The sequence below is a fragment of the Pseudomonas sp. FG36 genome, assembly GCF_057809275.1.
The window spans coordinates 55950-98894 of the sequence record NZ_JBMDJQ010000020.1; the positions used below are offsets into that span (position 1 = coordinate 55950).

Sequence of the window (42945 nt, forward strand, 5' to 3'; positions counted from 1 at the left end):
GCAGGGCATGCCCTCGTCCAGCTCGTCGACGACGTACTGCAGGACTATCCCGACCCTTATCAGCTGGCCTTGAGCAATGCGCGGGCAATCTTGCTCAGGCGCACGGGCAAGCGGCTGGACCCCGAGAGGGTGTGGTGGCATCAGTTCAATCACGCCAGTTCCAGTAGCCGCAGTTTCACCGGTTGGGCCCACAGCGGGCCGCCGGCCCGCTCCATGGATTTTCTCCAGTTGATGATCCAGCGCTTCGACCTGCCGTTTCAGGAGGCGAGCGATGAGCTGGACGTATACGGCGGTTTCTATCGGCAACCCTCAGGGGCAACGTGCTTTGACGAGCGCAACGAAGTCAGGCTGCTGGCGGGGGATGTCCGGGATGACTTCTGGGCACTCGATTTCGCTGCGAAGCATCGTGAGCACGTTGCCCTGTTCTGGTCTCGCCATGCTGAAGATTTCCGTGTCCTGTCCAAGGTCAACCTGCTGGCGCACATCGCTGCCGCGCGCAAGGCGGATTGCCTGACCGAGGCTGATGCCCAGTATCTGCGGCAGAGGGTGGACGAACAGCTGACGACACTCGAGGCGACGCCGACGCTCGAGGGATTGCGCCGGCATGCCGCGTCACCGCTCACGGTGAACTGGTATGCCGTGGGTGGCAGCCAACGGGCAGCTATGAGTTGCTTCCACTTGCCCGGAGGTCGGGCAGTGTTGTATCTGCCTTGGGCGCAGGAGGCCTTGCACGCCTTCGAGTCGCCTATGGCAATGGCAGCATGGCTTCGCCGACAACTCCAGAACGACACGGTGATGGCCGGTTACCTGGCCGCCCTGGTAGCTGACCCACATGCCTTGGCAGCCACTGCGATCCGCAATGCGCTCCAGGCCTTGGCCGACGCACCCGACGCCACGCAGACGCTGACGTTGCTCATGGCCACTGCACAGCCGGTGGCGGGCAATTACTTTGCCTTGCTGGCCGATCAAGCGCAGGCGGAAATGCGCCGCAGCGCCGAGAGCATCATCAGCAATAGTGAGTTGCGCAAGGGCATGTGGCGTGGCTACCTGGGCGCTTTCCTGCAGATCTTCGGTGGCTTCGCCCCTTTGGGCTGGCCGGCAACCTTGGTCCTGGTCGGGGCGACAGTGGCCAAGGTCGGCCTGGATGTCGATGCCGCGCTCCATGCCAGGGATGTGCAAGGGCGCAAGGCGGCGCTGCGCATGGCGATTGTCGAGAGCGTTTTCGCAGCCCTGGGCATGGTCGAGGTCGGATTTGGCAGCAGCTTGGCATCGCTCTCTCATGTGGCACCTTTTCACGAGCGCGGCCTATCGTTGAGTGGTTGGGCGGTGTCGGAAACCCCAGGTACGCAGTTGGCAGGGCGCGTGGCCAACAAGGTGCTCAACGCGCCGATCCGGGCCCAGGGATGGCTCGTGGGAATCGAGCTGGGGGCTTCGGGGGAGACGTGGATCACTTTGCAGGGGCTGCCTTACCGGGTGCGCTACAGTCCCGAATTCGAGCACTGGCTCATCGTGCCGCCGGACAATCCGTTTGCCTATGTGCCCATCCAGCCAGTCCGGCTGTCCGAGACAGGGGAGTGGGAGTTGCTGGAGCGGCCACGGCTGGCAGGCGGGAATCCGCCCTCGGGCGAAGCGGGCCTGGTCAGGGCAGGGTCGGCGTTCTGGGACGAATACATGCGCACCGACCCGTTGCGTACCAGCGCCCTGTCGAACATCGCCAAGGCTCGGCATCGTGCGTTGCTGGCTGAAAGGGTGTTTCCATCGGTGGCCGGGGCGGGCAGCCTTCTGGATACGGATGGCTTCTTTTACATCACGGTCGATGACGCGCCGGTATACACCTTCCGTGAAGGGGGTCACTATCGTAACGATCTAATCTACACCTACACCGAGGAAGACTCGGAGATAAACAAGTTTCTGCGCGAAGGGCGGCGGGAGTTCGCCTATGGCGATGAGGTGAGCTATGTGAACAAGCTTGCCGACACATTGAGCGATCTGCCGGTGGATAACGGGGTTCCATTGTATCGGGGCGGTTTTGGCGGACGCGGCACCAGTGGTCATCATTTCCGCAGTGGTCAGCTCAAGGTCGGCGATCTGCTGGTCAACACCGACTTGGCTTCTTTTACGGAAAACCCATACATCGTGCGTCGCTTCGCCGCCGACCTCGATCAGCGCACTGCCCTGGGACTCGAAGGCGTGTTCGATGACACCTCGGTGGTGTTCGAGCTGCCAACCGGACACTACCAGCATGGGGTGCCGATTACCTTGTTTTCAAGCCTCCCGCCGGAAGCCGAGACCCTGTTCCTGCCGGGTACCTGCTTTCGCATAGCCGCCTTGAGTGAGATCGAAGGGGAGGATTACCGCTTCGTCAACGTAGTGCTCAATGAGGTGCAGCGCCCCGCAAACGGGACCTTTTACGACCTGCGCACCGGACAGCCATTCGACCTGGAGGCGTACGCCGCCAGGCTGGACAATCAGGCGCTGGCAAGCCGTTTCTTCGGGGGCTGATCAACCTCAAGCCTGCTTGAGCAGCAGGGCCACGCCAGGATAATACTGACCCGATTCGTTGTGCAGTTTGCGGTAGGCATAGGGGAAGTACCAGGCGATCGCGCAGGCGGTGTGTTTCTGCAGGTCGTCGACCAGGTCCTGCAGCTCCTCGGGGCTGGCGTGCTGGCCGGCCTTCCACGGGGTGACGAACAAAGCCCCGGCCTTGAGCTGGCTGGCGTAGGCGATCGCCTTGGCCTGGTTGGCGGTTTCCTGCAGCGCCGGCGCCAGGTCGAGGCGGGCAATGCGTGGCCAGCGCTGGCTGGTGTGCAGGTGGATCGACTCCTCGGCGCTGCTGATGGCCAGGTCGCCACGGGCTTCGCGCTCGCCTTCGTCGCGCTGCTTCTTGCTGGTGTACTGCTGCAGCGCCACCAGCTCGGCCTGCCAGGCCGCTGCCGCGAGCAGCCCGGCATTGGCGGCGGCGCCGTGCCAGTAAGGGGCTTCGTTGTCGCCCTGGAACTGGTTGAAGCGGTCGATGCAGTCGACCCAGCGTTCCAGGGCCGGGCGCAGGAATTCCAGGCGCGGGTTGTTGATGATCAGGCCTTGCATGCTGCGCTCCTTGTCATTGTGATCGAGGTCAGCCGAAATGGTGGCTATGTGATATCACTGCTTTGAGTGTGGCACAAGCTGGCGAATCGGCCATTGATCCAGGCCAGATCGGTCCTCGTTCGATTGACGCTCCCGGTGCAACCCTCTAACCTTCGCGGCGTGTTTCAGGTGCCCGGCGAACCGAGGTTCGGCAGGGTGAAACTGGGAAGCCGGTGGGCGCCAGCAGGCGCGAATCCGGCGCTGCCCCCGCAACGGTAGGTGAGTAGAAGGCTGCGCAGGGACACTAGTACCCGAGAAGGCGCGTGGCCCGGGCATGTCCCGCTCGCGAGCCCGGAGACCGGCCTGTCACTGCCAACGGCATCACGGAGGGTGATGTGCGGTGCGATGTGGCCTGGGGCCACGGCTCCTGCGCGTTCTCCGTCTGCCCGCCTTTTCCCTGTCGCCAACCGGCGACAGCCTGCGGAGACCCCTGATGAGCGAATCCACCGAACGCGACGAACGTCACCTGGCGCGCATGCTGCGCAAGAAGGCGATCATCGACGAGCGCATCGCCAATTCCCCCAACGAGTGCGGCCTGCTGCTGGTACTGACTGGCAATGGCAAGGGCAAGAGCAGTTCGGCCTTCGGCATGCTCGCCCGCGCCCTGGGCCATGGCATGCAATGCGGCGTGGTGCAGTTCATCAAGGGCCGCAACAGCACCGGCGAAGAGTTGTTCTTCCGGCGCTTCCCCGAGCAGGTGCGCTATCACGTGATGGGCGAGGGCTTCACCTGGGAGACCCAGGACCGCCAGCGTGACATCGCCGCCGCCGAGGCCGCGTGGGCGGTATCGCGCCAGTTACTGCAGGATCCGTCGATCCAGTTCGTGGTGCTCGATGAGCTCAACATCGCCCTCAAGCATGGCTACCTCGACCTCGACCAGGTGCTCTCGGACATCCAGGCCCGCCCACCGATGCAGCATGTGATCGTCACCGGTCGTGCAGCCAAGCCGGAAATGATCGAGCTGGCCGACACCGTCACCGAGATGGGCATGCTCAAGCACGCCTTCCAGGCCGGTATCCGCGCACAGAAGGGCGTCGAGCTGTGAGTGACTCGCGACAATGCCCCGCCGTGCTGATCGCGGCCCCGGCCTCGGGCCAGGGCAAGACCACGGTCACCGCCGCCCTGGCCCGCCTGCACCGCAACCTCGGGCGCAAGGTGCGGGTGTTCAAGTGCGGGCCTGACTTTCTCGACCCGATGATCCTCGAGCGTGCCAGTGGCGCGCCGGTCTACCAGCTGGACCTTTGGATGATCGGTGCCGAGGAGAGTCGTCGCCTGCTGTGGGAAGCGGCGGGCGAGGCCGACCTGATCCTGATCGAAGGCGTGATGGGGCTGTTCGACGGCACGCCGTCGAGCGCCGACCTGGCCCGCCATTTCGGCGTGCCGGTGCTGGCGGTGATCGATGGCACGGCCATGGCCCAGACCTTCGGTGCCTTGGCCCTGGGCCTGGCGCGTTACCAGCCCGACCTGCCGTTCGCCGGGGTGCTGGCCAACCGGGTTGGCAGCCTGCGCCACGCGCAGTTGCTCGAAGGCAGCCTCACCGAAGGCCTGCGCTGGTATGGCGGGTTGTCCCGCGAGCGTGGCATCGAGCTGCCCAGCCGCCACCTCGGCCTGGTCCAGGCCAGTGAACTCAACGACCTGGATGCGCGCCTGGATGCTGCCGCCGAAGCGCTCGGTGCCAGCTGCGATGCCGCATTGCCGCCACCGGTCGGTTTTGCCCGACCTGAGCCGCTGGGCGTGACCACGCCGCTTGCCGGGGTGCGCATCGGGGTGGCCCATGACGAAGCCTTCGCCTTCACCTATGGCGCCAACCTGGATCTGCTGCGCAGCCTCGGCGCGCAGCTCGAATTCTTCTCGCCGTTGCATGATCGGGAACTGCCTGATGTAGACAGCCTGTACCTGCCAGGCGGCTACCCGGAGCTGCACCATCAGGCCCTGGCCGCCAACGCACCGATGCTGGAGGCGATCCGTGGCCACCACGCCGAGGGCAAGCCGCTGCTGGCCGAGTGTGGCGGCATGCTCTACCTGCTCGACGCACTGACCGATGTGGCCGGTGTGCGTGCGCCGCTGGCAGGCCTGCTGCCGGGCGAGGCGACCATGCAGAAGCGCCTGGCGGCCCTGGCCCTGCAGGCCGTCGAGTTGCCCGAAGGCACCCTGCGTGGCCACACCTATCACCATTCGCTGACCAGCACCGAGCTGGAACCGATTGCCCGGGGCCTGAGCCCCAACGGCGGACGCGGCAACGAGGCGGTCTACCGCCTGGGACGGCTGACCGCTTCCTACGTGCATTTCTATTTTCCGTCCAACCCCGACGCGGCGGCGGCGCTGTTGCGACCATGAGCGAACACGCGTACAGCGCCGTTGAGCGCGCTGCGATCTACCGGGCCATCGGTGAGCGCCGCGACATGCGCCATTTCGCCGGCGGCGAGGTGGCGCCCGAGTTGCTCGGGCGTCTGCTGGCCGCTGCTCACCAGGCCCCCAGCGTGGGCCTGATGCAGCCCTGGCGCTTCATTCGTATCAGCCAGCGCGGTTTGCGCGAACGTATCCAGGCATTGGTGGAGGAGGAGCGGTTGCGCACCGCCGAAGCCCTGGGCGAGCGCTCCGATGAGTTCATGAAGCTCAAGGTCGAAGGCATCAACGACTGCGCCGAGGTGCTGGTGGCTGCGCTGATGGACAAGCGCGAGGCGCATGTCTTCGGCCGCCGCACCCTGCCGGAGATGGACCTGGCTTCGCTGGCCTGCGCCATCCAGAACCTGTGGCTGGCGGCGCGGGCCGAAGGGCTGGGCATGGGCTGGGTGTCGCTGTTCGAGCCACAGGCTCTGGCCGAGCTGCTGGGCATGCCCGCAGGCGCCAAGCCCATGGCGGTGCTGTGCCTGGGGCCGGTGACCGAATTCTACCCAGCGCCGATGCTGGTGCTGGAAGACTGGGCCGAGCAACGGCCGTTGAGTGACATGCTGTACGAGAACCAGTGGGGGGAATGTCCATGAGCGTGGCCTTGCTGACCGTGGCTGGCGTGGCCCTGGATGCACTGCTGGGTGAGCCGCGGCGGCGCCATCCCCTGGTCGGTTTCGGCAACCTTGCCGCGCGCCTGGAGCAGCGTTTCAACGCCGGTGGCCGGGGCTGGCGCAGCCACGGTGTCACGGCCTGGTTCCTGGCGGTGGTGCCGCTGACCTTGCTGGCGCTGATCCTTTCCTGGTTGCCTGTTATCGGCTGGCTGGTGGACGTGCTGGCGCTGTATTGCGCCCTGGGCCTGCGCAGCCTGGGCGAGCATGTGCTGCCAGTGGCCCAGGCGCTGCGCCAGGGCGACCTGGAGGAGGCGCGGCGGCGCGTCGGTTACCTGGTCAGCCGCGAGACCCGCGAACTGGATGAGCCTGCCGTGGCCCGGGCGGCCACCGAGTCGGTGCTGGAGAACGGCAGCGATGCGGTATTCGCCGCGCTGTTCTGGTTCGTCGTGGCCGGGGCGCCGGGGGTGGTGCTGTACCGCCTGAGCAATACCCTGGATGCCATGTGGGGCTATCGCAACGAACGTTTCGAGCGCTTCGGCTGGTGCGCGGCACGCATCGACGATGGGCTGAACTATATTCCCGCCAGGCTGGTGGCGCTGACCTATGCGCTGCTGGGCAAGACCCGCCTGGCCCTGGCCTGCTGGCGCAAGCAGGCGCCGCTGTGGGACAGCCCCAACGCTGGCCCGGTGATGGCGGCGGGGGCCGGTGCCCTGGGGGTGGAGCTGGGTGGCCCGGCGGTGTATCACGGCGAGCTGCACGAACGCCCGCGCCTGGGCGAGGGGCCGATGGCCGACGCTGATGCCATCGAGCGTGGCTGGAGCCTGGTGCAGCGCGGCGTGTGGCTGTGGGTGCTATTGATCTGCGTGGGAGCCTACCTGAATGCTTGAGCACGGTGGCCGCCTGCTACGGGCGGTGAAACAGTACGCGATCCCTCGGCACCAGTGGCTCGACCTGTCCAGTGGTATCGCACCCTGGCCCTACCCGATACCGCCGATTCCCGTGGACGCCTGGGCTCGACTGCCCGAGACCGAGGACGGCCTGGAGGCGGCTGCACGGCGCTACTATGGCGCGCAGCCGCTGCTGGCGGTGGCCGGCTCGCAGGCGGCGATCCAGGCCTTGCCGTACCTGCGCCCGACCACTCGGGTCGGGGTGCTGACGCCATGCTATGCCGAACATCCGCATGCCTGGGCGCGGGCGGGGCATGCGCTGGTCGAGCTGGATGAGGCCCAGGTCGAGGACGTACTCGACAGCCTGGATGTCCTGGTGCTGGTCAATCCCAACAACCCCACCGGTCGCTGTGTGCCCCGTGAACGGCTGCTGGCCTGGCATGCGCGTCTGGCTGCGCGGGGTGGCTGGTTGCTGGTGGACGAAGCCTTCATGGACAACACGCCGGCACACAGCGTGGTCGATCAGGCCGGACAACCCGGGCTGATCGTGCTGCGCTCGTTCGGCAAGTTCTTCGGTCTGGCCGGCGTGCGGCTGGGCTTCGTCGTCGCCGAGGCGGATGTGTTGCGGCCACTGGCCGAGGCGCTTGGGCCCTGGACCGTCAGTGGCCCGACCCGAGTGCTGGGGCAGGCGTGCTTCGCCGACGAGGCGACGCACCTGGCGCAGATTGCCCGTTGCGCCCAGGCCAGCCAGCGCCTGGCCATGACGCTCGAAGGCGCTGGCCTGCCACCTAGCGGTGGCTGCGACCTGTTCCAGTACGTGCGTGACGAACGTGCCGCGCACCTGCATGACTATCTCGCTCGCCGGGGCATCCTGGTGCGGCTGTTCGAGCGGCCGTCGGCGCTGCGTTTCGGCCTGCCCGCCACGGCGGCGGACGAACAACGCCTGGCCCAGGCTTTGGCGGACTACCACAAGGAATCGGCATGACCACCCTCATGGTGCAAGGCACCACCTCCGATGCCGGCAAGAGCACGCTGGTCACCGCCCTGTGCCGCTGGCTGCTGCGCCAGGGCATCGCCGTGGTGCCGTTCAAACCACAGAACATGGCGCTCAACAGCGCCGTGACCGCCGACGGCGGCGAGATCGGTCGAGCCCAGGCGGTGCAGGCCCAGGCCTGCCGGCTGGCGCCGCACACCGACATGAACCCGGTGCTGCTCAAGCCCAACAGCGACACCGGCGCGCAGGTGATCGTCCATGGCCGGGCGGTGACCAGCATGAACGCCGTGGCCTATCACGACTACAAGACCATCGCCATGCAGGCGGTGTTGGCCTCCCACAAGCGCTTGAGCGAAGCCTATCCGGTGGTGATGGTCGAAGGTGCTGGCTCCCCGGCGGAGATCAACCTGCGGGCCGGCGATATTGCCAACATGGGCTTCGCCGAGGCCGTCGACTGCCCGGTGATCCTGGTGGCCGATATCAACCGGGGCGGCGTGTTCGCCCATCTGGTCGGCACCCTGGAGCTGCTGTCGGCGAGCGAGCAGGCGCGGGTCAAGGGCTTCGTCATCAACCGTTTCCGTGGCGACATCGCCCTGCTGCAACCTGGCCTTGACTGGCTGGAGCAGCGCACCGGCAAGCCGGTGCTGGGCGTGCTGCCCTACGTCACCGACCTGCACCTGGAGGCCGAGGATGGTATCGATACGCGCCAGGGCGAAAAGAGTGAGCGCCTGCTGAAGGTGATCGTCCCGGTGTTGCCGCGCATCAGCAACCACACCGACTTCGACCCGCTGCGCCTGCACCCTCAGGTGGACCTGCAGTTCATCGGCCCGGGCCAGCCGATTCCGCCAGCCGACCTGATCATCCTGCCTGGCTCCAAGAGCGTGCGCGGCGACCTGGCGCAACTGCGCGAGCGCGGCTGGGACACGGCCATCGCCCGGCACCTGCGTTATGGCGGCAAGCTCATCGGCATCTGCGGTGGCCTGCAGATGCTCGGCGAGCAGGTGCATGATCCCCTGGGCCTGGAGGGGCCGGCCGGCTCCAGTGATGGCCTGGGCCTGCTGGCGTACAGCACCGTGCTGGAATCCGAGAAGCAGTTGCGTAACGTGGCGGGCACGCTCGATCTCGAGCAGGCCCCGGTGGCGGGGTATGAAATCCATGCCGGCGTCACCAGCGGCCCAGCGCTGGAGCGCCCCGCAGTGCAGCTGGCCGACGGCCGTGCCGATGGCGCCATCAGCGCCGACGGGCAGATCCTCGCCACCTACCTGCATGGCCTGTTCGAGGGTAGCCAGTCGTGCGCCGCGCTGCTGCGCTGGGCCGGGCTGGCCGATGCGCAGACCATCGACTACGAGGCCCTGCGCGAGCGCGATATCGAGCGCCTGGCCGATCTGGTCGAGCAGCACCTGGACACCGCGCGCCTGCGCGAACTGTGTGGAGTCGCCTGAAATGCACAGCCTGATCCTCGGCGGCGCCCGTTCGGGCAAGAGCCGCCTGGCCGAGCAACTGGCCGAAGCCAGCGGCCTGCCGGTGACCTATATCGCCACCAGCCAGCCGCTGGACGGCGAGATGAATGAACGCGTGCGCTTGCACCGTGAACGGCGTCCGGCCCATTGGGGGCTGGTGGAAGAGCCCGTGGCGCTGGCCGCCGTGCTGCACGCCGAAGCAGCCGAAGGGCGCTGCCTGCTGGTGGACTGCCTGACCCTGTGGCTGACCAACCTGCTGATGCTCGAGGATGACCAGCGCCTGGCGCAGGAGCGCGACGCGCTGCTCGCCAGCCTGGCGCAACTGCCGGGCACGATCATCCTGGTCAGCAACGAAACCGGCCTGGGCGTGGTGCCCATGGGCGAGCTGACCCGCCGTTATGTCGACCTGGCAGGCACGTTGCACCAGGCCGTGGCCGAACGCTGCCAGCGCGTGGTGCTGACCGTCGCCGGCCTCCCTCTCATGCTCAAAGGACCAGCCTTATGACCCCGATGTGGTGGCGTGACGCCTGCCAACCCCTCGACAGCGCCGCCATGGACCAGGCCCGCGCCCGTCAGCAACAGCTGACCAAACCGGCCGGCTCCCTCGGCCAGCTCGAAGGCCTGGCAGTACGCCTGGCTGGCTTGCAGGGGCGCGAGCGTCCCAGCCTGGAGCGGGTCGCCATCACCATCTTCGCCGGCGACCATGGCGTGGTGGAGGAGGGCATCTCCGCCTATCCGCAAGCGGTGACCGGGCAGATGCTGCGCAACTTCGTCGGCGGTGGCGCGGCGATCAGCGTGCTGGCGCGCCAACTGGATGCTCAACTGGAGGTGGTCGACCTCGGTACCATCGACCCGACGCTGCAACTGCCCGGTGTCCATCACCTGAATCTTGGGTCCGGCACCGCCAACTTCGCCCGCCAGCCGGCGATGACCGACGCGCAGCTGGCGGCGGCGTTGCAGGCCGGCCGCGACAGTGCCTTGCGCGCGCTCGACAACGGCGCCCAGCTGTTCATCGGCGGTGAAATGGGCATTGGCAACACCACTGCCGCAGCCGCGCTGGCCAGTACCTTGCTGGGCTGCCCGGCGCGTGAGCTGAGCGGCCCGGGCACCGGCCTGGACAGCGCCGGCGTGCGCCACAAGGCCGAGGTGATCGAGCGTGCCCTGGTGCTGCACGGCTTGCGCGCCGACCAGCCGCTGCAGGCATTGGCCTGTGTCGGCGGCTTTGAAATCGCCGCGCTGGCAGGTGCCTACCTGGCCTGCGCCCAGCACGGCGTGGCGGTGCTGGTCGACGGCTTCATCTGCAGTGTCGCCGCGCTGGTGGCGGTGCGCCTCAACCCGCAATGCCGCCCGTGGCTGCTGTTCGCCCACCAGGGCGCCGAGCCAGGCCACAAGGCCCTGCTGGCGGCGCTGGAGGCCGAGCCGCTGCTGGCCCTGGGGCTGCGCCTGGGCGAGGGCAGCGGCGCGGCGCTGGCGGTGCCGCTGATTCGCCTGGCCTGCGCCCTGCACGGGCAGATGGCGACCTTTGCCGAGGCCGCGGTGGCGGATCGTCCGGCATGATCCTCGAGCTGTTGCGCCATGGTGAGACCGAGCTCGGCGGCGGCTTGCGCGGCAGCCTCGACGATGCCCTTACCGAAAACGGCTGGGCGCAGATGCGTCAGGCCACCGTCGCTGCCGGCCCCTGGGATGTGCTGGTGAGCTCGCCGTTGCAGCGTTGCGCGGCGTTTGCCGAAGACCTGGGGGCACGGATCAACTTGCCGGTGCAGCGTGAGGCGGGTGTGCGCGAGCTGCATTTTGGTGACTGGGAAGGGCAGAGCGCCGCCCAGATCATGCAGGCCGACGCCGATGCCCTGGGGCTGTTCTGGCGTGATCCTTATGCGTTCACCCCACCTGCGGGCGAGCCGGTGCTGGCCTTTGCCGAACGAGTGCTGGCCGCGGTCGAGCGTCTGCACCGCGAGCATGCCGGCAAGCGGGTGCTGGTGGTGACCCATGGCGGGGTGATGCGCTTGCTGCTGGCGCGTGCGCGCGGGCTGCCACGTGAGCAATTGTTGCAGGTCGAGGTCGGCCATGGCGCGCTGGTACGCCTGGCTGTGGCTGAAGACGGTCAGTTGCGCGAGGTGCGCTGAGATGCTGCCGTTCTGGATTGCCCTGCAGTTTCTCAGCAGCCTGCCGGTGCGCCTGCCGGGTATGCCGGCGCCACAGGAAATGGGGCGTTCGCTGCTGTTCTATCCCGTGGTGGGGCTGCTGTTCGGTCTGTTGCTTTGGCTGGCCAGCCAGCTGCTGCATGGCGTGGCGGCCCCTCTGCACGCGGCCTTGCTGCTGGCGCTGTGGGTGTCGCTCAGTGGCGCGCTGCATCTGGATGGCCTGGCCGACAGCGCCGATGCCTGGCTGGGTGGGTTCGGCGACCGCGAGCGCACTTTGCAGATAATGAAGGACCCGCGCAGCGGGCCGATTGCCGTGGTCACCCTGGTACTGGTGTTGCTGCTCAAGTTCTGTGCCCTGTGGGTACTGGTCGAGCGGGGGGCTGGCGGCCTGCTGGTGCTGGCACCGGTGGTGGGGCGCGCGGCGATGCTGGGGTTGTTCCTCGGTACCCCCTATGTGCGCCCCGGTGGGCTCGGGTCGGCACTGGCCGAGCATCTGCCGCGGCGCGGCGCCGCGTGGGTGTTGCTGGGCAGCGCGGCACTCTGCGTGACGCTGGGCGGCTGGCCGGTACTGTGGGTGTTGTTGCTGGCGGCAGTGGCGTTCACCTGGTTGCGCCGGTTGATGTGCCAGCGCCTGGGAGGGACTACCGGGGATACCGCCGGGGCACTGCTCGAGTTGCTGGAACTGGTGGTGGTGCTTGGCCTGGCATTGCAGTAGGCAACGCCTGAAAAATCCTGCGGGAAAAAGCGGAAATCCTTACCAGGCACTTGTTCTATCCTCGTGCGCTCGCCCACTACCAGGAATGCCTCGCATGCACCACTGGATCCTCACCGGCATGCTTATGCTTGCCGGCATGCCCGCCAGCGCCGCCGAGCTGATCGACTTCTGGGATACACCGCGCCATGGCGGCAACAGCTTCAATCGCCTGCCCCCGGACCAGGCCTACTTCGACGCCTTGAAAGGCTACGGTGCCAGCTGGGTACGCCTGTCGTACGACAAATGGCAGCCGGCCAAGCGCGATTTCCTGTTGGGCAATGCCGACGATTACCAGGGCCTGGCCGCCAGCGACCTGCGGCAACTGGTCGAAGTGCTCGACCGCGCCCACGCCGCGGGGCTCAAGGTAGTCATCACGCCACTGTCGCTTCCCGGCATGCGCTGGGCGCAGAACAATGACAATCGTTTCGATGACCGCCTGTGGCAGGACAAGCGTTTCTGGGCCCAGGCCGCGCGTTTCTGGCGTGACGTTGCCCTGGCGCTCAAGGATCACCCGGCCATCGCCGCCTACAACCTCGTCAACGAGCCTACGCCTGAAAAACAGGGTGGCCTGGCCGAGCATGCCGACCTCGCGCTGATGAAGCAGTGGTACGCCCGCGAGCAGGGCGGGCCGCGTGACCTGCCTGCGCTCTACCGGCAACTGTTGGCGGCAATCCGCGAGGTCGATGGCAAGACGCCGGTGATGGTCGATGCCGGCTGGTACGCCGCTGCCGATGCCTTCGGCTACTGGCCCGCGGCACTGGAGGACGAGCGCGTGCTGTACAGCGTGCATATGTACGAGCCCTATGCCGCCACCAGTGCGCCGAACCTGGCCCGTCGCCAACCATACGCCTACCCGGGGCCGGTACCGTTCGCCGGCAAGACGCAGCAGTGGGACGCCGGGCAGGTCGCGCGCTACCTGGAAAAGCCGGTGGATTGGGCTGCTGCCATCAAGCTGCCGCGTTCGCGCCTGGTGGTTGGCGAGTTCGGTTGCATGCGCCGCCTGCCCGGTTGCCGGCAATACCTGGAGGACGTGCTCACGGTGCTTGATCGCCAGCAGTTGCATTGGGCGTTCTACAGCTTCCGCGAAGACAGCTGGGACGGCATGGACTACGAACTGGGTTCGGCCAAGGTGCCCTGGCGGTACTGGCAGGCGATCGACAAGGGAGCGCCTGACCCACTGGTGCGCAAGGCCACAGCGGAGTTCGAGCCGATCCGTCGGCGTCTGCAGCCCGGAATCATCCCTTGAAATGTCTTGCAACGTCGTTGATGCGGGTATATACACGTATCCATGCTGACCAGTGAATGCATCTGTACCCATCTACGTCGCGCCGCCCGTGGGGTGAGCCGGCATTACGACGAGGCCCTTGTTGGCTTCGGCATCAATGTCGCCCAGTTTTCCCTGCTGCGTCATGTCCAGCGCCTCGACCGCCCCAGCATCACTTGCCTGGCCGAGGCCATGGGCCTGGAGCGCAGCACCTTGGGCCGCAACCTCAAGGTGCTCGAGGCCGAGGGCTTGGTGCGGCTGGCCGACGGAGAAGACCAGCGCAACCGTGTGGTGCTGTTGAGTGAGGCGGGCAGGGCATGCCTGGATGCCGCCTACCCGGCCTGGCAGCAGGCCCAGGCGCAACTGGTGAAGCGGCTGGGTGAGGAGCAGCGTGACGAGTTGGTGCGCTTGCTGGAGCAACTTGCCTGATACACGACGATTAAAAGCGGGTATATACCCGTATCAACCTTGCGATGGGCTGGAGACAACGACAATGACTTCCCTTTGGCGGAGCAGCGGTTGGGTACTTCTGGGGGCGGCGTTGATCCTCGCGTTGTCGCTGGGGGTGCGGCATGGTTTCGGCCTGTTCCTGGCGCCGATGAGCGCCGATTTCGGCTGGGGCCGCGAGGTATTCGCCTTCGCCATTGCCCTGCAGAACCTGATCTGGGGCCTGGCCCAGCCGTTTACCGGGGCGCTGGCCGATCGCCTGGGCGCGGCCAAGGTGGTGATCATCGGCGGCATTCTCTACGCAGTCGGGCTGGCGATGATGGCCTTTGCCGATTCTGCCTGGTCGCTGTCGCTCAGCGCCGGCCTGCTGATCGGCATCGGCCTGTCCGGCACTTCGTTCTCGGTGATCCTCGGCGTGGTCGGCCGCGCCGTGCCGGCGGAGAAGCGCAGCATGGCCATGGGCATCGCCAGCGCAGCCGGCTCTTTCGGTCAGTTCGCCATGCTTCCCGGCACCCTGGGCCTGATCCAGTGGCTGGGCTGGTCGACGGCCTTGCTGGTGCTGGGCCTGCTGGTGGCCTTGATCGTGCCGTTCGTGGGCATGCTGCGCGACCGCCCGCTGCCCAGCCATGGCGCCGAGCAGACCCTCGGCCAGGCATTGCGTGAAGCGTGCGCGCATTCCGGTTTCTGGTTGCTGGCGCTGGGCTTTTTCGTCTGCGGTTTCCAGGTGGTGTTCATCGGCGTGCACCTGCCGGCCTACCTGGTCGACCAACACCTGCCGGCGACTACCGGCACCACGGTGTTGGCGCTGGTTGGCCTGTTCAACATCGTCGGCACCTACACCGCGGGTTGGTTGGGTGGGCGCATGTCCAAGCCGCGCCTGCTAACCGGCCTGTACCTGCTGCGCGCCGTGGTCATCGTGCTCTTCCTCTGGGCGCCGGTGACCCAGTTCAGCGCCTACCTGTTCGGCATCGCCATGGGCCTGCTGTGGCTGTCCACGGTACCGCTGACCAATGGCACCGTGGCCACGCTGTTCGGCGTGCGCAACCTGTCGATGCTCGGCGGCATCGTGTTCCTGTTCCACCAACTGGGCGCCTTCCTCGGCGGCTGGCTGGGCGGCGTGGTGTATGACCAGACCGGCAGCTATGACCTGGTGTGGCAGATCTCGATCCTGCTCAGCCTGCTGGCCGCGGCGCTCAACTGGCCGGTACGCGAACGCCCGGTCGCCCGCCTGCAGGCCCAGGCGGCATGAACCGCCTGCTGGGGCGCGGCCTGCTGCTGGTCGCCGCAGTGCTGCTGTTGGCGCTGGTGTGGTGGGGCTGGCACAAGGGCGGCCTGGCACTGATGCAGTTGGGCATGAGCCTGTGTTAAGCGCTACCCTGCACATTCACGGAATCATGTGCAGGAGACCGATATCATGCATGCGCGCTGGCTGACCCTACCCCTGCTGGCCCTGGCCGCCGCCACTTCGAGCTGGGCGGCGGACTGCCCGGCGCTGCTCCAGGGCAGCCTGCCCGAGCTGCGCGGCAAGGAGCAGATCGACCTGTGCCAGCGCTTTGCCGGCAAGCCGCTGGTGGTGATCAACACCGCCAGCTACTGCGGCTTCGCCCCGCAGTTTGAAGGCCTGGAGGCGACCTACAAGGACTACCACGAACAGGGCCTGGAAATGCTCGGCGTGCCGTCCAACGACTTCAAGCAGGAGGACGCCGACAGCGAGAAGACCGCCAAGGTCTGTTACGCCAACTATGGCGTGACCTTCACCATGACCAAGACCCAGCCGGTGCGCGGCAAGGACGCGATCCCGCTGTTCGTCGAACTGGCCCGGCAGAGCAGCGCGCCGAAGTGGAATTTCTATAAGTACGTGGTGGACCGCAAGGGCAAGGTGATCGGCAATTTCTCCAGCCTTACCAAACCGGATGATCCGGCGTTCACGGCGGCGATAGAGAAGGCGATTGCTTCGCAGCCTTGAATGTCCGCTCGTAATGAAGTGCCGCCAAGGTTGACTTCATGCGTGGACGCGCTCTACCGTCATATTGGTGAAGGGACGCTTTGTGCCAGTTTTTATCAATAGTAGTCTTGAGTTTCACGTTGGTTTTTGGGGCGCGGGAAGGAAGGAACTAGCATTTTTACTAGTTTTCTCACTGTTGGGGAAGTGCTAGTTTCTCGATAGAACCTGAACCATGAAGAACGTGAAATGAAAACCTCACAACTTTTTCAGTTCGATGGACAACAGTCGATTGTTGGAGATGGTCAATTAGTCAGAAGTTATTCCCCTTATGGTGTGTTGCCGGTAGTGATCGGGCCTCGTCTGGCATACTGTGGTATGGCCTGTGAGGCGCTGATGGGAACCTATCATCTGGGTAATGGGTGTCGCACCTACAGCCCTGCTTTAATGCGTTTTCACTCCCCTGATCGACTGAGCCCGTTCGGTGAGGGGGGCACCAATACCTATGCCTATTGCCGTGGTGATCCCATCAACTACCGAGACCCCAGTGGTCAGACGTTAATCAGTGCTGCAAGAGGATTCCTGTTTGCAAAAAATGTTCGTCGTCACCAAAAGATGGCGGAGGGCGGGCAGGCCACTTGGGTCGAGAGAGGCGTGGTTGTTTTGGCAGGTCTATCTGATTTGGCTGGAATAGGCTGGGATAAATTAAAGGACTTTTATGGAGTTGATCCGTATCTGAGTGCCGAAGAGATGATTCCAGGTCTGGAAGACTATTATAAGACTGCTAAAGTTGTTGATCTGACCGTCATGGGGGTTGAGGCTTTTTTGAATGTGGCAGGGTTCATTGCATTTCGAAGAAGTGAGGGCAGGGTAAATAATCAGCGGCAGAATGAGGGTGGCGATACCGCATCAAACTCTAGTGTTGGAGAGTCGTTGAGTGCTACGACAAAACTGATTGCAGACGCTCGAGCAAATACCGTCTAGTCACGACCCCTGTGATTCGAACACTGCTGGTACACAGCCCTTCGCGGGTTTACCCGCGAAGGGCTGCAAAGCAGCCCCGGTAATGCTGAAGAAATCTTAACTGACCAGCATTACCACGAGGGCGGCATTTTTCATGCAGCGGGTGACACTCAGAAGCGGTAGGTCAGCGAAGCACCAATGCCGTGGGCACTGTTTTCGTACTTGGCCTGGTAGCTGCCTTTGAGGCCGGCTTCGGTCAGGCTGTGCGGCTGGTTGTTGACCTTGGTGTCCTCTTCCCACAGGTAGGAGTAGGCCACGTCGATGGTCATGTCGTCGGACGGGCTCCAACCGGCACCGATGCTGAAGATCTTGCGATCGCCAGTGGGGATGCGCGGCGAACGGTTGGTGTTGTTGGTCGGCGACTGGTCAACCGAGAAACCGGTACGCAGGACCCATTCCTTGTTGACCTTGTACGAGGCACCAATGGCGTGAGCCCAGGTGTCGTGCCAGTTCTGCTCTTCGTTGATGGTCGCGAACTGCCCGGCAGGGCCTGCCGGCACTTCGTTGTTGACCGTGATGTTCTCCAGGCGGCTCCAACGGGTCCAGGTGCTGCCTGCGTACAGGGTCCACTGGTCGTCAAGCTCGTGGGTGACCGAGAAGTCCACCGACTCGGGGGTCTTGATCTTCAGGGTGGCATCGAACTTGTTGCCGTCCAGTCCCAGCAGCGGGTAGCTGACCTTGGTCTTGCCTTCGAGCTTGTAGTCGACCATCGAGTGGTAGGTCAGGCCGACGCGGGTGCGGTCGGTGGCCTGGACCAGGATACCGATGTTGTAGCCAACCGCGGTGTCGTCACCCTTGATCTTCACTTCGCCGTCGGCCGGACGCAGCGGCGAGATACTGGCCAGGTTCGAGCCCAGTTCACCCTCGATGCGGTTGATGGTCGGGCCGAAACCGATCGAGACCTTGTCGTTGAACGCATAGCTCACGGTCGGCTGGAAGGTCACGACCTGAACATGGCTTTTCTTGCCCCAGTAGCGCGCGGCATCGTCGCTGCCGTAGTCGGTGACCAGGCCGAATGGCACGTAGACGCCGAAACCGACGCTCCAGTGGTCATCGATGGACTTGACGTAGTAACCCATCGGCACGCCGACCAGAGGCACCATGTCGCCGTCCATTTCCCCCCCTTTGTTGCTGCCGCGTCCGGAAATATCGGACTTGGCGATGACCGCGGCACCACCGACGGTCATCTGATCGCGCTTCAGGCGGGACATGCCCGCCGGGTTGCCATACACGGTGCTGGCATCTTCGGCAGAAGAAGAACGACCCGCAAAACCTGTCCCCATGCCGCTGATGCTCTGTTCGTTCAGGGCAAAGCCGCTGGCGAGCAATTGGCTAGAAGCGAGGGCAACGGCAACGCCGAGAGAGGTTTTGAGCATAACTTTTTTCATTATTAGAAACTCCTTGGGATCTCCGGGGCGAAACGCTACCAACAAATGCCGCGCTGCGCTATAGGCTAGAACGCAGGAGATAGAGCGGTTTTGTAGGACAATCCGACCAAAATTCCGTTTATTCCGGTTGTAGGACGTGGCTGTTCAGGAGGCGTGGGTAAGCATCGGCTCGATGCACTGGTGCCAGGCGTGGGTGAAATCCCGCAGGCGCCCCTGGGGGTGGAAGGTCTGCCGCCAGATCCGCGCCAGGCCCAGTAGATCGTCGGCGGCTGGTAGCGGCGTGGCCTGCTCTTCTATGAGCATCCAGGCGATGGCGGTGGCATAGCGCAGGTTGACGGTGAGTTCGAGGTGGGGGCCGCCGAGAAAGGCGTGCTGGCTGGCCAGGCCGCGAACCAGGCTGGCCAGTTCGGGGTCGCGTGCGAGGTATTCGTCCCACAAGCAACTGTGACGATTCTCACCGATCCGGTAAAGCCCGTGGCCGCGTCGGTCATGCAGGGCAGCGCCCAGCCCCGACTGGCTTGCGGCAACGCCCAGTAACAAAGCTTCTGCGCTGTCGCAGTGGCGGCCCAGGTAGATCAGGGTCGGTCGGATCACGTATCGACTCAACTCGTTCGCAGCGATGCCCATGATGGCCTCTTACGAAAAGGGCCGACGGGCGCTGGAGCTTGGCAGCTGGTGAGTGGTCAGGCCCGCCGGAAGCGGCAGGTGCCGCTCGAGTTGAAGTGTAGTGTGATAACTGTGGTGTAAAGGGCTGTTTTTAAATCGATTGCAGCCAGAAGGCGCGGAGCATATGCCCGCTGGCGATTAAGCCAATTACCTTCAGGCTGGCGCGTGCAGGGTGTATTCATGGGGTGAATCACCTGCCATTCATTCATGCGGTCAACGACTGGCGCGCACGCTCGATCACGGCCTGCAGCGGCTCGGCCCGGTTGTATTGTTCCGGATAGAGGCGCTCGCTGTGGCAAGCCACACCGTATTCGTCGACCAGGGTAAAGCTGAAGCTGCCCTTGCGTGGGGCAACGATAAGGCACTTGAGTGGAGCGAAGGCCTGGGAAAGGGTGCCAAAGGCAGCCTGGATTTGTTGATGGTTACTCATATTGTTGGATGTTCCTGCGTAAGACACGGTGTTTGATCCGTGCACAATAGAAACGTTCCAGTGACGTCTTTATTAAGGAGACGCAGAACCTGACTGGAACAGGGCAGCCAGAAGGGCGCATGCAATAAGTGGCGCTGGGCTGACTGGTAGGTACGACAGAAGGCAGGCAGCACACCGACACCAGGGTTCTGGGCATCGGGGAAGATCCTGATCAATCTGAAAACGTGATTCGTGCTGGGCAAGGGTTTGCCGAGTGAATCATCGAATGGGCCGGTCCCGATGGGGCAGCGCCTGCTCGTCTTGAGCGCCGGGCTGTAGGGACTAAGTGGCCAGAATGACTTCAGCTGGGTACTAACAGGGCGCAACCCTACGCGAACATACAAGGGTTGGCAAGCTTTTATTTTCTTGCGGGAAGCCGACCATTATGTCGCCTATTGCACCTGCTGTGAAGAGGGGCAAATGCCCCGGCAATCGCCTGGATGTGCTGTTTTCGGGCGCGGTCGTGCCGTTTGTTGGTGCACTTGTACACACTCGCCCGGAGACTTGTAACGCACTTGCAACATCCTGTGGAAGGCTCGCCAATGACTTGACTGGGGGCTTAAGTCAATGAAAAAAAACACTAATTTTTGCTGGTGAAAAAATCGACAGTTTGACTGAAAGCCCCATTTCACAGGGGTTTGCGGGCTGCCTTCAGGGGTTGTCCACCGAGTTATCCACAGGTTCTGTGGATTGTCCCGGGCGCTTGCTCTAGTACGGGCGTGCCAGCTGTTTCATCGATTGTCCGACAATTGGTGGCGCGGTCTGGCATGGGCATTTTCACCGCGAAAACGTCAAGAAAAAATCATCGAAAAAAATGTCGATCAGCCGAAAGTCGCCCGGGCCAGTTTGCAAAAAATCGAGTAGAGTGGCGCGCCTCTCGAGTCACCCTTGCTGTTGGTCATGAAGCTTCGCGGTAAACACTTCGCCAGTCCTGATGCCTCTCCATCGCTGCCGTCCCCCAAGCGCTTTTCCCTGAAAGTGGCCCTGTGGCTGCTCGACAGCCCGCGCCTGGGCGACAAACCCAGCGTCAAGCACCTGGCCGGGCGCATGCTCAAGCAACCGGCGCGCCAGGGCGTGGTGGTGGCGCAAAGCCGCCTGGGGCAGATGCTCTGCCGGGACTGCGGCAATGCCCGCGACCGGCGTATCGGTCATGAGCTGTTGCGTCAGGCGGCCCGTGCCGGCGACCGTCGGGCACAGCTGGAGTTTGGCCGGTTGTGCCAGGCCCAGGAGCCTGAACAGGCACGTTACTGGTTGGAGCTGGCGGCGGGGCAGGGTTCGCAGGAGGCGCGGCGGCTGTTGCGTCAGTGGTTCCCAGCCTGAACAGGCGCGGGCTTGCCCGCGACAGGGCTGCACAGGCAACCGCGCCAGCAGCCTGATAAGCTGCGCAGCATCAATCAGTGTTCGATCGGGGTAGGCATGACAGTGGATCTGACCAGCATTCTGCTGGGCTTGGTGGCAGGTGCCGTGCCTTGCCTGGGCTGGGTCATGCAGGTACAGCGCGGCCAGGGTGCGCGCAAGGCCGAGCAAGCGCTGCTTGCAGAGCGCCTTGCCGCCGCGCAACTGGCCCAGGCTGGCCTGCAGGCGCAACTGGAGGCCAGCCGTGACGAGATCAGCGACCTCAGCGAGGCCAACACCGTCAAGCAGACCCAGCTCGCCGCCCAGGGGCGTGAGCTGGAGTTGTTGCAGATCGACCGCGACAACAGCCGCGACGCCGCCCACGCCTGGCACCTCGAGCGCGCCAACCGTGAGGCCGAGCTGCGCCGCCTGGAGGCGCAGGCCGCACGGCTGGAGGCCGAGTTGCGCGAGCAGCAGGAAAGCCACCAGCAACGCCTGGAAGACTTGCAGGAAGCCCGCGACACCCTGCGCGCCCAGTTCGCCGACCTGGCCACCAGGATCTTCGATGAGCGCGAGCAACGCTTCGCCCAGACCAGCCAGCAGCACCTGGGCCAATTGCTCGACCCGCTCAAGGAGCGCATCCAGGCGTTCGAGAAGCGTGTCGAGGAAAGCTACCAGCAGGAAGCCCGTGAGCGGTTCTCCCTAGGCAAGGAGCTCGAGCGCCTGCAACAGCTCAACCTGCGCCTGTCCGACGAAGCCACCAACCTTACCCAGGCACTCAAGGGCCAGAAGACTCAGGGCAACTGGGGCGAGCTGATCCTGGAGCGGGTGCTGGAGCACGCGGGGCTGGAGAAGGGCCGCGAGTATCAGACCCAGGTCAGCCTCAAGAGCGCCGACGGCGAGCGGTTCCAGCCCGACGTGCTGATCATGCTGCCGGGCGACAAGCAGGTGGTGGTCGATGCCAAGGTCAGCCTCACGGCCTACCAGCAGTTTGTCGGCAACAACGACGAGGCTGCGCTCAAGCAGCACGTGCAGTCGCTGCGCAATCACGTCAAGGGTTTGTCGAGCAAGGACTACAACCGCCTGGAGGGCCTGCACAGCCTCGATTTCGTGCTGTTGTTCGTGCCCATCGAGGCGGCCTTCTCGGCGGCGCTGCAGGCCGAGCCCAACCTGTTCCAGGAGGCCTTCGACCGGCAGATCGTGATTGTCAGCCCGACCACCTTGCTGGCCACCCTGCGGGTGATCGACAGCCTGTGGAAACAGGAACGCCAGGGCCAGAACGCCCGCGAGATCGCCGAGCGCGCCGGCTGGCTGTACGACAAGTTCGTGCTGTTCATCCAGGACCTGGACGAGCTCGGCACCCGCCTGGCCCAGGTCGACAAGGCCTACGCCGCGGCACGCAACAAGCTGTGCGAGGGGCGCGGCAACCTGGTCAGCCGCAGCGAGCAGCTCAAGCTGCTCGGCGCACGGGCCAGCAAGAGCCTGCCGGCCGAGCTGGTCGAGCGCGCCCTGAGCGACGAGGTCCTTACTGAACCAGGCTCAGATGCCGATTGAGCAGGGCGCGCAGGGCTGCCGGCTTGACCGGCTTGGCCAGGTAGTCCAGGCCCGCGGCATGGACCAGGGCGATGGTCTCGTTGCGCCCGTCGGCGCTGATCACCACGCCGGGCACCGGCTCGCCCAGACGCGCCCGTAGCCAACCCATCAGCCCGGTGCCGGTCTCGCCGTCATCCAGGTGGTAGTCCACCAACGCCAGGTGCGGGCGCAGGCCCTTGCCCAGCAACGCCTCGCATTCGGCCTGGTTGCGCGCGGTCCACACCTGGCAGCCCCAGCGGCTGAGCAGGCTGTTCATGCCGATGAGGATGCTGTCTTCGTTGTCCACGCACAGCACGTGCAGCCCGGCCAGCGGCTGGCCGGCCTGTTCCACGGGGGCGGGCGTCGCGGGCGCGGGGCTGCGGGCGATGGGCACGCTGACGCGGAACACGCTGCCCTTGCCCGGCCAGGACCGTACCTCCAGTGCGTGCCCGAGCACCCGGCACAAACCATCGGCGATCGCCAGGCCCAGCCCCAGGCCTTTCTCGGCGCGGGTCTGGTGGCTGTCCAGGCGCTTGAACTCCTGGAAGATCACCGCCAGCTTGTCGTCGGCGATGCCGGGGCCGCGGTCCCATACTTCCAGCCACAGGCTTTCACCTTTACGTCGGGCACCGAGCAGGATCGGGCCTTTGCCGTAGCGCAGGGCGTTGGTGAGGAAGTTCTGCAGCACCCGGCGCAGCAGCTTCATGTCGCTGTCGACGCGCAGGCGGCTGCCGCGCAGGCGGAACTCCAGGCCTTTTTCGGCGGCCAGTACCTTGAACTCGGTGCCGAGGGTATCGAACAGCTCGTTGAGGGCGAAGGGCTTGATGTCGGGGGTGACCTTGCCGTTCTCCAGGCGCGAGATGTCGAGCAGGTCGCTGATCAGCTCTTCGGCCGAGCGCAGCGAACTGTCCATGTGCCGCACCAGTTGCCGGGCTTCGTCGTTCATGCCCTCGGCTTGTTGCGACAGGGCGGCGGAGAACAGCCGGGCGGCGTTGAGCGGCTGCATCAGGTCGTGGCTTACGGCGGCAAGGAAGCGGGTCTTGGACTGGCTGACCGCCTCGGCGCGGCTCTTGGCCTCGGTCAACGCCTGGTTCAGCTGCGACAGCTCGTGGGTACGCTCGGCGACCCGCTGCTCCAGCCCCTCGTTGGAGTCGCGCAGGGCCTGCTCGGCTTCGCGGAACGGGGTGATGTCGGTGAAGCTCATGACGAAGCCGCCGCCGGGCATCGGGTTGCCGATCAGTTCGATCACCCGGCCATTGGGGAACAGCCGTTCGGAGGAATGGGCGCGGCCCTGGCGCATCCAGTGCAGGCGCCGCGCCACATGCACCTGGGCCTCGCCCGGGCCGCACAGGCCGCGTTCGGCGTTGTAGCGGATGATGTCGGCGATCGGCCGGCCGACGCTGATCAGCCCGTCGGGGTAGTTGAACAGTTCGAGGTAGCGGCGGTTCCAGGCCACCAGGTGCAGGTTCTGGTCGACCACGCTGATGCCTTGGTTGATGTTCTCGATGGCCCCCTGCAGCAGCGCACGGTTGAACTGCAGCACTTCGCTGGCTTCGTCGGCGATGCGCACCACGTCCTCGAGCTGCATGTCGCGGCCTTCGATGGCGGCCTTGACCACGGCGCGGGTCGAAGAGGTGCCGAGCACACCGGCAAGGAGCCGTTCGGTGTGCTCGATCCAGTCGCCGTCGGCGTTCTGGTTGGGGTTGAAGCCCTTGCCCTGACGGTAGGCGAAGCGGATGAAGCTTTGCCGGGCGCGCTCTTCGCCGACGAAACGCGCGGCGAGCTTGAGCAGGTCGTCGATCTGCACCGCCAGCAAGGGTTTGCTGGAGGGGCGGGCGCTGGTCTGCTGGCCGATGAAGCGCCCGGCCTGCCAGTGCTCGGAAACCCGCGTGCGCGACAGGATCGAGACCCAGGCAAACAGGGTGAAGTTGCCCGCCAGCGACAGCACCACGCCCTGGGTCAGCGGGGTGATCGGCAGGTTGAGCGGGTTGCCGTGCAGCCAGGCCAGGCCCGGGAACAGTTGCAGCGACCAGCCCAGGCTGTGGGCGGCGATAGGCAGGACCAGGGTGTAGAACCACAGGAAGATGCCGGCGGCAAGGCCCGCGAACACGCCGCGGCGGTTGGCCTGTTTCCAGTACAGCGCGCCGAGCATGGCCGGGGTCAGCTGGGTGACCGCGGCGAAGGCGATCTGGCCGATGGTCGCAAGGCTCGCGGTGGAGCCGAGCAGGCGGTAGCTGACATAGGCCAGCAGCAGGATCACCACGATGGTCACCCGGCGCACCGAGAGCATCCAGTGGCGGAACACCTCGAACGGTCGCTCGGCGTTGTTGCGGCGCAGCAGCCAGGGCAGCAGCATGTCGTTGGAGACCATGGTCGACAGCGCCACGGCCTCGACGATGACCATGCCGGTGGCCGCCGAGGCGCCGCCGATGAACGCCAGCAGGGCCAGGCTCGGGTGCGCCTCGGCCAGCGGCAGGCTGATCACGAAGGAGTCGGAGATCACCGTGCCCGGCAGCAGCATCTGCCCGGCCAGGGCGATGGGCACCACGAACAGCGCGGCCAGGGCCAGGTACAGCGGGAACACCCAGCGCGCCAGGCGCATGTCCTGGGGCTCGATGTTCTCTACCACGGTGACGTGGAACTGCCGGGGCAGGCAGATGATTGCCATCATCGCCACGGCGGTCTGCACCACCATCGACGGCCAGTTGATGGTCTCTTCCCAGTAGTCGTTCAGGTGCACGGATTGCCGGGCCTGGGTGAACAGGTCGTCGAAGCCGTCGTACAGGTTGAACACCACGAAGGCGCCCACGGCAAGGAAGGCCAGCAGCTTGACCAGCGATTCGAAGGCGATTGCCAGGACCATGCCGCGGTGGTGCTCGGTGACGTCCAGGCTGCGGGTGCCGAAGACGATGGCGAACAGCGCCAGCACCAGCGATACCACCAGCGCGGTGTCCTGCACGCGGCTGCCGGTGGCGTCGGCGTTGGCGCCGATCAGCAGGTTCACCCCCAGCACGATGCCCTTGAGCTGCAGGGCGATGTACGGCAGCACGCCGACCAGGCAGATCAGCGCCACGACCACCGCGAGGCTCTGCGACTTGCCGTAGCGGGCAGCGATGAAGTCGGCGATGGAGGTGATGTTCTGCTGCTTGCTGATCAGCACCATCTTCTGCAGCACCCAGGGCGCGAAGATGAGCAGCAGCACCGGGCCCAGGTAGATGGGCAGGAACGCCCAGAGCTGCTCGGCGGCCTGGCCGACCGCGCCGAAGAAGGTCCAGCTGGTGCAGTACACCGCCAGCGACAGGCTGTACACCCAGGCGCGCAGGCGCGGCGGCAACGGCGTGCTGCGGCGGTCGCCGTAGAAGGCGATGGCGAACATGATGGCCATATAGGCCAGGGCGACCACGGCGATCAGCCCGCTGGACAACGACATGCAAACTCCGGAGCAAAAAAGAAAACGCGGTCCCGATCAATCAGTCTGGCACGCAGGGCGCGGTTCGTCAGCGCCGACCATGGTCGCAGTGGCAGGACGTCGCAGGCCCCGCGATGGGCCAGTATTGCCAACTAAGCCTGGCGGGCCCTGCGTGTGCCCAACCAGTAGAACACCGCCGCCAGTAGCACCGACCCGATCAATAGGTAGAACACTGTCACCGGCACCACATGCCCCAGCGCCAGGCCTACCAGGATCGGCCCGAGCCCAGCGCCGAGGTTGGAGAGGTTCTGCGCGCCATAATAAACCCCGCGCAGATGCTCCGGCGCGATCAGGTCGATGAACATGAACTCGGCCGGAATCACGATGATCTCGCCCAGGGTGAACACCAGCATGGCCAGGCACCACGCCGGTGCCGAAGCTGCCACGGAGAACCCCAGCAGCCCGGCAGCGAACATGGCCATGCCAGCCATCAGCCAGGGCATCAGGTGCTGACGGGTGATGCGTCGGCCGATCAGGTATTGCAGGCCGATCACTGACAGGGCATTGGTGGTGACCAGGTAGCCGGCCAGACGCGCCACCTCGGCGGGATCGTTCAGGGTCACCACCAGGTACTGCGAAAGGTAGGCGGTGAACTGGCCGAACACCACGGCACTGAGCACTCCGCCCAGGGTGAAGCACACCAGGCGCCGGTCGCGCAGCATGCCCAGGGCGACCTGGGCGAACCCCGCCGCCGGCCTGTCCTCGCGCAGGCTCAGCAGGCTGCGCTCGCCAAGGCGGTAATAGACCAGGCTCAGGCCGAGGCCGATCAGGGCCGAAACCACGAACGGCAGGTGGTCGTCCGCCTCGATCAGCAGCACACCCAGCATCGGCCCCGCGGCCCAGGCGATATTGTTGAAGGTGTACTTGATGGCGAACACTTCGCCGCGTCTGTTCTCTGGCAGCAGGGCGCAGAACCCGGCCTTGGCGGCAATGTCGACCACGGTCTGGGCCAGGTAGGCCATCACCAGGAAGCAGAAGAACAGCGTCGCCGAAGTGCTGGCCACGATGCCGAGGAAGGCCAGGGCGAACACCAGGGTGCAGGTGACGATCAGCGTATGGCTGCGCAGGGTGTCGACCAGGTGTCCGCCATAGAGGCTGAGCATGGATGCCAGGAGCATCGCGCCGCCGACCAACAGGCCGGTCTGGCCAACCGACAGGCCCAGGTGCGTTGACAGGTACACCACCAGATAGGGCAGGGTGATGGCCCGGGCCGTGGTCAAGGTGAAGGTGGTGAACAACAGCAGGCGAACCGCAGCGGGGTAGCCTTTCAGGGCGCGGAGCATCGACTGATCCTTGTCATTGTCAGCGGTCAAGCATATGCCAGGTGCCGGTCCGGCCGCTATATCTTTAAAATCGATAACAGATAGAGAAATTACCCGTTATATAGATATTCCTTGCAGGCATAAGATATCTCTACCTTACACAAGGGCAGGAGACACCTTATGCCATGCACCCAGACCCGCGCGCCTTCCTGGCGCCCGTTCAGCCAGTTGGCCCACCCCCGCGAAGTGATCCGCCAGTTCACCCCCAACTGGTTCGCCGCGACCATGGGTACCGGTGTGCTGGCCCTGGCCTTCCATCAGGTCCAGGTGCCGGGGTTGGACTGCGTGGCCGAGGGCCTGTGGTGGCTGACCATCGGCCTGTTTACCCTGTTCTGTGTCCTGTACGGCGCCCGCTGGGTAATGTTCTTCGATGAGGCGCGGCGGATTTTCGCGCACTCCACCGTGTCGATGTTCTTCGGCACCATCCCCATGGGCCTGGCCACCATCCTCAACGGTGCCCTGGTGTTCGGCTTGGCGCGCTGGGGCGAGGGCGTGGTGCCGTGGGTTGAAATGCTTTGGTGGCTCGACGTGGGCCTGGCGCTGCTATGCGGCGTGGCGATTCCCTACCTGATGTTCACCCGCCAGGAGCACAGCATCGACCAGATGACCGCGGTGTGGCTGCTGCCAGTGGTGGCAGCGGAGGTCGCCGCCGCCAGTGGCGGGTTGCTGGCGCCGCACCTGGTGGATGCGCACCGGCAGTTCCTGGTGGTGATCACCAGCTATGTGATGTGGGCGGTGTCGCTGCCGGTGGCGTTCAGCATCCTCACCATCCTCATGTTGCGCATGGCCCTGCACAAACTGCCGCCGGCCAACATGGCCGCCTCCAGCTGGCTGGCGCTGGGCCCGATCGGCACCGGCGCGCTGGGCATGCTGGTGCTCGGTGGCGATGCGCCAGCGGTGTTCGCCGCCAATGGCCTGGGCGGTCTGGGCGAGGTGGCGCGTGGGCTGGGGCTGGTGGCCGGGATCGTACTGTGGGGCGCCGGGTTGTGGTGGTTGCTGACGGCGGTGCTGATCACCCTGCGCTACATGCGCCAGGGCATGCCGTTCAATCTGGGCTGGTGGGGGTTCACCTTCCCGCTGGGCGTGTACTGCCTGGCCACGCTGAAGTTGGCGGCTTGGCTGGGGCTGGGCTTCTTCACGGTGTTCGGTCAGGTGCTGGTGGTGGCGCTGGCGCTGCTCTGGCTGCTGGTGGCCAGCCGGACCCTGCGCGGCGCCTGGCGCGGGGAGCTGTTCGTGTCGCCGTGTATTGCGCAGTCTTGATGGTGGCCCTGTAGGGGCGGCTTGCCGCTCCCACAAGTTCCTTGTGCCTGTGGACATTCCCGTGCAGATTTGTGGCTTATCACGCTGTACGTGCCTCCAATGACAAAGCCCAACCAGGTACAAGGACGATGAGTCACCCCTCGCAATTCACCCTGCTCGGCAAGCGGCGCTTCCTGCCGTTCTTCATCACCCAGTCGCTGGGTGCCTTCAACGACAACCTGTTCAAGCAGTCGCTGATCCTGGCGATCCTCTACAAGCTGAGCCTGGAGGGTGACCGCTCGATCTGGGTCAACCTGTGCGCGTTGCTGTTCATCCTGCCGTTCTTCCTGTTCTCGGCGCTGGCCGGGCAGTTCGGCGAGAAGTTCGCCAAGGACCGCCTGATCCGTGCCATCAAGCTGGCCGAGATCGTCATCATGGCCATCGGCGCGACCGGTTTCGTCACCCACCATCTGGAACTGATGCTGGTGGCGCTGTTCGCCATGGGCACCCACTCGGCGCTGTTCGGCCCGGTGAAATACTCGATCCTGCCCCAGGCCCTGCGTGAGGAGGAACTGGTGGGCGGCAACGGCCTGGTGGAAATGGGTACCTTCCTGGCGATCCTGGCGGGCACCATCGGTGCCGGGGTACTGATGTCCTCCAGTCAGTACGCGGTACTGGCTGCCGCCGGGGTGGTGGGCACCGCGGTGCTGGGTTACCTGGCCAGCCGCTGGATCCCCCGCGCCGCCGCCGCCGCGCCACAGATGAAACTGGACTGGAACATCTTCAAGCAGTCCTGGCTGACCTTGCGCCTGGGCCTGGGCCAGACCCCGGCGGTGTCGCGCTCGATCGTCGGCAACTCGTGGTTCTGGTTCGTCGGCGCGATCTACCTCACGCAGATCCCGGCCTACGCCAAGGACTGGCTGCACGGCGACGAGACCGTGGTCACCCTGGTGCTGACCCTGTTCTCGGTAGGCATTGCCGTCGGTTCGCTGCTGTGCGAGCGCCTGAGCGGGCGCAAGGTGGAGATCGGCCTGGTGCCGTTCGGCTCGTTCGGCCTGACCCTGTTCGGCCTGCTCTGGTGGTGGCATTCGGGGGATGTCCCGGTCGGTGCCGTGCCCCATGACTGGCTGGCCTTGCTGGGCATGAGCCAGGCCTGGTGGATCATGCTGTCGATCGTCGGCCTGGGTATTTTCGGTGGCTTCTACATCGTGCCGCTGTACGCGCTGATCCAGGCGCGCACCGCGGAAGGCGAGCGGGCCCGGGTGATCGCCGCCAACAACATCCTCAACGCGCTGTTCATGGTGGTGTCGGCGATCATCACCATCGTCCTGCTGAGCCTTGCCAAGCTGAGCATCCCGCAGCTGTTCCTGGTGGTGTCGCTGCTCAACATCGCGGTCAATGCCTACATTTTCCGCATCGTGCCGGAATTCACCATGCGCTTCCTGATCTGGCTGCTCAGCCACTCGATGTACCGGGTCGAGCACCGTGAGTTGCAGCGCATTCCCGATGAAGGCGCGGCGTTGCTGGTGTGCAACCATGTGTCGTTCGTCGATGCGCTGCTGATCGGCGGCGCGATCCGCCGGCCGATCCGGTTTGTCATGTACTACAAGATCTACAACCTGCCGGTGCTCAATTTCGTGTTTCGCACCGCGGGCGCCATCCCCATTGCCGGGCGCGGGGAGGACGAGGCCACCTACGAGCGCGCCTTCGCCCGCATCGCCCGGTACCTGGCCGATGGCGAGCTGGTGTGCATCTTCCCTGAGGGCAAGCTGAGCGCGGATGGTGAGATCGATGTGTTCAAAGGCGGGGTGAACCGCATCCTGCAGGAGACGCCGGTGCCGGTGATCCCGTTGGCGTTGCAGGGGTTGTGGGGCAGCTTCTTCAGCCGTGACCCGAACAAAGGCTTCTTCAAGCGCCTGTGGTCGCGGGTGACCTTGGTGGCCGGCGCCGCCATCCCGGTGGAGGCGGCGCAGCCCGAGGCGCTGCGCGAGCAGGTGAGCCTGCTGCGCGGCGACGTTCGCTAGGGGTAACGGAGGAAGGTCAGCTGGCGCTGACCTTCAGGCCGACCAGGCCGGTGATGATCAGGGCGACACTGGCCAGGCGGATCAGCGCCATGGATTCGCCGAACAGGATGATCCCGGCGATCACCGTGCCGACCGCGCCGACGCCGGTCCAGATGGCATAGGCGGTGCCCAGCGGCAGCTCCTTCATGGCCAGGCCCAGCAGGCCGAGGCTGATGACCATGGCGCCGACCGTCAGCACGGTGGGCAGGGGGCGGGTGAAGCCGTCGGTGTACTTGAGGCCGACAGCCCAGCCGACTTCGAACAGGCCGGCGAAGAACAGGATGATCCAGGACATGGTGAGTCTCCATCGTTATCAAAGATGGGGCCGTCCCCGGTATGTTCACGCACAGCGTCGTGAGGCCGTCCTCACAGTGCGCACTATAGTGCCCATTTGCCGAGGCTGGGGCAAGTTTCAAGGATCGGTGGTTGCCTCATCGCCGGCTTGCCTGCGATGAGGCCGGGGCAGGCAACATCAATTTCTGGCAGAGACGATGTTCTCTACCTCGGGCTCAGGCTCCTCCATCCGCCGGAACCACGTCGACAGCAAAGCCCCGGAGATGTTGTGCCATACGCTGAACAGCGCACTGGGCACCGCCGCCAGGGGTGAGAAGTGCGCCGACGCCAGGGCCGCGCCCAACCCGGAGTTCTGCATGCCCACCTCCAGCGCCAGCGCCTTGCGCTGGGCCAGCGGCAGCTTGCACAGCTTGCCGGTCAGGTAGCCCAGCAGGAAGCCGAAGCTGTTGTGCAGCACCACCACCGCCATGATCAGCAGCCCCGATTCGGCGATCTTCGCCTGGCTGACCGCCACCACCGCGCAGACGATCATCACGATGCTTACCACCGACACCAGCGGCAGCACCTGCACCGCCAGCTGCACCCGGGCGCCGAGCAGGCGCTGGGCGAGCACGCCGAGCACGATCGGCAGCATCACCAACTGCAGGATCGACCAGAACATGTCCATGAACGAAACCGGCAGCCACGCCGAGGCGAGGAACCAGATCAGCGCCGGGGTGAGCAGCGGGGCGAGCAGGGTGGTCACCGCGGCGATCGCCACTGCCAGTGCCAGGTCGCCCCTGGACAGCCACACCATGACGTTCGACGCCGTGCCGCTCGGACAGCAGCCGACCAGGATCACGCCCACGGCGATTTCCGGCGGCAGCTGGAACAGCTGGCACAACAGCCAGGCCACCCCGGGCATGATCACGAAATGCGCCACGACCCCCAGCGCCACCCGCCAGGGCTGGCGGGCGACGGCGGCGAAGTCGTCGAGCTTGAGGGTCAGGCCCATGCCGAACATCACCAGGCCCAGCAGCGGCACGATGGCGACCTTGAGGGCGATGAACCACTGTGGCTGAAGGAAGGCCAGGCAGGCGAACACCAGCACCCACAGGGCGAAGGTGTTGCCGACGAAGCGGCTGAGGGCGGCGAGGGCACGCATGGGGCAATCCTTGTTGTTCTGTTCAGGTGCCCCCGATCATACTCAAGACCAGCTCAGAATGGGCCAGCCGTTGGTTTGCGCGTGCTCGCGCAGCACCGGGTCCGGGTTGACCACGTAGGGGTGATCCACCTTCATCAGCAGCGGCAGGTCGTTGCGCGAGTCGGAATAGAAGCTCGCGCCCTCGAGGTTTTCCTGTTCCTGGTCGAGCCACTCCAGCAGGCGGGTGATCTTGCCTTCGCGGTAGGTGAGCACGCCGTGGGTCTTGCCGGTGAACACGCCATTGACCGCTTCCAGTTCGATGGCCAGGTATTCGTCCACGCCCAGGCGCGCCGCGATCGGGCCGACCAGGTGAGCACCGCTGGCCGAGATGATCAGGACCCGGTCGCCACGCTGGCGGTGCTCGGCGATGCAGCGGCAGGCATCACCGTAGATGAGCGGCTCGATCACATCCTCGACCCAGGGCTCGACCAGGTGCTCCACCTCTTCCAGGGTGCGCCCGGCAATCGGCTCCAGGCTGAAGGCCATGTAGTCCTCCATCTGCAGGTGGCCTTTGCCGTAGGCTTCCATCAGTTCATGGTCGCGCTTGAGGAAACTCTTGCCATCGACCCAGCCCAGTCGGGCCATCTGCTCGCTCCACAACGACGCGCAGTCGCCGTGGATGAGGGTTTCGTCCAGATCGAAAATTGCCAGTGCCATGCGTTGAATCTCCTTAGGCCACTTCCCGTAGCGCCGTGGGGTCGATCGACAAGGATACCCGCTGTCCGTCCGCATGCAGATCGCTGGCGCAACGATTGAGTACGTCCACCACCAGTTCCACGCCGCGTACCTGGACGCGGTAGCGGATCACGTTGCCCAGCAGGCTGTGGCTGCGGATCTCGCCATCCAGCTCGCCGTTCAGGCTCAGGGTGATCGACTCTGGCCGGATCGCCAGGCGCGCGGCCACCGGGCGTTGCAGCAGGCGGCTGGCGCTGTCGGCATCGAGCAGGTTGTAGTTGCCGATGAAGCCGGCGGCGAACAGGTCCACGGGCGCGGTGTAGAGGGTTTCGGCATCGCCGCTCTGGACGATGCGTCCCTGGTTCATCAGGACGATGCGGTCTGACATGGTCAGCGCTTCTTCCTGGTCATGGGTGACGAAGATGGTGGTCAGCCCCAGCTCGCGCTGGATGGCGCGGATCTGTTCGCGCAGGTGCTTGCGGATACGCGCATCCAGCGCCGACAGAGGCTCGTCGAGCAACAGCAGGCGCGGGCGGGTGACCAGCGAGCGGGCCAGGGCCACGCGCTGGCACTGGCCGCCGGACAGCTGGTGCGGGTAGCGCCCGGCGAAGCTGCCAAGCTCGACCAGGTCGAGTACCTCGCGCACCCGTGCCTGGCTTTCGTCGGCATTGACCTTCTGCATGCGCAGGCCGAAGGCGACGTTCTGTTCCACGGTCATGTTGGGGAACAGTGCGTAGCTCTGGAACACCATGCCGATGCCGCGTTTCTGCGGGCTCAGCGGCACGATATCCTGGCCGTCGAGCAGGATGCGCCCGCTGTCCACCGGGGTCAGCCCGGCGATGCAGCGCAGCAGCGTGGACTTGCCACAGCCGGAGGGGCCGAGCAGGGTGACGAACTCGCCGCGTTCGATCTGGCAGTCGATGTTCTCGAACACCGGGCTGCCGGCGTAGCTCTTTTGCAGTTTCTGTACGCTGACGAAGCTCATGTCAGGTCTTGTCCTTGTTCAGGCGGTTGGCAACCCAGGTCAGCACCAGCACGAAGGCGAAGTAGGAGATCACCAGGGCACTGTTGAAGTGGCCGCTGCTGTTGCGCATGTTGTTCAGGTACACCTGCAAGGTCTCGTAGCGGGTGCCCACCAGCAGGTTGGCGAAGACGAACTCGCCGAACAGGAACGAGAACGACAGCAGCAACGCCACCATCAGGCCCTTGCGCAGGTTCGGCAGCACCACCAGGAACGCCGCCTGCCAGGTGCTGGCGCCGAGCAGTTGCGCGGCGTCCATCAGGTCGCGCAGGTTGATCGCCTGCAGGTTGTTGGTAATCGCCCGGTACATGAACGGCAGGGCGATGGTGAAGTAGCAGCCGATCAGGATCCACGGCGTGCCGACCATGGCCATCGGCCCGCTGCCATAGAGTTGCAGCAAGCCCACCGCGGACACCACCGGCGGCACCGCGAACGGCAGCAGGATGAGTACGTTCATCAAGGCGTCGAGCTTGGGGAAGTGGTAGTGCACCACGAACAACAGCGGCAGGATCAGCACCACCGACAGCACCAGCGCGCCCACGCACACCAGCAGCGACTGGCCGAAGGCGGCGAGAAAGCGCGGTTCGCTCCACAGCGCCACATACCACTTGAAGGTCAGCCCGCTGGGCAGCAAGGTCGCCGACCAGCTGGTGGCCAGCGAATAGAGCAGGGTGCCGGCCAGCGGCAGCAGCAGGATGAGGAACAGCAGGTAGACCACCGCGCGGTGGTAGAGCCCGCCGGGTTTGTTTTCAGCGCGCATGGTAGCTCCTCTTGAGCAGCCATTGATGGGCCACCGTGACCACGGTCATCAGGCCCACCAGCACCATCGCCAGCGCGCTGGCCAGGTTCGGGTCGAGGCTGATGTCGCCGGCCACAAGGCCGGCGATGCGAATCGGCAGCACGTTGAAGTTGCCGGTGGTCAGGGCGTAGACGGTGGCATAGGCGCCCAGGGCGTTGGCCAGCAGGATGACGAAGGTGCCAAGCAGCGCCGGGGTAAGCACGGGCAGGCCGATGTGCCGCCAGAACTGCCAATGGCTGGCGCCCAGCAGCGCGGCGGATTCACGCCAGTCTTCGCGCAGGGCGTCGAAGGCGGGGTAGAGCAGCAATACGCCCAGGGGGATCTGGAAGTAGGTGTAGACCAGGATCAGGCCGGTCTTGGAGTAGATACTGAAGTCGCCGAGCAGCCCCATCTGCTTGAGCAGCAGGGTGAGCGCGCCATTGAAACCGAGCAGGATGATGAAGGCGAACGCCAGGGGCACGCCGGAAAAGTTGCTGGTCATGTTGGCGAAGGCGCTGACGAAGTCGCGCAGTTTCGAGTCGACCTGGCGCAGCGAATAGGCGCCCAACGTGGCGATGACGATGCCGAACAGGCTCGACCAGAAGCTGATCTCCAGGCTGCGTTGCAACGCCTGCAGGTAGAACTTCGAGGCGAAGATCTTGCTGAAGTTGGCCAGGCCCCAGCCACTCTCGCTTTGCAGGCTGTTTATCGCAACCCAGGCCAGCGGCGCGATCTGGAAAATGATGAAGAACACGGCGAACGGCAGCAGGCAGAGCAGGGCCAGGTAGCGGCCGCGATGGCTTGCATTCACTTGAGCAGCTCCCGGCAGACCGGTTTGTCGTGGGCGGCGCCGAGCAGTTCGCAGATCGTGCCGCACAGCTCGGTCTGCAGCGGCTTGGCCGCAGGGTCGAGGCTGAAGGCGTCACCGAACACGAACAGCGGCACTTCACGTTCCTCGGCGAGCAGGCCGTTGTGCGAGCGGTCGTTGTTCATGCCGTGGTCGGCGGTGACCAGCACCTGGTAGCCCTCCTCGAGCCAGCGCGGCAGGTAGTCGGCCAGCAGGATGTCGGCGCTGCGCGCGGCGTTGCGGTACTGGCTGCTGTCCAGGCCATGGCGGTGGCCGGCGTCGTCGATGTTCATCGGGTGCACCAGGAGGAAATTCGGCGCATGGCGACGGCGCAGGTACTCGGCGTCGGCCAGCAGGTGCGAATCGGGGTAGTGGTCGGCGTAGTAGAACAGGCCGTGCTGGATCGGCAGCTTCGGCGCGTGGGTGTGGCGGTCGCGCAGCGGGTCGAACGGCGAGCGGTTGTACAGTTCGCTCATCCAGTGGTAGGCCGCCGCCGCGGTGCCCAGGCCGGCCTCGCGGGCGTAGTGGAACACGCTGCGCTGGTTGGACAGGCGGTTGATGTTGTTGTGCACGATGCCGCTGTCGATTGGCGGTACACCGGTGAGGATGCATTCGTAAAGTGGGCGTGACAGCGACGGCAGCTCGCACTCCACGCGGTACAGCGCGGCGCGGTCGGCCTCGACATAGGCGTGCAGGTGGCCCATGGCGTGATGGGCGACCTGGTGGTTGAGACCGTCGAGCAGGACCAGGATGACGTTGTGTGACATGTTGGCTCCAGGGGAAACGGGGCCTCGTGGGAGCGGCGGTGCGCCGATGCTCCCACGAGGTGGATGGCGCTTACTCCATCTCGATGATCACCTGCTCCTGCCACTTCTGTGGCAGGGCCTTGGAGGTCGCTTCCCAGGCCGCAGCATCTTTGATTGGCTGGGCGGCCTTGTACTGCTCGTTGGGCAGCAGTTTGGCCTGTACGTCCGCCGGCAGCTTCAGGTGTTCGGCACGGATCGGCCGGGCGTGGCCGATGGCCAGGTTGGTCTGGCCGGCATCGCTGAAGATGTATTCACGGGTCAGCTTGGCCGCGTTCGGGTGCTTGGCGTATTTGTTGATGATGGTGGTGTAGCCGGAGATGACTGAGCCATCGGAGGGGATCAGCACCTCGAAGCGTTTCGGGTCGATCTGTTCGCGGTAGCTCAGGCCGTTGAAGTCCCACACCACGCCCACTTCCACCTCGCCTTTCTCGAGGGTCTGGATGGTCGGGTTGGCCAGCGACAGGCGCTTCTGCTGGGCCAGCTTGGTGAACAGCTGCAGGCCCGGCTCGATGTTGCTTTCGCTGCCCTTGTAGGCGATGGCGGCGGCAAGCACGCCATTGGCGGCCTGGGCGGCGGTGCCGACGTCACCGATGGCGACCTTGTACTTGCCCTTTTCCAGGTCGTGCCAGGTGCTTGGGCGATCCTCTTCCTTCACCAGGTCCTTGCTGATGATGAAGGCGATGGTGCCGGTGTAGGCCAGCGCCCAGTGGCCGTCCTGGTCCTTGGCCCACGCCGGGACCTGGTCCCAGGTGCTTGGCTTGTAGGGTTGGGTCACGCCCTTGGCGACCGCGATCGGGCCGAAGGCCGCGCCGACGTCGCCGATATCGGCGCTGGCGTTGTCCTTCTCGGCATCGAACTTGGCGACTTCTTGTGCCGAGCTCATGTCGGTGTCGCTGTGCTTGAGGCCGTACTTTTTCGCCAGGTCTTCCCAGGTGCCTTTCCAGTTGGCCCAGGCATCGGGCATGCCCACGCTGTTGACCGTGCCTTCCTTGCGGGCGGCGTCTTCAAGGGCCTTGAGGTCCTGGGCCATGGCCGAGGTGCAAAAAGCGATGGCCGAACCGAGCAGTGACGCCATGAACAACTTTTTCATCCGAAGCTCCTTTGGTGGGTGCCTTGCATTCGTTGTTATGAACGGAAGCGGTGCTTGCGACCCCTTGGTCTAGGTCAGCAAACCTTGCGCCAAGGTAGGCCTGTTGCGTGACAGTTTGATGTAAGGGGCGGGGGCGGGTGACAGGCCCAAGGCCCTGGAACTACAGCGTAGACCAGATCGAAAGCCTTGATTCGCGTGGGCTGGCGCGGATCTGGCAGATCTGGCAAGTGCCCTGCGGCGCCTGTGTCACAGGATGTTCATCAGCCGTGCCTAGGCTTGCACTACGCTCCAACTGCCCCGTTTCGGGGCTGGACTAGTCCAGATAGGTAACCTTTGATGCAAGCGACGCCACCGCGTGCGGTAACAGCCATCTGCCACGCGCTGCAGGAGCAGATCGAACACGGCTTGCTGGCGCCCGGCGGCAAGCTGCCGGCCGAGCGCAGGCTCAGCGAGGTGTTCGACACCACGCGTATCACGCTGCGCGAGGCGCTGGTGCAGCTCGAGGCCATGGGCCTGATCTACCGCGAGGAGCGGCGCGGCTGGTTCGTCGCGCCCGAGCGGTTGACCTACGACCTGATCGAGCGCAGCCACTTCCATGCGATGGTGCGCGACCAGGGGCGCGAGCCGCGTACGCAGCTGCTTTCGGCGCGGCTGCAGCCGGCTCCGGCGGCGATCTGCGCGCGCCTGCGGCTGCCGGCGCTGTCCAGCGTGGTGCGGATCTGCCGGTTGCGGCGTATCGACGGGCGGGCGGTGCTGTATGCCGAGCACTATCTCAACCCGCGCTACTTCCCCGGCATCCTCGAACTGGACCTGGCCCAGTCACTGACCGAGATCTATGCGCGGGAGTACGCGATTCACTATGGGCAGGTGTGCTTCGAGATCCTGCCGACGGCGTTGCCGGCCGAGGCGGCGGCTGCCTTGAAGGTGTCGGCTGGCAGCCCCGGGCTGCATATCACCCGGGTCAACAGCGACCAGCATGGGCACCTGATCGACTGCGACCTGGAATACTGGCGGCACGATGCGATCCGCATTCGCGCCGAGGCTGGGTAACAAAGCATCGCGGGGCAAGTCGGGTCGCCGCGATGCGAACTAGCTGGAAACGTCGCCCTGAGCCATCGCACCTCCGCCAGCCGTCACCACCTGCACCGACAGCCGTGGCGTCGCCAGATCCAACCCCGCTTCATCGAGCTGGCGCTTCAACGCCAGGTTGAACGCCCGCGACACCTCCCACTGCTTGATCGGCGCGGTCTTGAACCGCGCCCGCAGGATCGCCGAGCCCGACTCGAAGCTTTCCACCCCCTGCAACTCCAGCGGCGACCAGATGTTGCGGCGCATCAGCGGGTCGTTGCGCAGTTTCTGCCCGACCTCGCGGATCAGGGTGATGGCCTGGTCGATGTTCATGCTGTGCGGGATGGCCACGCGGAAGATCGCGTAGCCGAATTCGCGCGAGTAGTTCTTGATGCTCTTGATCTCGCTGAACGGGATGGTGTGCACGATGCCGTCGATGTCGCGCAGGCGCACGGTGCGGATGGTCAGGCCCTCGACCGTGCCCAGGTGGCCGCCGACATCCACGTAGTCGTCGATGGCCAGCGAGTCCTCGATGATGATGAACAGGCCGGTGATCAGGTCGGCTACCAGCGACTGGGCGCCGAAACCGATGGCCAGGCCGATGACACCGGCACCCGCCAGCAGCGGGGTGACGTTCATGCCCATGTTGGCCAGGGCGACGATCACCGCGATGATGACGATCACCACGAACATCACGTTGCGGATCAGCGGCATCATGGTCTGCGCACGGGCGTTGGCCAGCCCGCGCCGCGAATGCACCAGGGCATGGTGCACGGCGGTGTCGGCGAGGATCCACACCAGCCAGGCGACGATCAGCGTGCCGGCCAGGCCCAGCAAGCGCAGGCTGACTTCATGGCCGTCACCCTCGGCGAAACTGATCATCGAGTGGCCCCAGACGCGCAGGCCCAGTTCGATGAACAGCAGCCAGATGAACAGGTGCACCAGGACATAGCCGAAGTTGCGCAGGCGTTCGGTATAGACCGCCTGGCGCTTGTTGGCGCGCCTGGGCTTTGCCGCGTGGCGACGGACCAGGCCATTGAGCACCATGCACACCACCACCAGCACGGTGCACATCAGCGACTGGCGCAGGGCGGTACTGGTGTCGCCGGCGGAGACGAAGGTGGCGAACAGCGAGATCGCCACCAGGATCAGCGCCGGGATGTACCAGAAGCTGCCGAGCAGTTCGATGGTGTCGCTCAGGGTGCGCCGGGTCAGGCGCCGGGACAGGGGCTGGTTGCGGATCAGGTGGGCGATCGGGCGACGGAAGCGCAGGATGAACAGCCCGGTGCACAGCGCGGCGATCACATTGGCCAGGGTGGCCAGGGCGTGGGCCAGGTGGCTGCCCAGCGCGGTGGTCAGGCGTGGGTCGCTCATCGCCTCGCCGAACGCGGCGAAGCTGCCGATCAGCCACAGCGGGCGGAACGCCTGGTGCCGCAGGATATGCAGGGCGCGGTGGCGATGCGGGCCGTCGAGCAGCGAGAAGGCAATCACGCAGATCGCCGAGAACAGGGTGCCGACCACCAGCGCGTAGGCCAGCACCATGGCCATCGACTTGCCCAGCGAGGAGGGCAGGGCGAAGCTCAGGTACACGGTGAACACCAGTGCCACCAGCCAGGGCCCCAGCTTGCGCAGGGCAAAGCGCACCAGGTCCCAGGTCCGCGGGTGCTGCGGCAGGTCTTCGGTCAGGCCGAATCGCAGGCGCACACGGTGGCCGATCCAGTTGAAGGCATAGGCCAGCAGGCCCCAGACCAGGATGACCCCGGCGAAGCCGAACAGGATCGCCGGCCATTGATGCACCGGCACCACCAGTGCGGCCAGTTCGTCCTGGGCCTGGTCGATTTCCAGCGACCAGCGCTTGAACGGGCTGGCATCGCCGCTGAACTGTTTCTCGAAGTCATGCAGGGCACCGCCGATCAGGCCGAGCACGCCCTGTTCGACGGTGGGTTGCGATTGCCGGGTGGCGTCGCGCAGCTTTTTCAGGTCGGCCAGCAGCTTGGCGCGTTGCTGGTCGTTTTCCAGGTTCTTGATCACCTCGTCCAGGGACTTGCCCAAGGGCTCGCTGGCTTCGGGCTGGGCGGGCGTGCTGGAGCCGAGCAGGCCTGGCAGGCCGGCGGCGTGCGCTGGCGTGACGAACAGCAGGAACAGCAGCGTGATGCAACGCAGGAGGGCTGGCACCGGGAAATCTACCTCAGGTCAAACGTTTGCCCGAGTGTAGAGGTTTACGACGGCAGTTTCTCGAGGATCTTCCAGCAGGTGAGGCCGAAAATGCCGAGGGTGCCGATCCACATCATCAGCACGCCGACATTGCGCTCGCGCAGGCTGAAACCGATGGTCAGCAGCATCAGGAACAGGAACACCGGCACGAACAGGGACAGGAACGGCGATGACATGGACAGCATCCTTCTGTTTTGGGGGCCATGTATCAAGCATAGCGCTTTGCAAGCGAGGCGGATTGACCGGGGGCAGGCGGTGGGCAAGTCGTACCGCCGCTCCCACGGGGTCGCGTGGGAGCGGGTTGGCCGTCAGGGCAGTTCGCGGCTGCGGTAGAAGGCGCCGAGCACCTTCACCAGGTGGGCCAGGTCATGGCTGCCGCACAGCTCGCGGATCGAGTGCATGGCGAAGGTCGGCAGGCCGATATCCACCGTGCGCACGCCCAGGTGGCTGGCGGTGATCGGGCCGATGGTCGAGCCGCAGCCCATGTCGCTGCGCACCACGAAGCTCTGCACCGGGACTTCCTCGGCCATGCACAGGTGGCGGAAGAACCCGGCGGTTTCGCTGTTGGTGGCGTAGCGCTGGTTGTTGTTGACCTTGATCACCGGGCCTGCGTTGAGCTTGGGGCCGTGGTTGCCGTCGTGCTTGTCGGCGTAGTTGGGGTGCACGCCGTGGGCATTGTCGGCCGAGACCATTAGTGAGCGCTGGATGGTGCGCACATAGTCGTCGCCATCGGGCAGCAGGCGTTGCAGGGTCTGCTCGAGCATCGGGCCATCGGCGCCGCAGGCCGAGCACGAGCCGACTTCCTCGTGGTCGTTGCACACCAGTACGCAGGTCTCGTCGCCTTCGGCGTTCAGCAGCGCCTGCAGGCCGGCGTAGCACGACAGCAGGTTGTCCAGGCGGGCGGCGGCGATGAAGTCGCCGTTCAGGCCGATCAACGCGGCATCCTGGGTGTCGTAGAAGCTCAGCTCGTAATCCAGCACCACGTCGGCGTTGAGGTCGTGTTCGCGGGCCAGCTGCTCGGTGAGCAGGGCGCGGAAGTCGACGCGCTCGTCGCCGGCGACCTGCGCCAGGATCGGTGGCAGTTCGGTCTGCGGGTTGATCTGCCAGCCTTCGTTGGCGGTGCGGTTGAGGTGGATCGCCAGGTTCGGGATCACCGCGATCGGCAGCTTGAAGTCGATCAGCTGGCTTTCCACCTTGCCGTCACGGCGGAAGGTGACCCGGCCGGCCAGCGACAGGTCGCGGTCGAACCAAGGGGCGAGCAGGGCGCCGCCATAGACTTCGACGCCCAGTTGCAGGAAGCCCTGGCGCTGCAGTTCGGGCTGCGGCTTGACCCGCAGGCATGGGCTGTCGGTGTGGGCGCCGACCATGCGGATACCGCCGATCAGCGGCGAATGCTTGCCGAGCTTGATGGCGATGATCGAGGAATCGTTACGGGTCACGTAGTAGCGGCCGCCAGGCACGGTGGCCCAGCTGTCGCGTTCGTCCAGGCGCTGGTAGCCGGCGGCCTCGAGGCGTTGCGCGAGGCTGGCGGTGGCGTGGAAGGGCGTCGGGGAGGCCTTGAGGAATTCGATCAGGCCGGCGTTCAGGGCATCGCGCATAAGTCACTCCAGACAGCAGTGGCGCGAGTTTAGCGTAAATGCTCGAAAAATTGTGTCAGCCCTATCGCGAGGCGTGGGAGCGGGCTTGCCCCGCGATCGGGCCCGAGTCTCAGAACGGCGCCGGACACTCGAATTTCAGGCGTTCGCCAGACACCGGATGGGTAAAGCTCAGCATCGAGGCATGCAGGCACAGCCGCTCATGGGCCGCCAGCGCCTCGGGGTTGGCGTATAGCCGGTCACCGAGCAGCGGGTGGCCGATCGACAGCATGTGCACGCGCAACTGGTGCGAGCGCCCGGTGATCGGCGTCAGTTCGACCCGGCAGTGATCGGCGCAGCGCTCGACGATGCGCCAGAAGGTCAGGGCATGCTTGCCTTGCTCATGGTCGACCACGTGGCGCGGCTTGGTCGGCGGGTCGTAACGCAGGGGCAGGTCGATGCTGCCGCTGTCGAGCGCGGGCTGGCCCCAGCACAGCGCGGTGTAGGCCTTTTCGGTCTCGCGGTCGTGGAACTGGCGTGACAGTTCACGATGGCTGTCGGCGTCGCGGGCGAGCAGGATGATCCCCGAGGTTTCCCAGTCCAGGCGGTGGACGATCAGGGCTTCCGGGTAGCCGTTTTCCTGCAGGCGGGTGATCAGGCAGTCCTTGTTGTCCTCGGCGCGGCCCGGCACCGACAACAGCAGGGTCGGCTTGTTGATCACCAGGACGGCGGCGTCTTCGTGAAGGATCTGGATGTTCGACAGCGGCATTGCTAGGTCTCGGTGAAATGGCGGAAAGCACTGGGGCCGCCTTGCGGCCCAGGGGGGGGGGGG

40 protein-coding genes and 1 riboswitch (1 of these 41 cut by a window edge) are annotated in these 42945 nt (G+C 65.3%); of the genes, 22 read left to right on the top strand and 18 right to left on the bottom strand.

All coding sequences use genetic code 11. The features are described from left to right. On the top strand, nt 1-2502 hold the 3' portion of the coding sequence (locus ACODS9_RS16675) for a dermonecrotic toxin domain-containing protein (RefSeq protein WP_489094320.1). It extends 48 nt beyond the left edge of the window; 2502 of the gene's 2550 nt are visible here — the last part of the coding sequence; the start codon falls outside the window, past its left edge; the stop codon is at nt 2500-2502. A gap of 6 nt (nt 2503-2508) precedes the next feature. On the opposite strand, the gene ACODS9_RS16680 is transcribed toward ACODS9_RS16675, so the two are convergent. Then, nucleotides 2509-3087 carry a hypothetical protein gene (locus ACODS9_RS16680; RefSeq protein WP_401106365.1) on the bottom strand — a complete coding sequence of 193 codons (579 nt, stop codon included), beginning with the start codon at nt 3085-3087 and terminating at the stop codon, nt 2509-2511. Between the two features lie 149 nt (nt 3088-3236). Then, nucleotides 3237-3447, top strand: a riboswitch (cobalamin riboswitch). Nucleotides 3448-3559: 112 nt separating this feature from the next. Between ACODS9_RS16680 and cobO the strand changes: the two genes are divergently transcribed. From cobO to ACODS9_RS16760, 16 genes are all read left to right on the top strand, one after another. Next, nucleotides 3560-4171, top strand: coding sequence for a cob(I)yrinic acid a,c-diamide adenosyltransferase (cobO, locus tag ACODS9_RS16685; protein WP_046854540.1), 612 nt, complete (start codon nt 3560-3562; stop codon nt 4169-4171). Then, complete coding sequence (locus ACODS9_RS16690) at nt 4168-5463, top strand: cobyrinic acid a,c-diamide synthase CobB (RefSeq protein WP_401106361.1); 1296 nt, start codon at nt 4168-4170, stop codon at nt 5461-5463. The genes cobO and ACODS9_RS16690 overlap by 4 nt, the downstream gene beginning before the upstream one ends. After that, nucleotides 5460-6110: a 5,6-dimethylbenzimidazole synthase gene (gene bluB / locus ACODS9_RS16695; protein ID WP_489094321.1), complete on the top strand. Its 651-nt coding sequence runs from the start codon at nt 5460-5462 to the stop codon at nt 6108-6110. Before ACODS9_RS16690 ends, bluB begins: the two co-directional genes overlap by 4 nt. Beyond that, the gene (gene cbiB, locus ACODS9_RS16700; protein WP_401106358.1) at nt 6107-7015 is read left to right on the top strand and encodes an adenosylcobinamide-phosphate synthase CbiB; all 909 of its coding nucleotides are present in this window, start codon (nt 6107-6109) and stop codon (nt 7013-7015) included. The genes bluB and cbiB overlap by 4 nt, the downstream gene beginning before the upstream one ends. Beyond that, the gene (gene cobD / locus ACODS9_RS16705) at nt 7008-8000 is read left to right on the top strand and encodes a threonine-phosphate decarboxylase CobD (protein WP_489094322.1); all 993 of its coding nucleotides are present in this window, start codon (nt 7008-7010) and stop codon (nt 7998-8000) included. The genes cbiB and cobD overlap by 8 nt, the downstream gene beginning before the upstream one ends. Then, nucleotides 7997-9451, top strand: a complete 1455-nt coding sequence (locus tag ACODS9_RS16710) for a cobyric acid synthase (RefSeq protein ID WP_489094323.1) — start codon at nt 7997-7999, stop codon at nt 9449-9451. The genes cobD and ACODS9_RS16710 overlap by 4 nt, the downstream gene beginning before the upstream one ends. A gap of 1 nt (nt 9452) precedes the next feature. After that, nucleotides 9453-9974, top strand: coding sequence for a bifunctional adenosylcobinamide kinase/adenosylcobinamide-phosphate guanylyltransferase (cobU, locus tag ACODS9_RS16715; RefSeq protein WP_046854546.1), 522 nt, complete (start codon nt 9453-9455; stop codon nt 9972-9974). Next, nucleotides 9971-11026, top strand: a complete 1056-nt coding sequence (gene cobT, locus ACODS9_RS16720) for a nicotinate-nucleotide--dimethylbenzimidazole phosphoribosyltransferase (protein WP_489094324.1) — start codon at nt 9971-9973, stop codon at nt 11024-11026. Before cobU ends, cobT begins: the two co-directional genes overlap by 4 nt. After that, on the top strand, nt 11023-11592 hold the full coding sequence (gene cobC / locus ACODS9_RS16725; RefSeq protein WP_489094325.1) for an alpha-ribazole phosphatase family protein: 570 nt from the start codon (nt 11023-11025) through the stop codon (nt 11590-11592). The genes cobT and cobC overlap by 4 nt, the downstream gene beginning before the upstream one ends. A gap of 1 nt (nt 11593) precedes the next feature. Then, nucleotides 11594-12325 carry an adenosylcobinamide-GDP ribazoletransferase gene (locus ACODS9_RS16730; protein WP_489094326.1) on the top strand — a complete coding sequence of 244 codons (732 nt, stop codon included), beginning with the start codon at nt 11594-11596 and terminating at the stop codon, nt 12323-12325. Nucleotides 12326-12419: 94 nt separating this feature from the next. Then, nucleotides 12420-13610 carry a glycoside hydrolase family 5 protein gene (locus ACODS9_RS16735; RefSeq protein ID WP_489094327.1) on the top strand — a complete coding sequence of 397 codons (1191 nt, stop codon included), beginning with the start codon at nt 12420-12422 and terminating at the stop codon, nt 13608-13610. A 42-nt stretch (nt 13611-13652) separates the two neighbouring features. Next, nucleotides 13653-14057, top strand: coding sequence for a MarR family winged helix-turn-helix transcriptional regulator (locus tag ACODS9_RS16740; protein WP_401106338.1), 405 nt, complete (start codon nt 13653-13655; stop codon nt 14055-14057). Nucleotides 14058-14121: 64 nt separating this feature from the next. Beyond that, nucleotides 14122-15324: an MFS transporter gene (locus ACODS9_RS16745; RefSeq protein WP_046854552.1), complete on the top strand. Its 1203-nt coding sequence runs from the start codon at nt 14122-14124 to the stop codon at nt 15322-15324. Beyond that, nucleotides 15321-15443 carry a hypothetical protein gene (locus tag ACODS9_RS16750; protein WP_269451408.1) on the top strand — a complete coding sequence of 41 codons (123 nt, stop codon included), beginning with the start codon at nt 15321-15323 and terminating at the stop codon, nt 15441-15443. Before ACODS9_RS16745 ends, ACODS9_RS16750 begins: the two co-directional genes overlap by 4 nt. Before the next feature lie 46 nt (nt 15444-15489). Continuing rightward, nucleotides 15490-16041, top strand: a complete 552-nt coding sequence (locus ACODS9_RS16755) for a glutathione peroxidase (RefSeq protein ID WP_489094328.1) — start codon at nt 15490-15492, stop codon at nt 16039-16041. A 225-nt stretch (nt 16042-16266) separates the two neighbouring features. Continuing rightward, entirely contained in the window at nt 16267-17001 is a 735-nt protein-coding gene (locus ACODS9_RS16760; RefSeq protein ID WP_489094329.1) for an RHS repeat-associated core domain-containing protein, read from the top strand. 149 nt (nt 17002-17150) lie between these two features. On the opposite strand, the gene ACODS9_RS16765 is transcribed toward ACODS9_RS16760, so the two are convergent. The 3 genes from ACODS9_RS16765 to ACODS9_RS16775 all read right to left on the bottom strand — a co-directional run bounded on the left by ACODS9_RS16765 (nt 17151) and on the right by ACODS9_RS16775 (nt 19524). Next, nucleotides 17151-18428, bottom strand: a complete 1278-nt coding sequence (locus ACODS9_RS16765; protein ID WP_401106331.1) for an OmpP1/FadL family transporter — start codon at nt 18426-18428, stop codon at nt 17151-17153. Between the two features lie 144 nt (nt 18429-18572). Beyond that, nucleotides 18573-19055: a hypothetical protein gene (locus ACODS9_RS16770; protein WP_094011820.1), complete on the bottom strand. Its 483-nt coding sequence runs from the start codon at nt 19053-19055 to the stop codon at nt 18573-18575. Between the two features lie 244 nt (nt 19056-19299). Next, the gene (locus ACODS9_RS16775; protein WP_046854557.1) at nt 19300-19524 is read right to left on the bottom strand and encodes a hypothetical protein; all 225 of its coding nucleotides are present in this window, start codon (nt 19522-19524) and stop codon (nt 19300-19302) included. 939 nt (nt 19525-20463) lie between these two features. On the opposite strand from ACODS9_RS16775, the gene ACODS9_RS16780 reads away from it, so the two are divergent. Further along, a complete protein-coding gene (locus ACODS9_RS16780) occupies nt 20464-20883 on the top strand; it encodes a tetratricopeptide repeat protein (protein ID WP_367858188.1) in 420 nt (139 codons plus the stop codon). A 210-nt stretch (nt 20884-21093) separates the two neighbouring features. After that, entirely contained in the window at nt 21094-22452 is a 1359-nt protein-coding gene (locus tag ACODS9_RS16785; protein ID WP_489094334.1) for a DNA recombination protein RmuC, read from the top strand. Here ACODS9_RS16785 and ACODS9_RS16790 read toward each other — a convergent pair. Beyond that, nucleotides 22424-25900: a hybrid sensor histidine kinase/response regulator gene (locus ACODS9_RS16790; protein ID WP_401106327.1), complete on the bottom strand. Its 3477-nt coding sequence runs from the start codon at nt 25898-25900 to the stop codon at nt 22424-22426. The two genes, ACODS9_RS16785 and ACODS9_RS16790, sit on opposite strands and share 29 nt — an antisense overlap. 131 nt (nt 25901-26031) lie before the next feature. After that, nucleotides 26032-27222 carry an MFS transporter gene (locus tag ACODS9_RS16795; RefSeq protein ID WP_401106324.1) on the bottom strand — a complete coding sequence of 397 codons (1191 nt, stop codon included), beginning with the start codon at nt 27220-27222 and terminating at the stop codon, nt 26032-26034. Between the two features lie 159 nt (nt 27223-27381). Here ACODS9_RS16795 and ACODS9_RS16800 point away from each other — a divergent pair, with 159 nt between their 5' ends. Both ACODS9_RS16800 and ACODS9_RS16805 read left to right on the top strand, forming a co-directional pair. After that, entirely contained in the window at nt 27382-28521 is a 1140-nt protein-coding gene (locus ACODS9_RS16800) for a TDT family transporter (RefSeq protein WP_401106323.1), read from the top strand. Between the two features lie 128 nt (nt 28522-28649). After that, entirely contained in the window at nt 28650-30524 is a 1875-nt protein-coding gene (locus ACODS9_RS16805) for an MFS transporter (protein ID WP_401106321.1), read from the top strand. 16 nt (nt 30525-30540) lie between these two features. On the opposite strand, the gene sugE is transcribed toward ACODS9_RS16805, so the two are convergent. The 8 genes from sugE to ACODS9_RS16845 form a co-directional block, all read right to left on the bottom strand. Further along, nucleotides 30541-30858, bottom strand: a complete 318-nt coding sequence (gene sugE / locus ACODS9_RS16810; RefSeq protein ID WP_023631604.1) for a quaternary ammonium compound efflux SMR transporter SugE — start codon at nt 30856-30858, stop codon at nt 30541-30543. A gap of 177 nt (nt 30859-31035) precedes the next feature. Beyond that, on the bottom strand, nt 31036-32001 hold the full coding sequence (locus tag ACODS9_RS16815) for a bile acid:sodium symporter family protein (protein ID WP_102683655.1): 966 nt from the start codon (nt 31999-32001) through the stop codon (nt 31036-31038). 42 nt (nt 32002-32043) lie between these two features. Further along, nucleotides 32044-32697, bottom strand: coding sequence for an HAD family hydrolase (locus ACODS9_RS16820; protein ID WP_489094330.1), 654 nt, complete (start codon nt 32695-32697; stop codon nt 32044-32046). Nucleotides 32698-32710: 13 nt separating this feature from the next. Further along, the gene (locus tag ACODS9_RS16825) at nt 32711-33700 is read right to left on the bottom strand and encodes an ABC transporter ATP-binding protein (RefSeq protein WP_489094331.1); all 990 of its coding nucleotides are present in this window, start codon (nt 33698-33700) and stop codon (nt 32711-32713) included. Between the two features lies 1 nt (nt 33701). Continuing rightward, a complete protein-coding gene (locus ACODS9_RS16830; protein ID WP_367858197.1) occupies nt 33702-34496 on the bottom strand; it encodes an ABC transporter permease in 795 nt (264 codons plus the stop codon). Beyond that, complete coding sequence (locus tag ACODS9_RS16835) at nt 34486-35325, bottom strand: ABC transporter permease (protein ID WP_023631600.1); 840 nt, start codon at nt 35323-35325, stop codon at nt 34486-34488. Before ACODS9_RS16835 ends, ACODS9_RS16830 begins: the two co-directional genes overlap by 11 nt. Continuing rightward, nucleotides 35322-36128 carry an alkaline phosphatase family protein gene (locus tag ACODS9_RS16840; RefSeq protein ID WP_401106312.1) on the bottom strand — a complete coding sequence of 269 codons (807 nt, stop codon included), beginning with the start codon at nt 36126-36128 and terminating at the stop codon, nt 35322-35324. The genes ACODS9_RS16835 and ACODS9_RS16840 overlap by 4 nt, the downstream gene beginning before the upstream one ends. A 70-nt stretch (nt 36129-36198) precedes the next feature. Further along, nucleotides 36199-37257, bottom strand: coding sequence for an ABC transporter substrate-binding protein (locus ACODS9_RS16845; RefSeq protein ID WP_489094332.1), 1059 nt, complete (start codon nt 37255-37257; stop codon nt 36199-36201). A gap of 336 nt (nt 37258-37593) precedes the next feature. On the opposite strand from ACODS9_RS16845, the gene phnR reads away from it, so the two are divergent. After that, entirely contained in the window at nt 37594-38307 is a 714-nt protein-coding gene (gene phnR, locus ACODS9_RS16850) for a phosphonate utilization transcriptional regulator PhnR (RefSeq protein ID WP_489094333.1), read from the top strand. 39 nt (nt 38308-38346) lie between these two features. On the opposite strand, the gene ACODS9_RS16855 is transcribed toward phnR, so the two are convergent. From ACODS9_RS16855 to ACODS9_RS16870, 4 genes are all read right to left on the bottom strand, one after another. After that, nucleotides 38347-40500: a mechanosensitive ion channel domain-containing protein gene (locus tag ACODS9_RS16855; protein WP_401106306.1), complete on the bottom strand. Its 2154-nt coding sequence runs from the start codon at nt 40498-40500 to the stop codon at nt 38347-38349. A 44-nt stretch (nt 40501-40544) separates the two neighbouring features. Continuing rightward, nucleotides 40545-40715, bottom strand: a complete 171-nt coding sequence (locus tag ACODS9_RS16860) for a hypothetical protein (protein ID WP_167388396.1) — start codon at nt 40713-40715, stop codon at nt 40545-40547. Nucleotides 40716-40847: 132 nt separating this feature from the next. Next, nucleotides 40848-42137: a M18 family aminopeptidase gene (locus ACODS9_RS16865; RefSeq protein ID WP_023631594.1), complete on the bottom strand. Its 1290-nt coding sequence runs from the start codon at nt 42135-42137 to the stop codon at nt 40848-40850. A 109-nt stretch (nt 42138-42246) separates the two neighbouring features. Beyond that, nucleotides 42247-42882: an RluA family pseudouridine synthase gene (locus ACODS9_RS16870; RefSeq protein WP_476260393.1), complete on the bottom strand. Its 636-nt coding sequence runs from the start codon at nt 42880-42882 to the stop codon at nt 42247-42249. Between the last annotated feature and the right edge of the window lie 63 nt (nt 42883-42945).

Coding starts and splice junctions, on each gene's coding strand:
- ACODS9_RS16680 (WP_401106365.1), bottom strand. CDS start 3,087: ATGCAAGGCCTGATCATCAACAACCCGCGCCTGGAATTCCTGCGCCCG.
- cobO (WP_046854540.1), top strand. CDS start 3,560: ATGAGCGAATCCACCGAACGCGACGAACGTCACCTGGCGCGCATGCTG.
- bluB (WP_489094321.1), top strand. CDS start 5,460: ATGAGCGAACACGCGTACAGCGCCGTTGAGCGCGCTGCGATCTACCGG.
- cbiB (WP_401106358.1), top strand. CDS start 6,107: ATGAGCGTGGCCTTGCTGACCGTGGCTGGCGTGGCCCTGGATGCACTG.
- cobD (WP_489094322.1), top strand. CDS start 7,008: ATGCTTGAGCACGGTGGCCGCCTGCTACGGGCGGTGAAACAGTACGCG.
- ACODS9_RS16710 (WP_489094323.1), top strand. CDS start 7,997: ATGACCACCCTCATGGTGCAAGGCACCACCTCCGATGCCGGCAAGAGC.
- cobU (WP_046854546.1), top strand. CDS start 9,453: ATGCACAGCCTGATCCTCGGCGGCGCCCGTTCGGGCAAGAGCCGCCTG.
- cobT (WP_489094324.1), top strand. CDS start 9,971: ATGACCCCGATGTGGTGGCGTGACGCCTGCCAACCCCTCGACAGCGCC.
- cobC (WP_489094325.1), top strand. CDS start 11,023: ATGATCCTCGAGCTGTTGCGCCATGGTGAGACCGAGCTCGGCGGCGGC.
- ACODS9_RS16730 (WP_489094326.1), top strand. CDS start 11,594: ATGCTGCCGTTCTGGATTGCCCTGCAGTTTCTCAGCAGCCTGCCGGTG.
- ACODS9_RS16735 (WP_489094327.1), top strand. CDS start 12,420: ATGCACCACTGGATCCTCACCGGCATGCTTATGCTTGCCGGCATGCCC.
- ACODS9_RS16740 (WP_401106338.1), top strand. CDS start 13,653: ATGCTGACCAGTGAATGCATCTGTACCCATCTACGTCGCGCCGCCCGT.
- ACODS9_RS16745 (WP_046854552.1), top strand. CDS start 14,122: ATGACTTCCCTTTGGCGGAGCAGCGGTTGGGTACTTCTGGGGGCGGCG.
- ACODS9_RS16750 (WP_269451408.1), top strand. CDS start 15,321: ATGAACCGCCTGCTGGGGCGCGGCCTGCTGCTGGTCGCCGCAGTGCTG.
- ACODS9_RS16755 (WP_489094328.1), top strand. CDS start 15,490: ATGCATGCGCGCTGGCTGACCCTACCCCTGCTGGCCCTGGCCGCCGCC.
- ACODS9_RS16760 (WP_489094329.1), top strand. CDS start 16,267: ATGAAAACCTCACAACTTTTTCAGTTCGATGGACAACAGTCGATTGTT.
- ACODS9_RS16765 (WP_401106331.1), bottom strand. CDS start 18,428: ATGAAAAAAGTTATGCTCAAAACCTCTCTCGGCGTTGCCGTTGCCCTC.
- ACODS9_RS16770 (WP_094011820.1), bottom strand. CDS start 19,055: ATGGGCATCGCTGCGAACGAGTTGAGTCGATACGTGATCCGACCGACC.
- ACODS9_RS16775 (WP_046854557.1), bottom strand. CDS start 19,524: ATGAGTAACCATCAACAAATCCAGGCTGCCTTTGGCACCCTTTCCCAG.
- ACODS9_RS16780 (WP_367858188.1), top strand. CDS start 20,464: ATGAAGCTTCGCGGTAAACACTTCGCCAGTCCTGATGCCTCTCCATCG.
- ACODS9_RS16790 (WP_401106327.1), bottom strand. CDS start 25,900: ATGTCGTTGTCCAGCGGGCTGATCGCCGTGGTCGCCCTGGCCTATATG.
- ACODS9_RS16795 (WP_401106324.1), bottom strand. CDS start 27,222: ATGCTCCGCGCCCTGAAAGGCTACCCCGCTGCGGTTCGCCTGCTGTTG.
- ACODS9_RS16800 (WP_401106323.1), top strand. CDS start 27,382: ATGCCATGCACCCAGACCCGCGCGCCTTCCTGGCGCCCGTTCAGCCAG.
- ACODS9_RS16805 (WP_401106321.1), top strand. CDS start 28,650: ATGAGTCACCCCTCGCAATTCACCCTGCTCGGCAAGCGGCGCTTCCTG.
- sugE (WP_023631604.1), bottom strand. CDS start 30,858: ATGTCCTGGATCATCCTGTTCTTCGCCGGCCTGTTCGAAGTCGGCTGG.
- ACODS9_RS16815 (WP_102683655.1), bottom strand. CDS start 32,001: ATGCGTGCCCTCGCCGCCCTCAGCCGCTTCGTCGGCAACACCTTCGCC.
- ACODS9_RS16820 (WP_489094330.1), bottom strand. CDS start 32,697: ATGGCACTGGCAATTTTCGATCTGGACGAAACCCTCATCCACGGCGAC.
- ACODS9_RS16825 (WP_489094331.1), bottom strand. CDS start 33,700: ATGAGCTTCGTCAGCGTACAGAAACTGCAAAAGAGCTACGCCGGCAGC.
- ACODS9_RS16830 (WP_367858197.1), bottom strand. CDS start 34,496: ATGCGCGCTGAAAACAAACCCGGCGGGCTCTACCACCGCGCGGTGGTC.
- ACODS9_RS16840 (WP_401106312.1), bottom strand. CDS start 36,128: ATGTCACACAACGTCATCCTGGTCCTGCTCGACGGTCTCAACCACCAG.
- ACODS9_RS16845 (WP_489094332.1), bottom strand. CDS start 37,257: ATGAAAAAGTTGTTCATGGCGTCACTGCTCGGTTCGGCCATCGCTTTT.
- phnR (WP_489094333.1), top strand. CDS start 37,594: ATGCAAGCGACGCCACCGCGTGCGGTAACAGCCATCTGCCACGCGCTG.
- ACODS9_RS16860 (WP_167388396.1), bottom strand. CDS start 40,715: ATGTCATCGCCGTTCCTGTCCCTGTTCGTGCCGGTGTTCCTGTTCCTG.
- ACODS9_RS16865 (WP_023631594.1), bottom strand. CDS start 42,137: ATGCGCGATGCCCTGAACGCCGGCCTGATCGAATTCCTCAAGGCCTCC.
- ACODS9_RS16870 (WP_476260393.1), bottom strand. CDS start 42,882: ATGCCGCTGTCGAACATCCAGATCCTTCACGAAGACGCCGCCGTCCTG.